This is a genomic window from Massilia sp. TWR1-2-2 (assembly GCF_049897565.1).
In the GTDB taxonomy this organism is placed as follows: domain Bacteria; phylum Pseudomonadota; class Gammaproteobacteria; order Burkholderiales; family Burkholderiaceae_D; genus JAFCUW01.
Genome location: NZ_JAFCWM010000014.1, coordinates 115344 through 168380 on the forward strand (window position 1 = coordinate 115344; position 53037 = coordinate 168380).

54 protein-coding genes and 1 pseudogene (1 of these 55 cut by a window edge) are annotated in these 53037 nt (G+C 64.2%); 22 read left to right on the plus strand and 33 right to left on the minus strand.

Going from position 1 to position 53037, the window contains the following annotated elements:
* The 6 genes from ACP7DD_RS15150 to ACP7DD_RS15175 all read left to right on the plus strand — a co-directional run.
* On the plus strand, positions 1 to 711 hold the 3' portion of the coding sequence (locus tag ACP7DD_RS15150) for a putative selenate ABC transporter substrate-binding protein (protein WP_426175652.1). The gene continues 192 nt to the left of window position 1, outside the view; 711 of the gene's 903 nt are visible here — the last part of the coding sequence; its start codon lies beyond the left edge, outside the window; the stop codon is at positions 709 to 711.
* Positions 712 to 719: 8 nt separating this feature from the next.
* The gene (locus tag ACP7DD_RS15155; protein WP_426175653.1) at positions 720 to 1535 is read left to right on the plus strand and encodes a phosphonate ABC transporter ATP-binding protein; all 816 of its coding nucleotides are present in this window, start codon (positions 720 to 722) and stop codon (positions 1533 to 1535) included.
* 4 nt (positions 1536 to 1539) lie between these two features.
* The gene (locus ACP7DD_RS15160) at positions 1540 to 2370 is read left to right on the plus strand and encodes a PhnE/PtxC family ABC transporter permease (protein ID WP_426175654.1); all 831 of its coding nucleotides are present in this window, start codon (positions 1540 to 1542) and stop codon (positions 2368 to 2370) included.
* A complete protein-coding gene (gene phnE / locus ACP7DD_RS15165) occupies positions 2367 to 3149 on the plus strand; it encodes a phosphonate ABC transporter, permease protein PhnE (RefSeq protein ID WP_426175655.1) in 783 nt (260 codons plus the stop codon). Before ACP7DD_RS15160 ends, phnE begins: the two co-directional genes overlap by 4 nt.
* A 6-nt stretch (positions 3150 to 3155) precedes the next feature.
* On the plus strand, positions 3156 to 3812 hold the full coding sequence (locus ACP7DD_RS15170) for an ABC transporter ATP-binding protein (RefSeq protein ID WP_426175656.1): 657 nt from the start codon (positions 3156 to 3158) through the stop codon (positions 3810 to 3812).
* Positions 3813 to 3972: 160 nt separating this feature from the next.
* Positions 3973 to 4260 (plus strand): hypothetical protein, encoded by a 288-nt coding sequence (locus ACP7DD_RS15175; protein ID WP_426175657.1) that lies wholly within the window; start codon positions 3973 to 3975, stop codon positions 4258 to 4260.
* A 606-nt stretch (positions 4261 to 4866) separates the two neighbouring features.
* Here ACP7DD_RS15175 and ACP7DD_RS15180 read toward each other — a convergent pair.
* The 4 genes from ACP7DD_RS15180 to ACP7DD_RS15195 all read right to left on the minus strand — a co-directional run bounded on the left by ACP7DD_RS15180 (position 4867) and on the right by ACP7DD_RS15195 (position 8453).
* Positions 4867 to 5295: a hypothetical protein gene (locus ACP7DD_RS15180; RefSeq protein WP_426175658.1), complete on the minus strand. Its 429-nt coding sequence runs from the start codon at positions 5293 to 5295 to the stop codon at positions 4867 to 4869.
* A 145-nt stretch (positions 5296 to 5440) separates the two neighbouring features.
* Positions 5441 to 6895 carry a Ppx/GppA phosphatase family protein gene (locus tag ACP7DD_RS15185; RefSeq protein ID WP_426175659.1) on the minus strand — a complete coding sequence of 485 codons (1455 nt, stop codon included), beginning with the start codon at positions 6893 to 6895 and terminating at the stop codon, positions 5441 to 5443.
* A gap of 105 nt (positions 6896 to 7000) precedes the next feature.
* Positions 7001 to 8164 carry a GGDEF domain-containing protein gene (locus ACP7DD_RS15190; RefSeq protein WP_426175660.1) on the minus strand — a complete coding sequence of 388 codons (1164 nt, stop codon included), beginning with the start codon at positions 8162 to 8164 and terminating at the stop codon, positions 7001 to 7003.
* 13 nt (positions 8165 to 8177) lie between these two features.
* On the minus strand, positions 8178 to 8453 hold the full coding sequence (locus ACP7DD_RS15195; protein ID WP_426175661.1) for a hypothetical protein: 276 nt from the start codon (positions 8451 to 8453) through the stop codon (positions 8178 to 8180).
* Between the two features lie 93 nt (positions 8454 to 8546).
* On the opposite strand from ACP7DD_RS15195, the gene ACP7DD_RS15200 reads away from it, so the two are divergent.
* The 3 genes from ACP7DD_RS15200 to ACP7DD_RS15210 all read left to right on the plus strand — a co-directional run bounded on the left by ACP7DD_RS15200 (position 8547) and on the right by ACP7DD_RS15210 (position 12831).
* Positions 8547 to 9368, plus strand: coding sequence for a fused MFS/spermidine synthase (locus ACP7DD_RS15200; RefSeq protein WP_426175662.1), 822 nt, complete (start codon positions 8547 to 8549; stop codon positions 9366 to 9368).
* A gap of 126 nt (positions 9369 to 9494) precedes the next feature.
* A complete protein-coding gene (locus ACP7DD_RS15205) occupies positions 9495 to 12401 on the plus strand; it encodes a bifunctional diguanylate cyclase/phosphodiesterase (RefSeq protein ID WP_426175663.1) in 2907 nt (968 codons plus the stop codon).
* Between the two features lie 226 nt (positions 12402 to 12627).
* Complete coding sequence (locus ACP7DD_RS15210) at positions 12628 to 12831, plus strand: hypothetical protein (protein WP_426175664.1); 204 nt, start codon at positions 12628 to 12630, stop codon at positions 12829 to 12831.
* Between the two features lie 159 nt (positions 12832 to 12990).
* On the opposite strand, the gene ACP7DD_RS15215 is transcribed toward ACP7DD_RS15210, so the two are convergent.
* Both ACP7DD_RS15215 and ACP7DD_RS15220 read right to left on the minus strand, forming a co-directional pair.
* The gene (locus tag ACP7DD_RS15215) at positions 12991 to 13362 is read right to left on the minus strand and encodes a hypothetical protein (RefSeq protein WP_426175665.1); all 372 of its coding nucleotides are present in this window, start codon (positions 13360 to 13362) and stop codon (positions 12991 to 12993) included.
* 85 nt (positions 13363 to 13447) lie between these two features.
* Positions 13448 to 13585, minus strand: coding sequence for a hypothetical protein (locus ACP7DD_RS15220; RefSeq protein ID WP_426175666.1), 138 nt, complete (start codon positions 13583 to 13585; stop codon positions 13448 to 13450).
* A gap of 239 nt (positions 13586 to 13824) precedes the next feature.
* On the opposite strand from ACP7DD_RS15220, the gene ACP7DD_RS15225 reads away from it, so the two are divergent.
* Positions 13825 to 13971, plus strand: a complete 147-nt coding sequence (locus ACP7DD_RS15225) for a hypothetical protein (RefSeq protein WP_426175667.1) — start codon at positions 13825 to 13827, stop codon at positions 13969 to 13971.
* Between the two features lie 6 nt (positions 13972 to 13977).
* Here ACP7DD_RS15225 and ACP7DD_RS15230 read toward each other — a convergent pair whose 3' ends face one another.
* The gene (locus ACP7DD_RS15230) at positions 13978 to 14205 is read right to left on the minus strand and encodes a hypothetical protein (RefSeq protein WP_426175668.1); all 228 of its coding nucleotides are present in this window, start codon (positions 14203 to 14205) and stop codon (positions 13978 to 13980) included.
* 140 nt (positions 14206 to 14345) lie between these two features.
* Positions 14346 to 14567, minus strand: coding sequence for a hypothetical protein (locus ACP7DD_RS15235; protein ID WP_426175669.1), 222 nt, complete (start codon positions 14565 to 14567; stop codon positions 14346 to 14348).
* A gap of 148 nt (positions 14568 to 14715) precedes the next feature.
* Between ACP7DD_RS15235 and ACP7DD_RS15240 the strand changes: the two genes are divergently transcribed.
* Positions 14716 to 15615, plus strand: a complete 900-nt coding sequence (locus ACP7DD_RS15240; protein WP_426175670.1) for an alpha/beta hydrolase — start codon at positions 14716 to 14718, stop codon at positions 15613 to 15615.
* On the opposite strand, the gene ACP7DD_RS15245 is transcribed toward ACP7DD_RS15240, so the two are convergent.
* A complete protein-coding gene (locus ACP7DD_RS15245; RefSeq protein ID WP_426175671.1) occupies positions 15616 to 16014 on the minus strand; it encodes a TerB family tellurite resistance protein in 399 nt (132 codons plus the stop codon).
* A gap of 90 nt (positions 16015 to 16104) precedes the next feature.
* Positions 16105 to 17073: a TerC family protein gene (locus ACP7DD_RS15250; protein ID WP_426175672.1), complete on the minus strand. Its 969-nt coding sequence runs from the start codon at positions 17071 to 17073 to the stop codon at positions 16105 to 16107.
* A 119-nt stretch (positions 17074 to 17192) separates the two neighbouring features.
* Here ACP7DD_RS15250 and nhaR point away from each other — a divergent pair, with 119 nt between their 5' ends.
* The 5 genes from nhaR (at position 17193) to ACP7DD_RS15275 (ending at position 21068) form a co-directional block, all read left to right on the plus strand.
* Positions 17193 to 18092, plus strand: a complete 900-nt coding sequence (nhaR, locus tag ACP7DD_RS15255) for a transcriptional activator NhaR (RefSeq protein ID WP_426175673.1) — start codon at positions 17193 to 17195, stop codon at positions 18090 to 18092.
* Between the two features lie 233 nt (positions 18093 to 18325).
* Positions 18326 to 18841 (plus strand): chemotaxis protein CheW, encoded by a 516-nt coding sequence (locus ACP7DD_RS15260; RefSeq protein WP_426175674.1) that lies wholly within the window; start codon positions 18326 to 18328, stop codon positions 18839 to 18841.
* A 168-nt stretch (positions 18842 to 19009) separates the two neighbouring features.
* Positions 19010 to 20011, plus strand: a complete 1002-nt coding sequence (locus ACP7DD_RS15265; protein ID WP_426175675.1) for a L,D-transpeptidase family protein — start codon at positions 19010 to 19012, stop codon at positions 20009 to 20011.
* Positions 20012 to 20071: 60 nt separating this feature from the next.
* Complete coding sequence (locus ACP7DD_RS15270; protein ID WP_426175676.1) at positions 20072 to 20794, plus strand: M23 family metallopeptidase; 723 nt, start codon at positions 20072 to 20074, stop codon at positions 20792 to 20794.
* A gap of 52 nt (positions 20795 to 20846) precedes the next feature.
* Positions 20847 to 21068 (plus strand): hypothetical protein, encoded by a 222-nt coding sequence (locus ACP7DD_RS15275; protein ID WP_426175677.1) that lies wholly within the window; start codon positions 20847 to 20849, stop codon positions 21066 to 21068.
* Between the two features lie 162 nt (positions 21069 to 21230).
* Here the strand turns inward: ACP7DD_RS15275 and ACP7DD_RS15280 are convergent, their stop codons facing one another.
* The 16 genes and pseudogenes from ACP7DD_RS15280 to ACP7DD_RS15355 all read right to left on the minus strand — a co-directional run bounded on the left by ACP7DD_RS15280 (position 21231) and on the right by ACP7DD_RS15355 (position 35572).
* On the minus strand, positions 21231 to 22982 hold the full coding sequence (locus tag ACP7DD_RS15280) for a M4 family metallopeptidase (RefSeq protein WP_426175678.1): 1752 nt from the start codon (positions 22980 to 22982) through the stop codon (positions 21231 to 21233).
* A gap of 312 nt (positions 22983 to 23294) precedes the next feature.
* A complete protein-coding gene (locus ACP7DD_RS15285; protein ID WP_426175679.1) occupies positions 23295 to 23471 on the minus strand; it encodes a hypothetical protein in 177 nt (58 codons plus the stop codon).
* Between the two features lie 2 nt (positions 23472 to 23473).
* A complete protein-coding gene (locus tag ACP7DD_RS15290) occupies positions 23474 to 23788 on the minus strand; it encodes a hypothetical protein (RefSeq protein ID WP_426175680.1) in 315 nt (104 codons plus the stop codon).
* A 129-nt stretch (positions 23789 to 23917) separates the two neighbouring features.
* Positions 23918 to 24577, minus strand: a pseudogene (gene tnpC, locus ACP7DD_RS15295) (IS66 family transposase); the annotation flags it as partial.
* Positions 24541 to 24870 (minus strand): transposase domain-containing protein, encoded by a 330-nt coding sequence (locus tag ACP7DD_RS15300; RefSeq protein WP_426175681.1) that lies wholly within the window; start codon positions 24868 to 24870, stop codon positions 24541 to 24543. The gene ACP7DD_RS15300 and the pseudogene tnpC, both read right to left, overlap by 37 nt.
* A 67-nt stretch (positions 24871 to 24937) precedes the next feature.
* Positions 24938 to 25294 (minus strand): IS66 family insertion sequence element accessory protein TnpB, encoded by a 357-nt coding sequence (tnpB, locus tag ACP7DD_RS15305; RefSeq protein WP_426175682.1) that lies wholly within the window; start codon positions 25292 to 25294, stop codon positions 24938 to 24940.
* Complete coding sequence (gene tnpA / locus ACP7DD_RS15310; RefSeq protein WP_426175683.1) at positions 25294 to 25587, minus strand: IS66 family insertion sequence element accessory protein TnpA; 294 nt, start codon at positions 25585 to 25587, stop codon at positions 25294 to 25296. The genes tnpB and tnpA overlap by 1 nt, the downstream gene beginning before the upstream one ends.
* Positions 25588 to 25758: 171 nt before the next feature.
* On the minus strand, positions 25759 to 26172 hold the full coding sequence (locus tag ACP7DD_RS15315; RefSeq protein ID WP_426175684.1) for a hypothetical protein: 414 nt from the start codon (positions 26170 to 26172) through the stop codon (positions 25759 to 25761).
* Positions 26173 to 26574: 402 nt separating this feature from the next.
* On the minus strand, positions 26575 to 26853 hold the full coding sequence (locus ACP7DD_RS15320; protein ID WP_426175685.1) for a hypothetical protein: 279 nt from the start codon (positions 26851 to 26853) through the stop codon (positions 26575 to 26577).
* Positions 26854 to 27022: 169 nt separating this feature from the next.
* Positions 27023 to 27454: a hypothetical protein gene (locus ACP7DD_RS15325; protein WP_426175686.1), complete on the minus strand. Its 432-nt coding sequence runs from the start codon at positions 27452 to 27454 to the stop codon at positions 27023 to 27025.
* 195 nt (positions 27455 to 27649) lie between these two features.
* A complete protein-coding gene (locus tag ACP7DD_RS15330; protein ID WP_426175687.1) occupies positions 27650 to 28810 on the minus strand; it encodes a hypothetical protein in 1161 nt (386 codons plus the stop codon).
* 366 nt (positions 28811 to 29176) lie between these two features.
* Complete coding sequence (locus tag ACP7DD_RS15335; RefSeq protein ID WP_426175708.1) at positions 29177 to 30157, minus strand: M4 family metallopeptidase; 981 nt, start codon at positions 30155 to 30157, stop codon at positions 29177 to 29179.
* 467 nt (positions 30158 to 30624) lie between these two features.
* Complete coding sequence (locus ACP7DD_RS15340) at positions 30625 to 30933, minus strand: hypothetical protein (RefSeq protein ID WP_426175688.1); 309 nt, start codon at positions 30931 to 30933, stop codon at positions 30625 to 30627.
* 497 nt (positions 30934 to 31430) lie between these two features.
* Positions 31431 to 31862 (minus strand): hypothetical protein, encoded by a 432-nt coding sequence (locus tag ACP7DD_RS15345; RefSeq protein ID WP_426175689.1) that lies wholly within the window; start codon positions 31860 to 31862, stop codon positions 31431 to 31433.
* A gap of 65 nt (positions 31863 to 31927) precedes the next feature.
* Positions 31928 to 33178 carry a hypothetical protein gene (locus ACP7DD_RS15350; protein ID WP_426175690.1) on the minus strand — a complete coding sequence of 417 codons (1251 nt, stop codon included), beginning with the start codon at positions 33176 to 33178 and terminating at the stop codon, positions 31928 to 31930.
* A 660-nt stretch (positions 33179 to 33838) separates the two neighbouring features.
* Entirely contained in the window at positions 33839 to 35572 is a 1734-nt protein-coding gene (locus tag ACP7DD_RS15355; RefSeq protein ID WP_426175691.1) for a M4 family metallopeptidase, read from the minus strand.
* Between the two features lie 475 nt (positions 35573 to 36047).
* Here ACP7DD_RS15355 and ACP7DD_RS15360 point away from each other — a divergent pair, with 475 nt between their 5' ends.
* The gene (locus ACP7DD_RS15360; RefSeq protein ID WP_426175709.1) at positions 36048 to 39437 is read left to right on the plus strand and encodes a PAS domain S-box protein; all 3390 of its coding nucleotides are present in this window, start codon (positions 36048 to 36050) and stop codon (positions 39435 to 39437) included.
* A gap of 202 nt (positions 39438 to 39639) precedes the next feature.
* Here ACP7DD_RS15360 and ACP7DD_RS15365 read toward each other — a convergent pair whose 3' ends face one another.
* Together ACP7DD_RS15365 and ACP7DD_RS15370 are read right to left on the minus strand one after the other, a co-directional pair.
* A complete protein-coding gene (locus ACP7DD_RS15365; RefSeq protein ID WP_426175692.1) occupies positions 39640 to 41298 on the minus strand; it encodes a methyl-accepting chemotaxis protein in 1659 nt (552 codons plus the stop codon).
* 156 nt (positions 41299 to 41454) lie between these two features.
* Entirely contained in the window at positions 41455 to 41841 is a 387-nt protein-coding gene (locus tag ACP7DD_RS15370; protein ID WP_426175693.1) for a hypothetical protein, read from the minus strand.
* A gap of 271 nt (positions 41842 to 42112) precedes the next feature.
* Between ACP7DD_RS15370 and ACP7DD_RS15375 the strand changes: the two genes are divergently transcribed.
* On the plus strand, positions 42113 to 42307 hold the full coding sequence (locus ACP7DD_RS15375; RefSeq protein ID WP_426175694.1) for a hypothetical protein: 195 nt from the start codon (positions 42113 to 42115) through the stop codon (positions 42305 to 42307).
* An 88-nt stretch (positions 42308 to 42395) separates the two neighbouring features.
* Here the strand turns inward: ACP7DD_RS15375 and ACP7DD_RS15380 are convergent, their stop codons facing one another.
* The 4 genes from ACP7DD_RS15380 to ACP7DD_RS15395 form a co-directional block, all read right to left on the minus strand.
* Positions 42396 to 43895 carry a tripartite tricarboxylate transporter permease gene (locus tag ACP7DD_RS15380; RefSeq protein WP_426175695.1) on the minus strand — a complete coding sequence of 500 codons (1500 nt, stop codon included), beginning with the start codon at positions 43893 to 43895 and terminating at the stop codon, positions 42396 to 42398.
* Between the two features lie 13 nt (positions 43896 to 43908).
* Positions 43909 to 44427 carry a tripartite tricarboxylate transporter TctB family protein gene (locus ACP7DD_RS15385; protein WP_426175696.1) on the minus strand — a complete coding sequence of 173 codons (519 nt, stop codon included), beginning with the start codon at positions 44425 to 44427 and terminating at the stop codon, positions 43909 to 43911.
* A 34-nt stretch (positions 44428 to 44461) separates the two neighbouring features.
* Positions 44462 to 45460: a Bug family tripartite tricarboxylate transporter substrate binding protein gene (locus ACP7DD_RS15390; RefSeq protein WP_426175697.1), complete on the minus strand. Its 999-nt coding sequence runs from the start codon at positions 45458 to 45460 to the stop codon at positions 44462 to 44464.
* Positions 45461 to 45521: 61 nt separating this feature from the next.
* Positions 45522 to 46742, minus strand: coding sequence for a pyridoxal-phosphate-dependent aminotransferase family protein (locus tag ACP7DD_RS15395; RefSeq protein ID WP_426175698.1), 1221 nt, complete (start codon positions 46740 to 46742; stop codon positions 45522 to 45524).
* 204 nt (positions 46743 to 46946) lie between these two features.
* On the opposite strand from ACP7DD_RS15395, the gene ACP7DD_RS15400 reads away from it, so the two are divergent.
* Genes ACP7DD_RS15400 through ACP7DD_RS15415 form a run of 4 tightly spaced genes read left to right on the plus strand, consistent with a single transcriptional unit; the run spans position 46947 to position 52761 of the window.
* The gene (locus ACP7DD_RS15400) at positions 46947 to 47666 is read left to right on the plus strand and encodes a GntR family transcriptional regulator (protein ID WP_426175699.1); all 720 of its coding nucleotides are present in this window, start codon (positions 46947 to 46949) and stop codon (positions 47664 to 47666) included.
* A 4-nt stretch (positions 47667 to 47670) separates the two neighbouring features.
* Positions 47671 to 50721, plus strand: a complete 3051-nt coding sequence (locus ACP7DD_RS15405; RefSeq protein WP_426175700.1) for an FAD-binding and (Fe-S)-binding domain-containing protein — start codon at positions 47671 to 47673, stop codon at positions 50719 to 50721.
* Positions 50722 to 50752: 31 nt separating this feature from the next.
* A complete protein-coding gene (locus ACP7DD_RS15410; RefSeq protein ID WP_426175701.1) occupies positions 50753 to 51535 on the plus strand; it encodes an enoyl-CoA hydratase/isomerase family protein in 783 nt (260 codons plus the stop codon).
* On the plus strand, positions 51535 to 52761 hold the full coding sequence (locus tag ACP7DD_RS15415; protein WP_426175702.1) for a CaiB/BaiF CoA transferase family protein: 1227 nt from the start codon (positions 51535 to 51537) through the stop codon (positions 52759 to 52761). The genes ACP7DD_RS15410 and ACP7DD_RS15415 overlap by 1 nt, the downstream gene beginning before the upstream one ends.
* 153 nt (positions 52762 to 52914) lie before the next feature.
* Here the strand turns inward: ACP7DD_RS15415 and ACP7DD_RS15420 are convergent.
* The coding region (locus ACP7DD_RS15420; RefSeq protein WP_426175710.1) for a transposase domain-containing protein at positions 52915 to 53037 on the minus strand (123 nt) is incomplete at its 5' end.

The following is a 53037-nucleotide window of genomic DNA, read 5'->3' on the forward strand; positions in this document are numbered from 1 at the left end:
GGCAAGGCGACCGGCCTGAAAGTCGAATTCACGCCCGTCACCGACTACGCCGCGTCGGTCGAAGGCCTGATCACCAGGAAGATCGACATGGTCTGGTTTGGCGGCTTTACCTTCGTGCAGGCCAACGTGCGCAGCAAAGGCCAGGTCACTCCGCTGGTGCAGCGCGCCGAAGACGAAAAGTTCCGCTCGGTGTTCATCACCACCAACAAGGACATCAACAAGCTGGAAGACCTGAAGGGCAAGACGCTGTCGTTCGGCTCCGAGTCGTCGACGTCGGGCCACCTGATGCCGCGCTCGTTCCTGCTAGGCGCCAAGATCGATCCGGACACCGACCTGAAACGCATCGCCTTCTCCGGCGCGCACGACGCCACGGTGGCAGCGGTCGCCGGCGGCAAGGTCGACGCCGGCGCGCTGAATATCTCGGTGTGGGAAAAGCTGATCGCCGAAAAGAAGGTCGACCCCGCCGTCGTGCGCGTGTTTTACACGACGCCTGGCTACTTCGACTACAACTGGAGCGTGCGCTCGGACATGAACCCGGCGCTCAAGAAGAAGATCGCCGATGCCTTCCTGGCACTCGACAAGTCCACGCCTGAAGGCAAGGAAATCCTCGAACTGCAGCGCGCCAGCAAGTTCATCCCGACCAAGGTTGGCAACTACGCCGACATCGAAAAGGCCGCTCAAAGCGCAGGTCTGCTGAAAGAAGGCAAATAAGCACGGCCATGACGTATCAGCTCGACAAACTGACGGTGCGCCACCAGGCTTCCGGTGGCGGCGCGCCCGCACTGCACGACATCGACCTGGTCGTCGCGCAAGGCGAGCAGCTTGCCATCATCGGCCCGTCGGGCGCCGGCAAGACCACTTTGCTGGCCACGCTGGCACTGGCGCAGCGCCCGTCCGGCGGCGTGTTCCGCGCCTTCGGCCAGGATCCGTGGGCGCTGCCGGACGCGCAGCGCCACCTGCTGCGCGCGCGCCAGTGCCTGGCGCCGCAAACGCCGCCGCTGCCGCCGCGCCAGCGCGTGGTGACGGCGGTGCTGGCGGCGCGTCTGCCGCAATGGACGCTGTGGCAGGCGCTGGTGTCGCTGGTAAAACCGGCCAATCCGCAGGCGGCCTACGGCGCGCTGCTGCGCTTTGGCCTGGGCGACAAGCTGTATGCGCGGGTCGACCGCCTGTCCGGCGGCGAGCGCCAGCGCTGCGGCCTGGCGCGCCTGCTGCTGTCGTCGGCGCAGGCGTTCCTGGTCGACGAGCCGCTGTCGGCGCTCGATCCGGCGCTGTCGCAGCTGACCTTGTCGACGTTGCAGCAGGAAGCTGCGACCCGCAACGCGACCCTCATTTGCAGTCTCCACCAGGTCGACATCGCGCGGGCGAACTTTGCCCGCATCGTCGGCCTGCGCGACGGGCGCATCGTGTTCGATCTGCCGCGCGAGCAGGTCACCGATGCCATCATCGATGCGCTGTACCAGAACGAATCGGTAACGCCGGTCGTGCCGGTGCTGCACGAAACGCCGGAACGGCTTGCCGTCGGCGCCTGCTTCTAGCAGCATGACGAGCACGCCCCGCATTCCGGCTGATCCGGCCTGGCGCACACGTGTCAGCGCCACCATCGTCGGCCTGGCGATCCTGTGGCCGGCGCTGGTGTTCAGCGAATTCAAGCCGTGGATCCTGTTCGACATGCAAAGCCTGACCGCGGCCGGCCGCTTCCTGTCCGACTTCCTCACGCCCGCCCATTCGCCCGAATTCTTGCTGATGGTGCTGCGCGAGACCTGGCAGACGGTGGCCATTGCCACCGCCGGCCTGACGCTCGCGCTGCTCGGCGCCATTCCAGCCACGTTGATCGTCACCGAACGGCTATCGATCTCGCGCCTGGGCAGCGGGCGCATGCGCCTTGGCGCGCGCCTGCTGCGGCAAAGCGTGCGCTGGATCCTGGTGCTGCTGCGCAGCGTGCCCGAGCTGGTATGGGCGCTGCTGTTCGTGCGCGTGGTCGGCCTTGGCCCCACCGCCGGCGTGCTGGCCATCGCCCTCACCTACTGCGGCATGCTCGGCAAGGTGTACGCCGAGATTCTCGAATCGTCCGACGCGCACGCCACCGACAGCCTGCTGGTCAACGGCAGCGGGCGCCTTCCCGCGCTGCTGTACGGCGCGCTGCCGGAATCGGCGTCGGAGCTGGTGTCGTACACGGTGTACCGCTGGGAGTGCGCGATCCGCGGCTCGGCGGTGATGGGCTTTGTCGGCGCCGGCGGGCTTGGCCAGCGCATGGACGAGTCGACCCGCATGATGGCCGGCGGAGAGGTGTCGACCATGCTGATCATGTTCGTCGTCCTGGTGGCGCTGGCCGACGTGGTATCGAAACTGCTGCGCCGGAGGTTAGGATGATGCCCGCCGCGCCGCCGCGCTCGATGTCCGGCTGGCTGCTGGTACTGGCCCTGGCGGCGCTGGTGGTTGCCAGCTTCGCCTCGCTGCCGCTGCAGCTGGCGGCGTTTTTCAGCGCCGACGCGCTTGCCACCACCACTGAATTCTTGCACGGCTTCGCGCCGCCCGAACTGGGCACGAAGTTTCTGCTCAAGTGCCTCGACGCGACCGCCGAGACGCTGTCGATGTCGGCGCTGGGCACCTTGCTGGCGGTGGTCGGCGGCCTGGCGCTGGCACTGCCGGCGGCCGGCCGCTTCGGCCGCGCGCCGCGCGCACTGACGCGCGCGGTGCTCAACGTGCTGCGCTCGATTCCCGAACTGGTGTGGGCGTCGCTGCTGCTGGTGGCCGCGGGCCTGGGCCCGTTCGCCGGCACGCTGGCGTTGGCCGCGCACACCAGCGGCGTGCTCGGACGGCTGTTTGCCGATGCGCTGGAAAACGCCGAACCGCTGCCGGAACAGACCTTGCGTACCAACGGCGCGTCGCCGATGGCGGCGTTCTTTTACGCGACCTTGCCGCAATCGCTGCCGCAGATGATGTCGTACACGCTGTACCGCTGGGAGAACAATATCCGCGCGGCGGCCGTGCTGGGCGTAGTCGGCGCCGGCGGGTTGGGCCAGATGCTCAAGTACCACCTGTCGCTGTTCCATATGCAGAATGCCGCCACCGTCGTGTTGTGCATGCTGCTGCTGGTGGCGATGGTCGACGCCATCAGCTTCGCCATGCGGCGCGCACTGACCCGATAGGACACCATGCTCGAACTGCGCAACCTGACCAAATCGTACAACGGCCGCACGGTGCTGCACGCGCTGTCGCACCAGTTCGCGGCCGGCGAATTCGTCGCCATCATGGGCGAATCCGGAGTCGGCAAATCGACGCTGCTCAACCTCGTCGCCGGCCTCGATGCACCCGACAGCGGCGCGGTGCTGGTCGACGGCCAGCCGATGTCGGCGCTCGACGACGACGCCGCCACCGGCTTGCGGCGCACCCGCATGGGCTTCATCTTCCAGGCGTTCCACGTGCTGCCGCACCTGACGTTGCTGCAAAACGTGGCGCTGCCGCTGCTGCTCAATCACGCGGGGGTGGCGCGCGCCGGCGAGATGCTGGCGGCGGTTGGCCTGGCCGGGCGCGGCGACGACTTCCCGCGCCAGCTGTCGGGCGGCGAAATGCAGCGCGTCGCCATCGCGCGCGCCCTGGTGCACCGCCCCGCGCTGGTACTGGCCGATGAACCGACCGGCAACCTCGACCCGGAAACCGCCGACGGCGTGCTCGCACTGCTGCGCGCCGAAATCAAGGCCAGTGGTGCTTCTGCCATCATGGTCACACATTCTCACGCCGCGGCCGCCCAGGCCGACAAAATCTTCGTGTTGACGCGCTCAGGGCTGAAACTGTCGCAAAAAGGCATCTAGCCGGTTATATTGTGAGAATATTTACCGTCGATGCGGCAATTACGGTGTCAACGTAGTATTATTTCAACTAATCTAATTTGCATACAATGTCACTAAAAGTAACAGATCGGGCCGAGATGGCGACACAATCGATCAGCCCCCAACCTCCGTGGAGGACCAGATGAACGTACGGCAAAAGAAACTCGAGATGATCGAGGCCATGAATCGCGCGCGGGCGCTCGAACCGTCGAGCTTCGTTCCGAACAAGCTGCTCGACACGCTGATCGAGAAGATGAACCTCAAGAATGACGCGGAGCTGTGCCGGGTGCTGGAAGTGCAGCCACCGATCGTCAGCAAGATCCGCCACCGCAAGCTCGCCGTTGGCGCCACCATCTTGCTGCGCATGCATGAAAAATCAGAGCTCAGCATCCGCGATCTGAAGGAACTGGCAAGCGCATCCATGCATTGACGGCGGCGCGCTGAATTTTTGGCGCCGCCGGCGAGAGCCGCGCGGCGTTGTCATTTGCGCCACGCATTATTGCAACATGCTCACACAAACCCACCCACGGCCCAGGACCTCTGCCTGCCACCACAGTTTCGATGACAGATAACCTATAAACCGTCGTGCCCACCACTGGCGAAGCCGACTTCCCGCGCAGGCGGGAACCCCTGCTGAGGGTGATCACAAATGATCGGCATAGGGGACGGCCGATGACCGTGCCCCTGCCACACCACCCGGCATGCGGGTCCGCACCGGGCGGTTCGAGAAGTTGAGGTTATGTGAGTCGAGGCATGCCGAGACTGTCAAAGTAAGACATTGTCAGCACAGAGTTAAGGGCAACACGGCTTCCGTGCCACCAGCGACGGCTCTGAGATGTTCCCATTCGGGCGACGCTCGCAGTGGCCCCAAGTTTTAACAGCGCGCGGTAGATCGCCGACGCCCTTCGCCATTGCTTGAGATGGATCGCTCTCATCCGATGTCGCATCCATTCGTCGAGCCTGCTCGCGATCCACGCACCTGGAAACGCCAAGCGCGCGCGTTAATCATGTTTTGCGCGGGCGGCCCGCGCGTTAGTCAGGTTTTGCGCGGGCGGCCGGTTTTCAGTTGCGGCAGGCTGGCCAGCACGTTCTGCAGCGTCGCCAGGTCGAGCTGGCTGATCAGCGCGACGCCAATCCGCAGCAACTCGCTCTTCTTGATATCGAAACCGGCCTTCAGGCACGACTTCTTCACCTGGCCGAGCACCTCGTATTCGTGTTCCGGCATGGTGAAGCTGTCGCGCACCAGGCGGGACTTGCGCGCTTTCTCCCTGACCTGCTCTTCCGGCACCGCCGCCTTGGCGGCCGCCTTGCGCGGCGCTTTCGGCTTGTCGGCGCTGGCCGGCGTGCTGCGCGCCGCAACCGGCGCGGCAGCTTGCTTCACCGCCGGTTTCGCTGCCGGTTTGGCTGCCGCTTTCGTCACTGGCGTCGCAACCGCCTTGACCGCAGTCTTGGCGGCCGGCTTCACTGCTGATTTCGCAGCCGCTGGCGCGGCCCGTTTGGCCGATGCGGCCTTGCTTGTGCTTGTTGTTTTTACAGCTGCGGGTTTGCGCATCGAATACTCCAAAATTAACAGGTTAAACAATATATACCATTAAAACCATTTGTGCGGTTCAGGCGCTCGCCCTGACGCTGAAGTCTACGCCCACCTCGTCCCACCACTCCTGCTCCTTTTCGATCCAGTAGGAGACGGTCGGATGGTGCGCCACCCAGTCGCGCTTGATATCGAGTTCGATCCGGTTTTTCATGCGCAGTTTGAGTTCGCCGAAATCGGCTTCGATGCGGGCATGCATCAGCAGGATCGCCAGCCGCAGCGCCAGCACCGCCTTGGCGAAGTCGGGTTCGGCCAGTGAATCGGCGATCTTGCGCAGGTTGCCCTTCTGGCCGACGATCAGCCTGGCCATCGCCTTCTGCTCGCGCGCGGTAAACCCCGGCAGGTCGGCGTTTTCGATCATGTAGGCGGCATGCTTGTGGTAACCGGTGTGCGACACCACCATCCCTATCTCGTGCAGCTGGGCGCTCCAGTACAGCAGCCTGGCGTAGGCGTCGCCGGCGGGTTTGAGCATGGCGTACAGCGCCGCCGATTCGTTGGCGACGCGGCTGGCGCGCGCCTGGTCGACGTGGAATTTCTCGCCCAGCAGCCGCACCGATTCCTCGCGCCGGTCGCGCTGCATCGAGCGCGCGTACAGATCCCACATGACGCCCATGCGCAGCCCCGCCTCGACCGGCACCAGCCGCTCGATGCCAAGTTCGGCCAGCAGCGCAATGAGGATCGCCAGGCCGCCGATGACGGTGGCGGCGCGGTCGGCCTTCAGGCCCGGCATGTCGATGCGGCTGACGTGGCCCAGTTCGATGAAGCGGCGCTTGACGGCGTCGAGCGCGGCCGGCGTGATGCCGTCGCCAAAGCCGTTGCGCTCGACGACTTCGCCGATCGCGCGGATCGTGCCGGACGAGCCGTAGGCGGTGCGCCAGTGCTGCGGATGATACGGCGGCGCGGCGTCCTCGAAGTGGCTGCGCGCCGACAGGATGGCCGCTTCGAACGAGCCGGCGTCGATGCGCCCGCCGATGAAGAACGACAGGCTTTGCTTGACGGTGCCGACGCTGAACGATTCGACCCGCTCGATTTCCAGTCCGCGACCGAGTATCAGTTCGGTCGAGCCGCCGCCGATGTCGAGCACCAGGCGCCGCTCGCCCGGGGTGGCCAGCGCGTTGGCCACGCCCATGTAGATCAGGCGGCCCTCTTCTTCGCCGGAGATGATTTCGATCGGGTAGCCGAGCGCCTGCTCGCAAGCAGGCAGGAAAGCGTCGGCGTTGCGGGCGACCCGCATGGCGGAGGTGGCGACCACGCGCACAGCGTCGAGCCGGTACAGCGCCAGCGCGGCGCGAAAGCTGCGCAGGCAGGCCAGCGCCGACTGCATCGCCGCCTCGGTCAGGTTACCACTGGCGTCGAGCCCGGCGGCAAGCCGGATCGGCTCGCGCATGCTTTTAACGACCCGGATCGCTTCGCCGTCGTGTTTGCCCACGTGCAGCCGAAAGCTGTTCGATCCCAGGTCTACCGCAGCATACATAGCTTCTTTCTCGTTGATTGTCATGTCGCTCCAGCGCCGAAAAAATCGTACCACAATAGCGCCGCGTTATTACACGCGAATGACATGCGGCGTCCGGCCGAGCAGCTAAGGCGCCGCGCTCACCGCTTGCGCTTTGACGACCCGGTTGCGCCCGCCCGCCTTGGCCGCCTGCAGCGCGTCGTCGGCGCGCCTGAACAGGCTGACGGTGGTGTCGTCGGCGCGGATGGTGGTCACGCCGAAGCTGGCGGTCATGCCGATCATCGCGCGCTCGCCCTTGACCGGGCTGGCCTCGATGGCGATGCGCATGCGCTCGGCCACCAGCGCCGCTTCCGGCAAGGCGGTGCGCGGCAGCAGGATGGCAAATTGAACGCCAACCATGCGGCCGAGCTGGTCGCTGTCGCGCATGTGGCGCTTGCATACCTCGACCACGGCGCGCAGCACGTTGTCGCCGGCCGGATGGCCGTAGCTGTCGTTGACGCGCTTGAACTGGTCGAGGTCGAACAGCACCAGCGCGGTCGGCAGGCCTGGCCGGCGCGCCAGCGACAGCCAGGGCGCCAGCGCGATGAAGAAGCCGCGCCGGTTCGGGCAATCGGTGAGCTTGTCGACCACCGCCAGGCGCTCGATGTCGGCCTGCACCTGCTCGCGCGTGAGCAGCAGGTAGCCGAAGCCGTTCCCCAGCATCAGCAGATAGAAGGCGGCCGAGGACCACAGCTGCAACATGGTGTTGCTGATCCAGCCCCAGCCGCCCGGCATGGTCAGCACCATCACGCCGCGCGCGGCCACCAGCAGCGCCAGCAGCGCGGTGGCGATGGCGACGAAGCGGCGCAGCATCGTCGCGTCGCGCCAGCGAAGCGCCAGCGCGGCGGCGCCGGACAGGTAGAAGGCGCCGAGGATGAGCGAACTGGCCACCGTGCGCAGACCCGTCTCGTCGATGATGTAGCAGGCGATGAACACGCCGATCGCCAGGATCAGCAGCCACAAGGTGGGACGGCGCCAGCGCGTGCGCTCGGCCGCTTCCCACATCGCGCCCGCTTCCAGCGCCACGCCGACGAACAGGATCGAATAGCCAAGCGGGATCGAGATCGGGTCGGGCACCACGCCGCTGCCGCGGAAGTACAGCAGCAGCCAGGCCGCCGCCTGGCATTGCTTGGCGACCGACCAGGTCGACAAGGTCAGCGATTTTTTGCGCTCGTACTCGAAGAAGAACAACGCGGCGCACAGCGACAGGTTACCCAGCGCCAGCGCAAACACCATCGTGGTGGTATCCATCCGGGCGCTCGCCTCAGACTTCGTGTTCGACGTTGCTGCTGCCGTCGCCGATCTTGCTGGCCCAGGCGTGGACGAAGTACTGCTTTTCGGCGTCGCTCGGGGCGTCGCTCCAGAACACGATCAGCGTGCCCTTGTGGTCGTGGATCTGGGTGACCTTCTCGATCAAGCGATCGCAGGCGCTGCCGCCGGCCAGCGCCATCACGTATCCATACACGCGGCTGAGCCGCTCGAGGCGGTCCGGTTCGGTCAGGCTGTTGGTCGCGGTAATGGTGGGGTGATCTAAAAACATGGGGTCTCCGTCAGCGATGGATCAGCTTATCAGAAACCTGTGCTGGGAAACAAGGTATGTCCCCGCGCGACGACGCTCGCATATACTGGGGCCATGTCCGCGCTTCCTGCCCAGTCATCCGCCCAGTCGCCTTCTTCGCCGCCATCGCCGCCACTGGTGCGCACCCTCGGCGACGTGCGCACGCTCGAATTCATGCCGGGCAACGTGCAAAGCGAGATGCGCCTGTCGCGCCCCGGCCGGCTGATGCTGGCCTATTCGCGCGCGATGATGTGCTTCGCGCTGTTCGTGCCGCGCCCGCGCCACATCGTGATGGTGGGCCTGGGCGGCGGCTCGCTCGCCAAGTTCTGCTACCGTCACTTCCCAAGCGCGCGCATCAGCGTCATCGAACTGCGCGCCGACGTCATCGCGCTGCGAGCGCAGTTTTGCGTGCCGGCCGACGACGATCGCTTCCGGGTGGTGCATGCCGACGCCGCCGCCTGGATTGCGCAAGCCGGCGCGGGCAGCATCGACGTGCTCGTGGTCGACGGCTTCGACGCAGCGGGCCTGCCGCCGGCGCTGTGCAGCTCGCGCTTTTATGCCAACTGTCGGCGCGCGCTGCGCCACGGCGGCGTGCTGGTGGCGAACGTCTTCAGCTACGATCCGCAATACCAGGCAATGCTGGGCCGGCTGCGCCTGATGTTCGGCAGCCAGGTGTGCTGGTTCGACAAGGTGGCCGGCAACAACTGCATCCTGTTTGCCGTCAAGGCGCCGCTCGACCTTGGCGCCGGCGCCACTGCGGACACGGCGGCGGCGCGCGCGCTGCGGCTGCGCCGGCTGGTCGGACGCCGCCACGGCAGCGGCGTCGGCCTGCTGAACCGGCTGCTGGTGCGCGCGCTGGTCACCTACCTTGCGATGCGGCACAATGTTTTAAAATGACAACGTATTCCGCAATACCTGTTGCTACCGAACAATTCATTTGCGCATTGCAACGAGGATGTGACACACTACCGTCTCCATGAGGAGCCGGCCCGGCTTCTTGCCACCACAGGAATGCCCGGGACAATGCCGCGCCGCCCGCAGTTTTCGCTCGCTGTCGCCACTGCCCTCACGCTGGGCAGCGGGCTGGCTGCGACCGCCGCGATGTTCGTCGCCGTCAGCCATCTCGAGTACGACAAGATCAACCTGGCCTTCGAGCAGCGCGCCAACGTGCGCATCGGCGCCATCCGCGCCGGCCTCGACGCTGCTGTCGAAGTGGTGCAGGTGACGAACCAGCTGTTTGTTACCGTCGAAACCGTTACGCGCCATCAGTTCCACGACTACACCGCCCCGCTGCTGCAGCGCTACCCGTTCATCCGCGCCTTCAATTACCGCCGCGTCATCGGCGACGCCGAGCGCGCCGGCTTCGAGGCGGGCCTGCAGATGGCGCGTCCGGGCAGCGGCATCGTCGACATCGTCGACGGCAAGCCGGTGCCGGCGCCGCGCCGCGCGCGCTACGCGCCGGTCGAGTTTGTCGAGCCGCTGGCCGGCAACGAGTTCGCCTTCGGCATGGACACCGCCACCAGCGCCGAAGTGGTCGACACGCTGGCGCGCGCCATCGACGGCGGGCGCGCCACCGCCACCGGCCTGGTCAGCCTAGTGCACAACAAGCGGCCGCAGGCCGGCTTCATGGTCATCATGCCGGTGTACCGCCATGCGGCGCCGACGGCGACGCCGGCCGAGCGACGCGCCGCGTTGGTCGGCGACACCGCCGCCATCATCCGCGCCGAAGAGCTGGTGCACAGCATCCTGATCAGCAACAATTTGCTCGACGACGCCAACCTGCGCGTGGTGGCGTACGCGGGCGGGCCCGGCGGCGCGATGATCCCGGTGTTCGACAGTGACGGCAGCGGCTCGGCGGCCGCGCCCGTTGCGCCGGCGCCGGCCGCGCGCTCGCTGCTGGCCAGCGTCGCTCAGCGGGTCGCGCTCGACCAGCAACCGAGCCTTGCGCGCAACCTCGACGTCGCCGGCCAGCCGTGGCGCGTCGAAGTGGTCGAGCAGCCGCGGCCGTTCCTGGGTGAGCATTTCGGCTCGCTGCTGGTGCTCGTCGGCGGCCTGCTGATGACGTTCCTGATGAGCGCGCTGGTGCAGGCCATGGTGCGGCGCTCGCGGCGGGTACAGCAGCTGGTGCAGGAGCGCACCGCCGACCTCAATTTGTCGAACCAGCGCCTGATCCATGACGTGCTCGAACGCCGCCGCACCGAAAAGGCGCTGCAGGAGAGCGAGCAGCGCTTCCGCCAGCTGGTGTCGATGTCGTCGGACTGGTACTGGGAGCAGGACGAGCAGTTCCATTACACGGCCATTACCGGCGGCTTTGGCGAAAAGGCCGGCGTCGCCGCCGAGCGGCTGCTCGGCAAGTCGCGCTGGGACGGCGTGCCAGGCATGGAAGAGTCCGAGTGGGGCCAGGCCCACATCGCGCAGCTGCGCGCGCACGAGAATTTCACCGACCTCGAGTACCCGATGGTCGACGACCAGGGCGGCGTGCGCTGGTTCTGCGTCAACGGCGAGCCGGTGTTCGACGAGCTCGGCGTGTTCCGCGGCTACCGCGGCACCGGCACCGACATCACCGCGCGCAAGCTGTCCGAACAGCGCATCCACCATGTCGCCCAGCACGATGTGCTGACCGGCTTGCCCAACCGCAGCCTGCTGCAGGACCGCCTCGGCCAGGCGATCGCCTATTCGATGCGCTCGCTGCACCCGGTGTGGGTGATGCTGATCGACCTCGACCGCTTCAAGTTCGTCAACGACAGCATGGGCCACAAGGCCGGCGACGTCCTGCTGATGACGGTAGCGGCGCGGCTGCGCTCGGCGTTGCGCGATACCGACACCGTGGCGCGCCTGTCGGGCGACGAATTCGTCGTCATCCTCAGCGAACACGTCGACCAGAGGCTGTCGGTCGACATCGTGCAGCGCCTGATGGATTCGGTGGCGCAGCCGGTCATGCTGGGCAGCAAAGAATTCTTCGTCACCTGCAGCATCGGCGTGGCGGTGTACCCGACCGACGGCGCCCCGCCCGACAGCCTGATCGAGCACGCCGACATCGCCATGTACCGCGCCAAGAAGCTCGGCCGCAACAACTTCCAGTTCTACACGCCGGCGATGAACGAGGACGCGATGGAGCGGGTGCGCATCGAGGGCGCGCTGCGCAACGCGCTCGAGCGCGACGAATTCGTGCTGCACTACCAGCCGCAGGTGGACCTGGCGAGCGGCGAGATTGTCGGCATGGAAGCGCTGCTGCGCTGGCAGCATCCGGAGATGGGCATGGTGGCGCCGAGCCGCTTCATCGGCGTGGCCGAGGAAACCGGCCTGATCGTGCCGATCGGCGCCTGGGTGATGCGCGCGGCGTGCCAGCAGAACCAGACCTGGCAGGATGAAGGCCTGGGCAAGCTGCGGGTGGCCGTCAACCTGTCGGCGCGCCAGTTCGGCGCCGCCAACCTGATCGCCGACATCCGCCGCGTGCTGGCCGAGACGGGCCTGGCGCCCGCCTGCCTCGAGATCGAGCTGACCGAGAGCCTGTTCATGAGCGACGTCACCCTGGCCGTCGAACTGCTGCACGGCATGAAGGCACTTGGCGTGAATTTGTCGATCGACGACTTCGGCACTGGTTACTCGAGCCTGTCGTACCTGTCGCGCTTCCCGATCGATGTGCTCAAGATCGACCGCTCTTTTGTTGCCGAGATCACGCGCGACTCGAATGACGCCGCCATCGTCGCGTCGATCATCGCTCTGGCCCACAACCTGAAGCTGGCGGTCATTGCCGAAGGCGTCGAGACCGAAGAGCAGCTCGACTACCTGCGCCGCCACGGCTGCGACGAAATGCAGGGCTACTACTTCAGCCGGCCGCTGCCGGCCCACGAATTCGAGCAACTGGTGCGCCAGCAACGGCGCCTGCCGCTGCTTGAGGCAATAGCGCCCGACATCCTGGTCGCCTGACCGCCCCCAAAAATCGGGGTCAGCCCCGATTTTTGTTCGGCCAAGGCAAGAACTACCTGCTAAAAAAACCGGGCCTGACCCCGATTTTTAAAGTGTGTCCAAATAGCAAACTTTCTCATGGTGAAATCGACATCATCCGATGTTTTTGGTTTATCATCCTTGCATCACGCAAAATGGTCCATCAGAGACATTCCAGCGCAGTCCACCATTGAAAACTAGAGAAACTATGAATTATCCTCGCGCACAGCTGAACCGCCACGACATCAAGCACCCGCGTACCGATTTCCGGACCCGCGATGTCGTCAACCAGGCCATCGCATCGATCCCGTCAGTCGGCCTGCAGCGCGCCGCTGAATTCCTGTCGGCGATGAACGTGCCGGCGGAAGTGGCGATCCGCACCCTGGTCTACCCGAACCGCCGCCGCCAGTAAGCCCCTGCGCCCGGCCGACAGCGGCCGATGCCGCCCGCGTTTTCCTGCACATGCGACGCGGCGCGACTGTCACGTGGGTAAGTGGTTCGCGAACGACGGTAGACAGGGACGCGCTGCCAGAACAAGAAACCGGGCCTCAGCCCGGTTTTTTTTCATCGATTACTTCAACTTATCCTGGGCCTCGATATCGGCCAGCGATTCGCGCCCCTTGTCGGTGACGCCGTAACCGCCCTCTTCGCGCGCAACAATGTGCGACTTCTTGCCGAGGAATACAGCGACATCGGCATCGAGCTTGGCTGCCGGATCGGCCGACACGGCGCGCAGGCCGCCGATGCAGCGGCGCAGAAACAAGGTTTGCTGCCCTTTGTCGGTCAATGCCAGCCGGCCGTCTTTGCCGTACTGGATCATCTTCAGGCCCGACAGCCGCTTGGCGTTGCGCCCGACGCAGGCGTTTACCTTGTCGTGGGCGGCGCCGCGCTCGACGTGGCCGAGCGCGTCATATTCATCCGTAGTCAATTTCTCGTTCTTCATTACCGCTTTCATGGTTAGCCGTTGCGGCGCCCATGGTACCTGCCCATTCCAACCACGGCAACCGGCAATCGCCGTCGCAGCGTGCTTATTTGAAGCTGCGTACCGCCAGCCAGATAAGGCCGATGCTGGCCGCCAGCGTCAGCGCAAGAAGCACGCGCATGCGCCGCGAGGCGTAGAACGGGGTGCGGCCGAGGTAGATCTTGTTGTGTAATGAATTGCCCATGACGCTCTCCCGAACAAAAATGACTCTGATGAAGCAGTATAGAAAGCTTACGACATTGAACTATGTGACGCCAGACACATTAGCAATATTTGTAGAGTCGAAGCAACACAATGGCAAGGTCTTATTGCGCGACAGCGGCCCAGGGAGGCTGGTACGATCCACCGTTCGCATCACAGCACCCCAGGAGACGCCGCATCAACCAGGCACCCGCCCCGACCGACCCAAAAACCGCCCGTCCCATGCTCGACGAAGCCGATATCGGCAGCGGCGAGAAAACCCCGGGACAGAAAGAAACCGAGGAAATGATCCGCCAGATGCCGCCGCTGCCGTCCGCTAAATCCGGCGCCGACGACAAGTCCAAGCCGGCCGAGCCAAACCGGCCGTAACGCTTGTTACAACATCAGGCCCGGGCCTGGCGCCGCTGCCGCCTTGATCGGCGGCTCCGGCAGGGTCGGTTCCTTGACCGGCGCGTGCGCCGGCGGCGGCACGTCGTCCGGATTCGGGTTCGGCCCCGGCGGTTGCGAGTCCGGATCCGTATCCGGGTCGGGGGTCGAATGCGCGCCGATGCTGCTGATGCCGCGGTCCCAGGCATGCTCGTTGCTCGGATCGATGTTGCTCATGCTGTGCCTTTTCTGCCCAAAGCTTTGGGCCAAATAAATATCGTAGCGACTTGCGCCGCTACAATTTTGTCTAAAATCAAGCGCCCTCGGCGTCACCCCACCGGCAGTCGCGCCGACGCCACGATCTGTCCTGGGACCCGTCAGGACGCCAGCAGGTTGTCGATCTCGGTGCGCGCCACTTCGATGCCGGCAAAACGCGCCACGTCGGAGGTGGCATAGCCGCCCACCGTTTTCGAGCGCGCCCGCGGCTCGCCGCCGGCCAGGCTGGTGATGGTGTACTCGAAATCCCACAGGTCGCTGCAGTCCCTGATGGGCTCGACGTCGATGCGGTAGCCACGGTATTCTTCTACTGCTTGCTGCATATCATTTCTCCATCAGTTTTTGGCAGACTAGCATGAAGGCCATTTTCGCCCGGCGCCCCCGCTTCAATCGTGCGGGGCGCAAGCGGCGCTTGCCGCAGAGCGCCTACCTTGTATATAGTTCAGCGCTGATCCTTGACGAGATGCCCACATGAAATCCCCCCTGCGCACCCTGCTCGCCGCCCTGCTGTGCTCTTTCGGTGGCGCCGCCGGCGCAGCCGCGCCGATGACGCTGGCCGACTACCTGGCCTTGAGCGGGCCGGCGCCGACGGCGAAGATTGCCTACGGCAGCGCGCCGTCGCAGTTTGTCGAGCTGTTCCGTCCGGTCGGCGACGGGCCGTTTCCGGTCGTCGTGCTGGTGCATGGCGGCTGCTGGACCATCAAGTTCGGCGGCATCGAGCAGATGCGCAACCTGGCCGGCGCGCTGGCCGCGCAAGGCATCGCCGTGTGGAACGTCGAATACCGCCGGGTCGATGAAGACGGCGGCGGCTACCCGGGCACCTACCAGGACATGCATGGCGCGCTCGAGCTGCTGGGCGAACACGCCGGCCGCCACAAGCTCGACCTCGAACGCATCGTCGCGGTCGGCCATTCGGCCGGCGGCCAGCTGGTGCAGTGGATCGCCGGGCGCGCCAGGATTGCCCCGTCGAGCCCGCTGTTTCGGGCCAAGCCGCTGCCGGTGCACCAGATCATCAGCCTGGGCGGGCTGGCCGACCTGCGCCACGAGCGCGACCTGATCAAATCGAGCTGCGGGCGCGACACGGTCCAGCTGGCCGGCGAGGCCAGCAGCGCCAGGCCGGACATCTTCTCCGACACCAACGCCGCCGACCTGATGCCAAACGGCAGCAACACGGTGCTCATCACGGGCGAACTCGACACCGTCTCGCCGCCGCGCGTGGCCACCGACTATGCCGCCCGCGCCCGCGCCGCCGGCGACAGCGCCAGCGTCATCGTGCTGCCCGGCGCCAGCCACTACGACGAGGTGGCCGCCAGTTCGCCGTCGTTCCAGCTGGTGCTGCCGGCAATCCGCAAGGCGCTCGGCCTGCCCTAGTCAGCTGGCCGCGGCAAAGCCCGTCGGCGCGGCCCACAGCACAGTGGCGCGCGCCAGCAATACCGCTTCGGCGTCGGCCAGCCAGTCGTCGGCGTCGGCGATCGACCACATCGCCTTGAGCAGGCGCCGGCGCAGCTGCGGATCGGCAATCTCGCCGAGCACGCCATCGATCAGCCGCGCGTCGATCCGGACGTCGCCGTGCACCGCGGTGGTCAGCAGGTCCTCGCACAGTTCCTGCAACAGCTGGTGAAAGTCGTCACGCTCGAGCTCGACGTAACGCAAGATCCGCGTGCGGTCCATGGCCATCAGTTCGCTTTGCGCCAGATTGCCGTCCACTACCATCGTCAGCGCCAGCACGCGAGCCGCTGCCTGTCTACTATTCAATTCATATGAGCGCATTTCAGTTCCCCTTTTCGTTGCGGTGAGTGATACAAACTGCGATGTTGGCGATGGCGCGCGTGCCCCATACACCGGACCACGCGCCCTGCCTTACTTCGTCGTGCCATCCTTGCGGGCAATCACCAGGCTGGCGATACAGCTGGCCGCGATCAGCACCGCCACCACCGTCAGCGACGCCTGCACCGGCACGTGGTACAACGGCATGATCAGCATCTTGACGCCGATGAAGGTGAGCACCATCGCCAGGCCATACTTGAGCAGGTGGAAGCGATCGGCGACATCGACCAGCAGGAAGTACAGCGCCCGCAGGCCCAGGATGGCAAACAGGTTCGACGTGAACACGATGAACGGATCGGTCGTGATGGCGAAGATGGCGGGGATCGAGTCGACCGCGAACACCAGGTCGGTGACCTCGATCAGGATCAGCACCAGGAACAGCGGCGTCACATAACGCACGCCATCCTTGAGCACGAAAAAGCGCTCTTTATGGTCGCCCTCGGCGACCCGCAAGTGGCGCCGCGCAAAGCGCAGCACCGGATTGTTGGCCACGTCCGGCTGCTGGTCGGCGGCAACCAGCATGCGCATGCCGGTGAACAGCAGGAACGCGCCGAACACGTACAGCACCCAGCTAAATTCGCTGACGACCCAGGCGCCTGCCATGATCATCACGGCGCGCATCACGATGGCGCCCAGCACGCCGTAGATCAGCACGCGGCGCTGGTACTCTTGCGGCACCTGGAAGGCGGTGAAGATGAGCAGGAACACGAAGACGTTATCGACCGACAGCGTTTTCTCGATCAGGTAGCCGGACAGGAATTCGAGCGCCTTCTGGTCGGCGACCTCGGCGCCCATGGTGCCTTTCAGGTACCACCACAAGGCGCCGTTAAACAGCAGCGCCAGGCTGACCCACACCAGCGACCAGATGCCGGCTTCCTTGACGCTGACCTTGTGCGCCTTGTTGCCGCCAAAGACGAACAGGTCCAGCACCAGCATCAGCACGACAAAGGCGATGAAGCCGGCCCACATCGGTCCGGTGGCAATACTTTCCAAACTGTTCATGTGATTCTCCTTGTCGCGACGCTGCGTGGTGAAACCATCATAAGGCGCATGAAAGCATCGAACAACTCGAATATAATTAACTCTCGAATCGAAAAACTCGATGCTTTCCGGGAGTCGTCATGGCAGCACTCAATTTCAAGCACCTGCGCTATTTCTGGATGGTGGCGAAGACGGGCAGCATCGCCCGGGCCGCCGCGCAGTTGCACCTGACACCCCAGTCGATCTCCGGACAGCTCACGGAGTTCGCCGAAACGCTAGGCGTCGAGCTGTTTCGCAAGGCCGGGCGCAACCTGGAATTGACCGACACCGGGCGGCACATCCTGCGCCATGCGGAGGAAATTTTCAGCGCCGGCGATGCGCTGCTGGAGGTGGTGCGCGACACCACACGCAGCACGACGACCGCGTTTCGCGTCGGTTGCGCCGACTCGGTGTCGAAACTGATCGCCTGCCGGCTGGTCGAGCCGGCGCTGGCGCTGCCCGAGCCGGTGCGCCTGGTCTGCCGCGAAGGCCGGCTCAACAGCCTGATCGCCGAGCTGGCCGTACACCGGCTCGACATGGTCATCGCCGACCGGCCGATGCCGAGCCACCTGAGCGTGCGCGGCTATAACCATTTGCTGGGCGAGAGCGGCATGACGGTGTGCGCCACGGCGGCGCTGGCGGCGTCGTTGGCGCCGGCTTTTCCGCACTGCCTGGACGGTGCTCCGCTGCTGCTGCCGGGCGAGGATTTCGCCATTTATCACCGCCTGCTGCAGTGGCTCGCGTCGGTGCAGGTGCATCCGCGCATCGTCGGCGAATTCGACGACAGCGCCATGATGAAAGCGTTCGGCCAGTCCGGCGCCGGCGTGTTCTTCACGCCGACCGTGATCGCCGCCCAGGTGTGCGAGCAATACCGCGTCGTGCAGCTCGGCCGCGTCGACACGCTCGTCGAGCAGGTCTACGCCATCACCACCGAGCGGCGCCTGAGCCATCCGGTGACGCTGGCGATCAGCCAGGCGGCGCGCACAAGCCTGTTCGCCTGAGCCGGTTGCAGGCGGATTGTTACCGCTAAACAACAGTAAATATCAGCACTGCATCTATCCGGCGATCCGGATCGAAGTGCTTTGACATTTCCTTACGGCAAGTGTAACGTCAAGTCTGGCCGCCCGAGACTCGTGCGGCAACCGGACAACCTTCAAGTTCAGCGCTATTGCCCCACCCCAGCGGTAGACCCTTGAGTGAGTATCCTCGCCTCCAACTCGAACAGGTCAATCACATGTTACAGACTCACGCAGCGGACGCCGCGGTCCGCAATCGCCAGCCGCACGGCCACGATGAAACCGGTCACGAATTTCTCGCCTTCACGATGGGCGAGGAAGAATACGGCCTCGACATCCTGAAGGTGCAGGAGATCCGCGGCTATGAAGCGGTGACCCGCATCGCCAACGCGCCGGAGTTTTTCAAGGGCGTCATGAACCTGCGCGGCGTGATCGTGCCGATCGTCGACATGCGCATCAAGTTCAACCTCGGCACGCCGACCTATGATGAATTCACCATCGTCATCGTGCTCAGCCTGGGCGGCAAGACGGTCGGCATGGTCGTCGACAGCGTCTCCGACGTCACCACCCTGACCGCCCAGCAGATCCGCCCGGCGCCCGACATGGGCGGCGTGTTCGACAGCGACTACCTGATCGGCCTGGGCACGCTCGACGAGCGCATGCTGATCCTGGTCGACATCGACAAGCTGATGTCGAGCGCCGAAATCGGCATCCTCGGCACCTTGCCGACCTGAGCAGCATTCACGCCGTTCACTGCAAAGCCCGCCGCGCGCGGGCTTTGTTGCGTTTTGTGGCATGCATGCGCGCAAGAGGCCTGCATACCTTAGTACGCTGCCGCACAGACCGTATATCTGGGAGGAATTAATCTTCGCTGTATCAACCATCGCGACACAGGATACCCATTGAAAACATCTCACACCGTCTTGGCCGCCTGCCTCACCGCCGCGTTCAGCCTGCCTGCCTTTGCCGCAGCCCCTGCCGCCGCGTCCGCCGCTGCGTTGAGTGCCGACAGCGTCAACGCCGCCGGCAAAAGCGAAGCGTCCGGCAAGGCCGCCAAGCCTGGCAAGGCCAACATCCTGCGCGCGCAGATCATGCTCGACCGCGCCCACTTTTCTTCCGGTGAAATCGACGGCGCCGCCGGCTCGAACCTGCGCGCGGCCATCGCCGGCTACCAGAGCGCCAAGGGCATCGAGTCCACCGGCGCGATGAATCCGGCGACCTGGGCGGCGCTGAACGCTGACAGCGCCGACGCACTGACCACCTATACGATCGCCGACGCCGACGTCGCCGGCCCGTTCGAGGCGATTCCGGAAAACATGGCCGACAAAGCCAAGATGACCGCGCTCGGCTATGCCAGCGCCGAGGAAGCGCTGGGCGAAAAATTTCACGCCAGCCCTGCCCTGCTCAAGCGCCTGAACCCGGGCAAGGACCTGAGCCGCGCCGGCGAGCAGATCATCGTGCCGAACGTGCTCGACACCGAGCCGCTGCCAAAAGGTGGCAAGATCATGGTCGACAAGTCGGCGCGCACGCTGACCTTGTTCGACACGGCCGGCAAGGCGATCGCCCAGTTTCCCGCCTCTACCGGCAGCGAGCACGATCCGCTGCCGGTCGGTAACTGGAAGGTCAAGGGCATCGCCAAAAATCCGGTCTTCCACTACAACCCGAAACTGTTCTGGGATGCCGACGCCGGCGAGAAAAAGGCGAAGATTCCTGCCGGCCCGAACAACCCGGTCGGCGTTGCGTGGATCGACCTGTCGAAGCCGCACTACGGCATCCACGGCACCCCGGTGCCGGCATCGATCGGCAAGACCCAGTCGCACGGCTGCATCCGCCTAACCAACTGGGACGTCGCCTCGCTGATGGCCTCGGTCGGCGCCGGCACCGACGTCGTGCTGCAAGACTAAGAACACCAAGTTTTCGCGCCCGGCGTGCCAGGCGCGTGTCATACCTACAAGGAGAATTTCATGAAATGGCTGTTGACCTTCCTGGCCGGCGTGCTGCTCGGCGCAGCCGGACTGTTTGTGTTCCTGCGCCAGGTTCCGCATGACGCACCGGTCGCTCCCGTGGTTGCCGTCGTCAGCGCGCCTGCCGCCAACGCTGCCGGCGCAGCGGCCACCCCGACCGACCCGATGGCCGCGGCGCTGCCGCCGGCGCCGGTGGTGTCGACCGACCTGACCGAAGCGGACCTGCCGCTGCGCCCGACGCAGCAGGAAATCCCGATGCCGTCCGACGTCGCCAATGAAGGCGCGGCGAAATCGTCGGCCAAGCTGATGATCCCGGTCGAAGGCATCAAGCTGGGACAGCTGTCGGACAACTTCGACCAGCCGCGCGGCAAGGAGCGTCATCATGAAGCGCTCGACATCATGGCGCCGAAAGGCACCAGGGTCATCGCGGTGGCCGACGGCAAGGTCGTCAAGCTGTTCAACAGCAAGCCGGGCGGCCTGACCGTCTACCAGTTCGACCCGACCGAAAAGTACGCGTATTATTACGCCCACCTCGACCGTTACGCGGACGGGGTCAAGGAAGGCAGCGTGCTCAAGCGCGGCGACCTGGTCGGCTATGTCGGCGTGACCGGCAACTCCGATCAGAAAGCACCACACCTGCACTTTGCTGTCGTCGAACTGACGCCGAAGAAAGAGTGGTGGAAAGGCACCTCGGTCAACCCATACCCGATGATGGGCAATTAAAGTTACTTCAGCCTGCGTCGCTATTGCAATCAAAACAACAAGAAAGAACACCATGAACAGCACCAGAATCATCGGCATCATCCTCATCGTCGCAGGCGTGGCGGGCCTGGCCTTCGGCGGGTTCAGCTTCACCAAGGAAACCCACAAGGCGAGCCTCGGCCCGATCAACCTGTCGGTGGCTGAAGAGAAGCAGGTCAACATCCCGTTGTGGGCGAGCATCGCCGCGATCGTCGCCGGCGCCGCCGTGCTGGTCGCGGGCGGCTCGAAACGCTGACCTGTCAATCGCGCGTCAATGCAAAAAAGCCCCGCTTCCGGCGGGGCTTTTTTGTGTTCGTCGCTCCGTCAGCCGCGCCGGTGCTGTTTGCGGCGTCGGATCATGCTTAACGCAGCGCGTGAAAAAGCCGGCCCAGGACGGCCTTCAGCGGGAACTGCAGCGCTACTCGTCGATATCGGCGCCGACGTTGATCGCCGCGTAGGCGCGCTGCACCGCCTTGTCTTCCTTGCTGCCGACGCCATGCAGTTCCTGCGCCGACTGCACCATCTTGCTGCGCGCGTCGGCGTAGTTGGTGCTCGCAGTAAACTTGGTGGTGTTGGCCTTGAACCAGATGCGAAACGCCTTGTCGGTGCCGATCCCGGTCATCGCCAGCGGCGTCTTGACCAGGTAGGCGCTGCCGAACTCGCTGCCCTTGCCGGCGTTCGATCCTTGCGCCAGGAAATAGAACATCCGGTTGTTCGGCCCGCTGCTGTAATGCACATCGAGGTTCTTCAGCGAAATGCTCCACGCGTCCGGGCTGCTGCCGTCCTTGCTCGGCTTGTACAACCAGCGCAGCGGGGTGCCGGTGCGGCTGATTTCCTTGCCGGTCTGCCAATCGTTGCCGGTGTTCGGAATCGACGCGCCGGTGCCGCCGGCGCGCGCATACGACTCGACGACGTCGCCGGTGATGTCCGACGACGATTCGTTCAGGCCGCCCGATTCGCCCGAATAGATCAGGTTCGACGTCGCCGCCGTGACGCCATGGCCCATCTCGTGGCCGACCACGTCGATGGCGCCCAGGCTGGTAAAAAACGAGCCGTCGCCGATGAACATGCACTTGCAGGTATCGCTGTAGTAGGCGTTGTCGTAGGCGGTGTTGACGTGCACGGCGATGTAGGTGGACGTGTTGTGTCCGTCCAGCGACAGCCAGCCGAGCGCGTTCTTCAGCGTGTCGTAGGTGTTCATCAGGCCCCACAGCGCATTGACCGCGGCGGTCTGGCCATTGGCGCTGGTGCTGGTGCTGCCTTCGACGTACTGCTTGCCGTCGCCCCATTCGTTGGTCGGGTTGCTGTAGACGGCGCCGGGAGAGGCGCTGTGGTTGGCGTTGGTGATCGCCATCGCGCCGAACAGGCCGCCGGTGCCGCGCTCCGGGTCGACCATCACGTACTTGGCGCCGGACTTCGAGGTGCTGATCGGCACGTTGCCGTTGTACTGGCTGTGGCCGATGCCGGTCGCCGTTTGCAGCATGCTCCACTGGTGGATGATGCGTCCGTCGAGCGCGCTGACGACGGTGTCGTGGTAGACCGGCTTGGCGTCGACGAACATGCGCGTGTGCACCAGGTAGGACAATTCGTAGCTGGCGACGACGTCCTCGACGTCGAGCGCGTTGAGTTCGTCGTCGGCCTTGTTGACGGCGGCCGGCACGCGCTCGGTCTTCATGATCGGATAGATGATCAGCTCGGCGCTGGGCGGCGTGACATGGGTGGCGCCGGCCGGCAGCGAGCGCAGCGCGGCGTCGATCGCCGCCTTGGTGCTGAGCGCCGGCGTCACGCCGAACTCGGCCGTCGCAGCGCCGAGCCGGTTGGCGCTTCCCTTGCCGAGAAACAGGCGCCGGTCCGACCCCGCTTCGCTGACCAGCTTGCCGCTGGCGTCGGTGACGAGCACCGATTCGGAGCCGAAGATGCGCACGCCCTTGTAGGTGTGGTCGATGCGGGCGACCTGGGCGCCGCCCTCGCCCGGATGCTGCCGGCTGACGGCAAAGCCGTGGTCGGCGTCGAGGCCGTGGGCGGCGCGCTGCGCCGTCAGGGTCGCCACCAGCGCGGCGGTCGCCTGCGGCGTCGGCGCCTTGGACGGACTCATCAAAGGGGCGGCGGCGGCGCCGGCGAGCACGGCGGCGCTGACCGCGGCGGCCAGCAGGGTTTTGCGGATGTTCATCTCTTCTCCTATAAAGTGGACCGCCCCGGGCCAAGCGAACTGGGCACTAAGAATATTGGTGGAGGATTTGGCGCAGGCTGTTGAACAATCGCAAAGGCCATGTCAATGCAAACAGCCCCGCAACCACCATGCCGGCGGCATAGCGCTTTCGGGGCCGTCCTGCCGCCCCGCCTTGAAGCTCGACCAATGGGTAGTCGCAATTGGAAGCACATCGCCCTGGATCCGGCAACGTGATCGTAGTTGGGACAGGGTCATTGCCGCCCTGCCACCGCCTTCCATTCCCACTGCCACCGTAGCTTCCCGCGGCGCCCACTATTCCGTGGCAGGAGGAAATGTCGGGCGCAGCATCGCCCAAGAGTCGGCCAGCCCGGCCAGGTCTTCCGGATGGCGCTGAAACAGGGTGTCGAGCGCGCGTGTGTAGTCGCCGGTTTCTTCTCGGCGCGAAGCGGAACGGGCGTTGATGTGATCGCGGCCCGGTAGCTGGCACAAGATCAACCGGAAAAGGCTTTAATCAAGTTTTCCCGATTGGCTGGCCATGTTTCAGGCAAGCTGCTTTCGTTTAGTTCGTCGGCCCGCTGTTCGATTAGCCTATCGATGGCAGGGATATAGGCGGTGGTCTTTTCCTTGTATGAGCGTTGAATCAGTGCGTCGACTATGCCGTAGTGGGTTTCAGTGGGCAATTTTGGCGGCAGCAGCTGGGGGAATTTAGCGATCTCGTCATGTTGAACGACGGCGAGCATACGCATGGCCCTATCGCCGACTATTTGACATAGTGCTTGGCAGCCTGCCGGTTCAAGCTGGCTCATCGGCCATTGAATCAAGTTTAGCCGCTCGCTATCGTTGCGCGTAATGACTAGCGTCGGCTCGCTGTTTTGTAAGCGGGAGATTTACCCCACCGCTCCCCCTTCCCGGTCAGTGGTTAGCGGGCAGTCAGCCTAGTTTTTGTTGAAGTTGAAGGGCAGCAGGTCCGTCACATCGTCGCCTGGTTGCCTGCGCGGCAGCTCGGTCAAGACGTGGCGCAAGTAAGCATACGGTTCGACGTCGCACGCGCGGCAGGTCAGCATCAGGCTGTAGATGACGGCGCTGGCATCGGCGCCGGCGACGGAATTGGAGAACAGCCACGCCTTGCGCCCGGTCGTAAACGGCCGGATATCGCGCTCGATCAAATTATTATCGATGGCGAAACGGCCGTCGTCGATAAAGCGGTACAAGTAGCGCCACTGCCCGAGCGCATAGCTGATGGCTTTGCCGATCAGCGATTGCGGCATGACGGCGCTCTTGTTCTTCACAAGCCATGCGTGCAGGTTGTCCAGGATGGGACGACTGAGCACCTGCCGCAATCGGTAGGCGTGTTCGATCACCGTCATGCCATCGGGCGGTTTGCCGCGCGCCAGCTTTTCGATGTGATATAGCTTGGCGATGAAGCGCAGCGCCTCCCTGGCCCTGCCTGATGGATTTTTCTGCGCCTTCAGCGCCTCATCGAAGTAGCGTCGTGCATGCGCCATGCAGCCGAGGTGCGTTATGCCCTCGAGCATGCGCCAGGCGGCGTAGCCATCGGTCATGACCGCGCCCTCGAAGCCGGCAAGGGCTTGCGGCCGCGTTTTTTGCCAGCGCTCTTTGGTCCCTTGTCGGCTTCTTCTTCGGCATCCGGGGCCAGCGTGGCCACGTCCTGCTCGGCCTCGTTGAACAGGCAGCCCTGGGCGCCGAACTTCTCGCTCGACGGCGCGAAGCGTTTCAACTGCGCCAGCCGGAACTGCTCTTCCAGGAATTGGTTACGCACCTGTAAGGCAGACGCCTGCATCTCCAGCGCCGTCGCCCGCGTCTCCAGTTCGCGAACGTAGTCGCGAAGCTCGGGCGGCAGGGTGGCAAGAAGGTCGGTTGGATGCATGCAGTAACTTTACCAAAACGATTCGCGTTTTGGGTTTACGTCATTTGCATGTTGTTGACATTATTTTTCAGACCATCGCGCGCGGCGCCATCGGCTGGTGGGCAATGGCGTTCTGCCAGTTCAAGCCATCGATCAGCCAGCGCAGTTGACGCGCCGTGACCGCCAGCGCCTGCGCGTCCTCGCCGTCCCTGGGCCAATGGAATTTACCCTGTTCGAGACGCCGGCAATGCAGCCAGAAGCCGTTCGTGTCCCAGTGCAGAATCTTGAGCCTGTCGCGGCCACGATTGCAAAAGACGAACCAGTGGACGCCGACCGGGTCGTGGCCCAACGTGTCGGCCACCACCAGTGCCAGTCCATTGATCGATTTGCGCATGTCATGGTGGCCGGTGGCCAGGTACACCATGCCCTGCGGCGTGCCCCACATCAGCGTAGCGCCTCGAGCACGCCGCCGAGCCAGCGCACCTGCTCGTGGTGTGAAAGGCGGATGACGTAGCCGTGCGGGGTGCGTAGTTCCAGCATCGGTTCGTGGTGCCCCGCCACCATCGGCAGCGCAATGAGCCTGGTGGCGGTTGACGGCGGCGCCAGCCGCTTGCGCCAGTAGTGAAAGCTGGCCTCCGTTACCCCTTCGCGAACGCACCAGGGCCGGATGCCAAGTCCGGAACTTGCCTGCTCTTGCAGCCGGATCGTCCAGGCTTGTCTCGTCGATTCATTGCGCATTGCGTTGGCTCCAGTGATTGATGAAGCCGCAATTTTGGAAGGCTTACCTCACGATTGAAAGGTGGGGTGAAATTCCCGCTTACGTTTTTGTTCACTAGCCTGATGGTTATGTTGGGTAGCATGAGGATTATCCATTTGAAAGTTGTAACCTTGGCGCCGGCGCGACTACTCCTAGGCAGGAGGCAATGTCTCGCGCAGCATCGCCCAAGAGTCGGCCAGCCCGGCCAGTTCTTCGGGAAAGCGCTGAAAAAGGTTGTCGAGCGCCTTTGTGTAGGCACCGGTTTCGTCTCTGCCTGCGTGGTATAGAAGCAAAATCGCTAATTGGTGCGGGTCGTGGTGCGGCAGTGGCGGCGGCAGAAGCAGCGGGTATTTGTTGAACACGTCGGTGTGGGCGCGCGCCAGCGCATAGACCGTGCTGTAGCCGACAGATTGGCACAGCTTGTGGAAACCTTCACGCTCGACGTGGCCGAGGTCGTAGTGCATGCTGTTCTGGACTTTGGAATTTTCAAGTCGAACCAGCACAGAATGCCGCTTGCCGTATTCGCTGGCGGTCACAGATATGATTAGGTTCGGTGAGAGAATCATGTGTGCTCCATGTGGTGAGCTGACAATACCCGGCGGGAAGTGTTCCCACCGGCCTCCATCATCGGATATAAGGTGCTACGTGCTCCAGGCGCCCCCATAACCCAGTCCCCCATCCCTCAGGACTACTGTCGACCTGTCTTGCAGCGACCACAAAAAAAAAAATTCATCCTGGGTGCGATCGACCTGGCGGCTTTCGCCGACGCGCCCTGAAGCACGACAGGCTCATCGTCGATCAGGTGGTGCTGTGTCGCAGAAAGACATCCCGGAACGTCGGCCATTGTCCCGGCAAATCGGTCTGCGCCAGTTCGTCCGCGTGGCGTGTGAAGATGGCGTCAAGTGCGGGCACGTAGGCGCTGGTGCCCTCGGCGGCTGAACGGCTGATTAGGTTGTTGATCAGGTCGGTCAGCCGGTCGAGTTTGACAGCTCGTCCGGTGGTGCCAGCAGTGGATGCTGGGCGAACAGGGCGGCGTGGGGTTGGTGCAGTAGCCGCAGGACCGCGTTGCCGATGCGTTCGCAAGCTGCCATATATCCCGCGCGCTCGATAGCGCCAAGCTGCCAGCTAACCCATCGCATTGGTTCGCCTGGGGCGCTGTCGTCTGCGTCGCTGCGCCGGATCAGGATGCTGGCGCATCCGCTGTTGGTGGTCAACGCCACATTGATTCTCGGTTCTTCGATAGCCATGAGTGCTCCTTAGGGGTGCGACCTGGGTGCCGTTGCCGGTAACGCGGGGCAGTGTCGGGCGCAACATCGCCCAGCTTTCGGCCAGTCCCGCCAATTCAATGTGCGATCGAGGTGGTGAAGTGGCAGCATCTGGCGAGAAGTCTCCCGTCAGGTGCTCCTTTGTTGCCGCCTATTCAATCGCGGGCCTGGACATAACCCTGATCCTGATCGACTGCCATGTTTCGGGCAGGTCGGTTTGCCCGAGCTCGGCACAGTGACGTGCGAAGATGGCGTCGATGGCGGCCACATAGGCGGTCGTCTTTTCCGTGGTCGAGCGGTGCATCAGTTCGACTACGAGGCTGCACAGCTCGTCGAAGGCTGTTAGCTTGGGTGGCGCGAGCAGCGGGAACTTTGCGAACTCGTCCGGGTGGGCGCGTGATAACATCCGCAATGCCGTATCGCCGACCCGCTGGCACAGCGCGAGGTAGCCTTCGCGTTCGAGTTCGCGCAAGTCCCAGCGCACCCAGCTTGGCTCCCCGTCGTCATCGGTGCGCCGCACCATCAGTATTGTGCGGTCTTCGTTGACGACCAGCGCAACGCTGATCTTCGGTTCTTTCAGCATGGTGTTCTCCATTCGGTAAAACTAAGCGGCTACTTAGTGTGGTTCGATAACATGACTGTTACGGTGCGAGGTGAGCGCCGTTGTCGGTGAGTTGCCGTGCCGTGGTATAGCATGCTGACCTTCGTTCTTCTACCTTTTTTGTGCATGCGTGGTAGCTGCGGTTGTCCATTGGGTAGGCACTGCATTGAGCCCTTTCTACCTCGGCAATTGCATCGCAGATGTCATACAGCGCATCCATCGATTTTCCTGATGTTGAGGAATTGCCGCCCCGGTCATTATCCGGCACCTGCCCCGCCGAACAGAAGATCGTGCCAACATTGCACATCGCTTGTGGGAACCACGGCGTGCGCCCTGGCAGCTGCTCCGGTTCTCCACCGACGACTGGCAACCCGCGGCTGCCACCACATTCAAGCGTAAACGCGTTGATAGGCCGGCAGCCGACTGTCTCAGTTTCTTCCGGCTCTGGACGCTGGCCATGATGACGACTACCTGGCAGATGTTCCGGCCGGCGGAGTTGAGGCAAGGATCGCCATCGCCATTGTCGTTGCCGAATGGGTATTCGCAGTTGAACTGGCAATCGTTGGTCGCAGGGGTGGCCGGGATCGGATCGTAGTTCTCCTCACCACCGCCGCCACCGCCTTCGCTACCGCTCTCGTAGGCGCCGCCGACGCAATCGTAGCCGCCTTCGTCATCGTAGCTACAGGTCATGCTACCGCCGCCGCGGTCATCGATCGCGTTGGCCGTGGCGCCTACCCGCACAGACATTTGGCCTGCACGCGGCGCATACGACACCTCCATCCGGTTGAAGTGCTTCACCTGCTTTCTCGTGCGTGCAAGGAAGTGGGCAACCGTGTAGCGCAGGCGCGCCGGTGCCACCTTCGTGCCAGGCGCGATCTTGAACGTCAGAAACTGCTCGCCTTTTGGCCCGATCCTTGAGCCGACCTCGATATCCTTCATCAACGCCGTAGGTGCTATCGGCGCGCACGCGACCATGTGGCGGCTGGGGGAGCATAGGCTGTAGTGCTTATGCCCCTTGACGATCCAGCTGGGGGATTTGGCGACCAGTTTGGTTGGAATGACCTGGCTGACCTTGCCCGCCTGACTTGGCAGACGCAGCACCCTTGGCATCGCCGGCGCAGGCGCGGGCGTAGCTTTCTCGACAGGAACCGCCATTACGGGTGCGGGCGTAACCTTCTTGACAGGAACCGCCACTACGGGCGCGGGCTTGCTCTTGATGACGGTCGGCGCCGGCGGCGCTGTCAACGGGACGCTTTTGTTGGTTAGAGCTGCTAATGCCGGTGTGCCGAGGCTGGCACACAGGGCGGCCATTATTATTGCGGAGAGGGAGGTTTTCACGGTTGGACCTTTTAAGTGTCAAAAGACCAACGCAGATTATCGTTTGGTCAATCTTTGTCCTTGCGAGGTGTCATGGATCGGTACGTCAAGCCGGTATTGGTTGGCATTTCCTATGATGTCGGGTTGTCCAACTCGAGGCCATCTTCTGCGGAGTCTGACGCTGGGCAATCGCCTGGATCGGACCGGTTCGCCCGAGAGTTGCTGCTGAGAGCGGCGCTCGGCGCGCCCCGCGAGTTGGCGCTGGCATAGCCAACGCAAACAGCCCCGAATACGCCCTGCCGGCGGCATAGCGTATTCGGGGCTGTCCTGCCGCCGCGCCGGCAAAGGCGCGGCGGCATGCTGACTGCATTGTTACAGCATCAGCTGTTATTCGGCGATGTCGAGGCCGACGTTGATCGCCGCATAGGCGCGCGTGACCGCTTTCTCCTCCACGCTGCCGACGCCATACAGTTCCTGCGCCGCCGCCAGCACCTTCAGGCGCGCATCGGCGTAGTTGGTCGACGACGTGAACTTGGTCGTCAGCGCCTTGAACCAGATACGGAACGCCTTGTCGGTGCCGATGCCGGTCATCGCCAGCGGCGCCTTGGTCAGGAAGGCGCTGTAGGTGTCGCTGCCCACGGTGGCGCTGGAGCCCTTGGCCAGGAAGTAGAACATGCGGTTGTTCGGCCCGCTGCTGTAGTGCACGTCGAGGCGCTTGATCGAGCTGCTCCAGGCGTTCGGGCTACCGCCGTCCTTGCTCGGCTTGTACATCCAGCGCAGCGGCGTGCCGGTGCGGCTGATTTCCTTGCCGGTCTGCCAATCGTTGCCGGTGTTCGGAACCGACGCGCCGGTGCCGCCGGCGCGCGCATACGACTCGACGACGTCGCCGGTGATGTCCGACGACGATTCGTTCAGGCCGCCCGATTCGCCCGAATAGATCAGGTTCGACGTTGCCGCCGTGACGCCATGGGCCATCTCGTGGCCGATCACGTCGATGGCGCCCAGGCTGGTAAAAAACGAGCCATCGCCGATGAACATGCACTTGCAGGTATCGCTGTAGTAGGCGTTGTCGTAGGCGGTGTTGCGTTGAGTTCGTCGTCGGCCTTGTTGACGGCGGCCGGCACGCGCTCGGTCTTCATGATCGGATAGATGATCAGCTCGGCGCCGGCCGGCGTAACATGGGTGGCGCCGGCCGGCAGCGAGCGCAGCGCGGCGTCGATCGCCGCCTTGGTGCTGAGCGCCGGCGTCACGCCGAACTCGGCCGTCGCAGCGCCGAGCCGGTTGGCGCTTCCCTTGCCGAGAAACAGGCGCCGGTCCGACCCCGCTTCGCTGACCAGCTTGCCGCTGGCATCGGTGACGAGCACCGATTCGGAGCCGAAGATGCGCACGCCCTTGTAGATGTGGACTATGCGCGTGACCTGGGCGCCGCCCTCGCCCGGATGCTGGCGGCTGACGGCGAAGCCGTGGTCGGCGTCGAGGCCGTGGGCGGCGCGCTGCGCAGTCAAGGTCGCCACCAGCGCCGCGCTCGCCTGCGGCGTCGGCGCCTTCGACGGACTCATCAGCGTCATCGCCGCGTAGGCGCGCGTAACCGCTTTCGCTTCCACGCTGCTGACGCCATACAGCATGAGGTCAAGGTCGCTCAGCTCGTCCGATGCCGACAATTTCGGTGGGACCAACAGGGTCCGGGCCGCCATTGTCGTTAATATTGGAGTACTCGCATTTGGAAGTACATTACCCTGGATCGCGCAACGTGATCGTACTAGGACAGGGTCGTTGCCGCCCCCGCCACCACCTTCTACTACTGCCGCTGCCAATGTAGCCTCTGCCGGCCCGGACTACTCCGGGGCAGGAGGCAATGTCGGGCGCAGCAGCGCCCAAGAGTCGGCCAGTCCGGCCAGTTCTTCCGGATGGCGCTGAAACACGGTGTCGAGCGCGCGCGTGTAGTCGCCGGTCTCTTCTCTGCCTGCGCGGTATAGCAGCAAAATCACCAATTGATGCGGGTCCTTGTGCGGCAGTGGCGGTGGCAGCAGCAGCGGGTATTTGTTGAACACATCGGGGCGGGCGCGCGCCAGCGCATAGGAAACCTTCACGCTCGACGTGACCGAGATCGTGGTGCAGGCTGTTTTGGACTTTGGTTTCGTCAAGTCGAACCAGCACAGAATGGCGCTCGCCGTCTTCGCTGGCGGTCAAAGATATGATGATGTTGGGTGAGAGGATCATGTGTGCTCCATGTCATGTTGAACGACAGCGAGCATACGCATCGCCCTATCGCCGATAATTTGACATAGTGGCTGGTAGCCTGCCGGTTCAAGCTGGCTCATCGGCCATTGAATCAAGTTTAGCCGGTCGCTATCGTTGCGCGTAATGACTAGCGTCGGCTCGCTGTTTTTATTCACAAGCCTGATGGTTATGTTAGGTAGCATAAGGATTCTCCATTGGCGAGTTGGAACCTTGGCGAGATGGTTCCCGCCATGTCACCGACGCGCCCAGTGCAAGCGGCTTGGTAATCCACCGCCGTCGCTGCGCGACACCATCAGCGTGACGCGCTCGCCGTTGTCGCCGTTGACCGCGAGTGCGCCGTCTTTGGTTCTTCGATCATGATTACATTCTCCATCCCTTGTTTTTAGACATGTTGCTCTCGCTACTTGGGCGGGAAGATTTCTATCAATTGAAGCCGCGCGGCTTGCCAAATTTCAGGCAACTCGGTATCGCTGAGTTCATCGGCGTTTTTCTCCATAAGCAGATCAATGGTCTGGACATAGTCGGTTGTTTGTTCCTTGTAAGACCGGTGCATTAGCGCATGGACCAGGCCATACGGCTCGCTTACATCCTGCCGGGGCGGAACCAGCGCGGGGGTCTTGGCAAATTCGGCGGAGTGGGCAAGGGCAAGCATGCGCAATACCGTGTCGCCTAGATTCTGGCAAAGAGCGACGTAGCCCGCAGACTCATGCCGGTGCATTAGCCATTGCACGAAATTGAAGTTCTGATTGTCGTCACGGGTCATGACGAGCGCGGGTTGGCCGTTCTTGTCGGCAAAGCCCACGGTGACTTTTACTTCCTTGATGGATGGCATAGCGATTTCCTTGTTTCTATGAAGACCTAGCAGGGGCAATCCCCGCTAGGCGGAAAGACTAAAAATCAGGGTGCCAGATGCGTGCCGTTGCCGGTCAATTCGCGCGCCGTGCTGTAACAGGCAACCATGCGGTTAAAGGCTTTGGTTTCACAAGCTTTCCGGCTGCGATAGTCCATTTCGCTGCTATAAGCATTGCAAACAGCCCGTTCAACCTCCTCAATGGCTTCGCACACTTCATACAATTCCGTCATCGATTTCCCTGATGTTGAGGATTTGCCGCTCCGGTCATTATCCGGCACCTGCCTCTCCGAACAGAAGATCGTGCCAACATTGCACATCGCTTGTGGGAACCACGGCGTGCGCCCCGGCAGCTGCTCCGGCTCACCACCGATGACCGGCAGGCCGCCTCTGCCGCCACATTCAAATGTAAATGCATTGATCGGCCGGCAGCCGACTGTCTCAGTTTCATCCGGCTCTGGACGCTGGCCTGTGATGACGACCACCTGGCAGATGTTCTGGCCGGCGGAGTTTAGGCATGGGTCGCCATCGCCATTGTCGTTGCCCGATGGGTATTCGCAGTTGAACTGGCAATCGTTGGTCGCAGGGGTGACCGGGATCGGATCATAGTTCTCCTCACCGCCACCGCCACCGCCCTCGTAGCCGCCGCCCACGCAATCGTAGCTGCCTTCGTCGTCGTAGTTGCAAGTGCTTCCGCCGTTGCCGCCGCTGCCGTTGCCGGCGTCAACCAGGCTGGCGGTGGCGCCGACCCGCAGCGAGTTTTCAACGGGTCGCGGCGCATACGACACCTCCATCCGGTTGAAGTGCTTGACCTGCTTTCTCGTGCGCGCGAGGAAGTGGGCGACCACGTAGCGCATGCGCTTGGGTTCGACCTTCATACCGGGCGTGATCTTGAACGTCAGGATAGGCTCGCCCTTTGGCCCACGACGCGCGCCGACCTCGATGTCCTTCATCAAGGCGGTGGGTGCGATCGGAGCGCAGGCGACCAGGTGGCGGCTGGGGGAGCACAGGCTGTAGTATTTATGCCCCTTGGCGATCCAACTTGGAGATTTTGCAACCAGGGTGGTTGGAATCACCTGGCTGACCTTGCCCGCCTGGCTTGGCAGACGCAGCACCCTTGCCGGCGCGGGCAGAGTTTGCTTGACGGGAGTTGCCACTCCGGGCGCCGGCTTACTCTTGACGACCGGCGCCGGGGGCGCTGTCAACGTGACGCTTTTGGTGGGTGAAGCCGCGCGGGCCGATGAGCACAGGGCGGCGCACAGCGCGCCCATGATTATTGCGGAGAGGGAGGTTTTCACGACAGACCTTTCAAGTGTCAGAAGACCAACGTAGGTTATATTTCGTTCAATCTTTCACATTGCGAGGTGTCATGGATCTGTACGTCAAGCCTGTATTGATTGGTATTGCGTAGGTTGTCGGGTTGTCCAACTCGAGGCCATGCCGGGAAGCTATTTCGCGCCACTTCGCCCAGCGCGGAAGCGACCAAGGCTTCGACTGGAGCGCAATGAACGCGGCCTGGTCCGGTGATTACCATTGAAATGTCTTGGCCCGAATGTGGCCGCTGCCGATAGTTCGCCGGCTACTGATGCCTCTCGCCTATCCGGCGCTGTAGATCAGTCAGCCGGGTGGCCGGCCGGTCGACAGTGCGCTGCCCGTGCAGAACGTGAACGCGTGTTGAAGCCGCTTCAAGCAGTGGCTGCGCCGTTTCAGTGGCGTTGCGAGCCGTTATCTGTCGAACGACTAGTCTGACGCTGGGCAATCGACGCCGATCGGATCGGTTCGCCTAAGAGCTGCTGCTGCGAGCAGCGCTCGGTGCTCCCCCCGAGTTGGCGGTGGCATAGCCAACGCAAACAGCCCCGAATACGCCCTGCCGGCGGCATCGCGTGTTCGGGGCTGTCCTGCCGCCGCGCCGGCAAAGGCGCGGCGGCATGCTCACTGCATTGTTACAGCATCAGCTGTTATTCGGCGATGTCGAGGCCGACGTTGATCGCCGCATAGGCGCGCGTGACCGCTTTCTCCTCCACGCTGCCGACGCCATACAGTTCCTGCGCCGCCGCCAGCACCTTCAGGCGCGCATCGGCGTAGTTGGTCGACGACGTGAACTTGGTCGTCAGCGCCTTGAACCAGATACGGAACGCCTTGTCGGTGCCGATGCCGGTCATCGCCAGCGGCGCCTTGGTCAGGTAGGCACTGTAAGTGTCGCTGCCGACCGTGGCGCTGGAACCCTGGGCCAGGAAGTAGAACATGCGGTTGTTCGGGCCGCTGCTGTAGTGCACGTCGAGGCGCTTGATCGAGCTGCTCCAGGCATTCGGGCTACCGCCGTCCTTGCTCGGCTTGGTCATGTAGCGCAGCGGCAGGCCGTTCTTGGCGATTTCCTTGCCGACCATCCAATCATTGCCCGTGTTCGGGATCACCGTGCCGGTGCCGCCGGCGCGCGCGTACGCTTCCACCACTTCGCCCTGGATGTCGGAGGCCGACTCGTTCAGGCCGCCCGACTCGGCGCGGTAGACCAGGTTGGACGTGGCGTTGGTGACGCCGTGACCCATCTCGTGGCCAATCACGTCGATCGAGCCGAGGTTGTTGAACGAGGCGCCGCCGTCGCCGATGTACATGCACTTGCAGGTGTCGCTGTAGTAGGCGTTGTCGTAGGCGGTGTTGACGTGCGCGGCGATGTAGGTGGAGGTGTTGTTGCCGTCGAGCGACTGCCAGCCGAGCGTGTTCTTCAGCATGTCGTAGGTATTCATCAGGCCCCACATGGCGTTGACCGCCGCGGTCTGGCCGTTGGCATTGGTGGTGCTGCCGCCGCTGACGTACTGCAGGCCGTCGCCCCAGGTGTTGCTGGTGTTGGTATAGACGGCGCCGGCGCTGGTGGTGTGGTTGGCGTTGGTGATGGCCATGGCGCCGAAAGTGCCGCCGACGCCGCGGGTGGCGTCCTTCATCGAATACGTGGTGGCCGACAAGGAGGTGCTGATCGGCACGCTGCCGTTGTACTGGCTGTTGCCCACGCCAATCACGGTCTGCACCATGCTCCACTGGTCGAGCACGCTGCCGTCGCGGGCGCTGACGACGGTGTCGTGGAACACCGGCTTGTTACCGACCGTCATGCGGGTCGATACCAGCCAGGCCAGCTGGTAGCTGTCGACCACTTCCTCGAGATCGACCGCGTTCAAGTCCGCTTCGGCCTTGTTGGCGGCGCTGGCCACGCGCACTTCCTTGATGACCGGGTAGATGATCAGTTCAGCTTTCGGCGGCGCGGCGTGGGCGCCGTTTGGCGCCACCGACTTGATCACCTTGTCGATGGCGCTCTGCGCCGCTACCGACGGCGCGACATCCATGTCCTGCTGCTTCAGGCCGCCGCGGCGGTCGGACACCGATTCGCTGATGATGGCCCCGCGCGGGCCGCTGACGACGACCGACTCGGACTGGAACACGCGCACGCCCTTGAAGGTGTGGTCGGCGCGGCTGATGGTGGTGCCCTCGACACCCGGGTGCTGCCTGGCGACGACGAAGCCGTGGCGGTTGTCGAGACCGAGCTTGCCGCGCTGCGAGTTGAGTTGGGCGACCAGGCTGGCTTTATCTTGTTGCGATTGCACGGCAGGCGCTCCCATCAGTTGTCCGGCACTGGCCTGGCCGCACACCATCAGGGGGAGGGCCGCGATCGATGCCGCCAGCAGCGTTTTACGAAGATTCATCATATCTCCAATCGGTAGTTCGTCTATTTTCGGTTTGCCCCCAATTGCCGGGGATAAAGCAAACATAGTCCCATCGAACCGGCGAAGTCAAGAATGTAGAAGAATCGGACACGGCTGCGTCAAGTGTCCCATTTTGGACATGATTAAATGCAACTTTTCCATATGCCATTTTCAGCCCCGGATGTGGTACTCTGCAACGGTGCCTTGTTGTTCCACCGGCGCGCGTCACGTTCCACACGGCTTCGCCGTTACCTTCTTTGAGCCGAGGCTGGCGCTCAGTCTTATCCAAGCCCAGGCTTTTCCCATGCAAACGATTTCCAAGCGGTCGGTCGACCGGCTATCCCTGGCCGGCTTTGGCGCTTCCGCCGCCGGCCTGTTCGTCATCGGCCTGCTCGCCATGCGCGCCAATGTCGAGCCGCTCGACGCCGTGCCGGTGCTGGTCGTCAGCGGCCTGCTGTTTGTCGCCTTCCTGGTGATGGTGGTGCTGAGCCTGAAGCTGCGCGTCGTGGCGGCCGGACCGGCCGGCAGTCCGCTGCCCCTGATCAAGGCCGGCGCGCTGCAAAACGCCATCTTCAACAGCGCCAACTTCTCCAGCATCGCCACCGACGCCCAGGGCGTGATCCAGATTTTCAACGTCGGCGCCGAACGCATGCTCGGCTACCTGGCCGCCGACGTCGTCGACAAGATCACCCCGGCCGACATCTCCGACCCGCAGGAAGTGATCGCCCGCGCCAAGACCTTGACAACCGAACTCGATACGCCGATCTCGCCCGGCTTCGAAGCGCTCGTGTTCAAGGCTTCGCGCGGCATCGAAGACATTTACGAACTGACCTACATCCGCAAAGACGGCAGCCGCTTCCCGGCGGTGGTGTCGGTCACCGCGTTGCGCGACGCCGAAGAAACCATCATCGGCTACCTGCTGATCGGCACCGACAACACCGCCCGCAAGGAAGCCGAGGAAGCGCTGGTGCGCGCCGGCGCGCTGCAGACCGCCATTTTCAACAGCGCCAACTTCTCCAGCATCGCCACCGACGCCCAGGGCGTGATCCAGATTTTCAACGTCGGCGCCGAACGCATGCTCGGCTACACCGCCGCCGACGTCGTCGACAAGATCACCCCGGCCAACATCTCCGACCCGCAGGAAGTGATCGAACGGGCAGAGTCGCTCAGCACGGAATTGGGCGAAGCGATTTCGCCCGGCTTCGAGGCGCTCGTGTTCAAGGCCTCGCGCGGCATCGAGGATATCTACGAGCTGACCTACATCCGCAAGGACGGCAGCCGCTTCCCGGCGATCGTGTCGGTCACGGCGCTGCGCGACGCTCAGGGCACCATCATCGGCTACCTGCTGATCGGCACCGACAACACCGCCCGCAAGGAAGCCGAGGAAGCGCTGGTGCGCGCCGGCGCGCTGCAGACGGCCATTTTCAACAGCGCCAACTTCTCCAGCATCGCCACCGACGCCCAGGGCGTGATCCAGATTTTCAACGTCGGCGCCGAACGCATGCTCGGCTACACCGCCGCCGACGTCGTCGACAAGATCACCCCGGCCAACATCTCCGACCCGCAGGAAGTGATCGAACGGGCAGAGTCGCTCAGCACGGAGCTGGGCGAAGCGATTTCGCCCGGCTTCGAGGCGCTCGTGTTCAAGGCTTCGCGCGGCATCGAGGATATCTACGAGCTGACCTACATCCGCAAGGACGGCAGCCGCTTCCCGGCGATCGTGTCGGTCACGGCGCTGCGCGACGCCCAGGGCACCATCATCGGCTACCTGCTGATCGGCACCGACAACACCGCCCGCAAGGAAGCCGAGGAAGCGCTGGTGCGCGCCGGCGCGCTGCAGACGGCCATTTTCAACAGCGCCAACTTCTCCAGCATCGCCACCGACGCCCAGGGCGTGATCCAGATTTTCAACGTCGGCGCCGAACGCATGCTCGGCTACACCGCCGCCGACGTCGTCGACAAGATCACCCCGGCCAACATCTCCGACCCGCAGGAAGTCATCGAACGGGCCGAGTCGCTCAGCACGGAGCTGGGCGAAGCGATTTCGCCGGGATTCGAGGCGCTCGTGTTCAAGGCCTCGCGCGGCATCGAGGATATCTACGAGCTGACCTACATCCGCAAGGACGGCAGCCGCTTCCCGGCGATCGTGTCGGTCACCGCGCTGCGCGACGACCAGGGCACCATCATCGGCTACCTGCTGATCGGCACCGACAACACCGCCCGCAAGCAGGTCGAGGAAGAACAGGCGCTGCTCGACCAGAGCCTGCGCGACCAGCAGTTCTACACCCGCTCGCTGATCGAATCGAACATCGACGCCCTGATGACGACTGACCCGCGCGGCATCATCAGCGACGTCAACCATCAGATGGAAAAGCTGACCGGCTGCACCCGCGACGAGCTGATCGGCGCGCCGTTCAAGAACTATTTCACCGACCAGACGCGCGCCGAGGCCGGCATCAAGCGCGTGCTGCGCGAAGGCAAGGTCACCAATTACGAGCTGACCGCGCTGGCGCGCGACGGCAAGGAGACGGTCGTGTCGTACAACGCCACCACCTTCTACGATCGCGACCGCAACCTGAAAGGCGTGTTCGCCGCCGCGCGCGACGTCACCGACCGCAAGCAGTTCGAGCGCACGCTGCAGATCAACAACGTCGAACTGGAAAGCGCCAAGGCGGCAGCCGAAAAAGCCAACCTGGCCAAATCGGAATTCTTGTCGAGCATGAGCCACGAACTGCGCACGCCGCTCAACGGCGTGCTCGGCTTCGCCCAGCTGATGGAGTCCGAGACGCCGCCGCCGACGCCGTCGCAGCAGCGCTCGATCCAGCACATCCTCAAGGGCGGCTGGTATTTGCTGCGCCTGATCAACGAAATTCTCGACCTGGCGATGATCGAATCGGGCAAGGTCACCATTTCGTCCGAGCCGATGTGCCTGGCCGAAGTGCTGCAGGATTGCCGCGGCCTGATCGGCGCGCAGGCCGACAAGCGCGACATCGCGCTGGTGTTCCCGGCCGTCGGCACGCCGGTCTACATCCACGCCGACCTGACGCGCGTCAAGCAGGTGATGATCAACCTGCTGTCGAACGCCATCAAGTACAACCGCCCTGGCGGCATGGTCACGGTGCGCTGCCTGGCCGTTGGCGAGAACCGCGTCCGCGTCTACGTCAAGGACACCGGCGCCGGCCTGGCCCCCGCGCAGATCGCCCAGTTATTCCAGCCGTTCAATCGCCTCGGACAGGAAGACAGCGCCGAGGAAGGCACCGGTATCGGCCTGGTCGTCACCAAGCAGCTGGTCGAGTTAATGGGCGGCCAGATCGGGGTGGAAAGTTCGCCTGGCATCGGCACCGAATTCTGGGTCGAGTTCGCCGCCGCGCATGAGCCGGCACTCAGTACGCTGGCAGTCGCGGCGCCGGCAGAAGACGTCGACGTGCCGTTGCCGGCGACCACGCCGTCGACGCAGCGCACCTTGCTGTACGTGGAAGACAACCCGGCCAACCTTGCGCTGGTCGAGCTGCTGATCGAGCGGCGCACCGACCTCAAGCTGCTGACCGCCATCAACGCGCACCTCGGCATTGTGCTGGCGCGCGCCTGCCAGCCCGATTTGATCCTGATGGACATCAACCTGCCGGGCATGAGCGGCTATGGCGCGCTGAAGGTGCTGCAGAGCGATCCGGCCACGGCGCACATCCCGGTGATGGCGCTGTCTGCCAACGCGGTGCCGCGCGACATCGAAAAAGGCATCGACGCCGGCTTCTTCCGCTACCTGACCAAGCCGATCAACGTGGTCGAGTTCATGGACGCGCTCGATGTCGCGCTGCATCGCGCGGCCCAGCACGGCCTCGGCGAAGAGCTCGACGCCGCGCTGTAATCGGCGGCACAGCGTTACAGCAAGCAGTAAATTGCTAACCCCACAACCGTCGTCCTCGCCATTGGCGAACCCGACTTCCCGCGCAGGCGGGAACCCTACCATCTGTACTCAGTCAGTTCGTCGCTGTGTCATGCGGCGCCATTGCACTTGGCGTCGGCAGTTTGCATAGTTGCCTTGAACGAGCGTGCCGTACTCCAGGTAATCAGGTCGTCACATAGCCTGCGTACGATGTCCTTGTTCGCGGCCCTGACACGGCGCTGCGGCAGCTTTGTCCGGTCAGCTCAAGCATCGGCACCAACAACCGTGCAACCGGCAACTCTTCCAGCCGGAAATACCCCACCAGCGCCGCCAGTTCCGCCGCCTGGTCATGCAGCGCCTCGGTGGACGCGGCCGCCTGCTCGACCAGCGCCGCATTCTGCTGCGTGACCGCGTCCATGTCGACGATCGCGCTGTTGATCTGCTCGATGCCGGCTTCCTGCTCGGCACTCGACGCGCTGATGGCGCCGATGATTGCCGCCACCTTCCGCACGCTGAGCACGATGTCTTCCATCGTGCTGCCGGCCGCCTCGGTCAGGCGCCGGCCGCTGTCGATCTGCGCCACCGAATCGCCGATCAGCATCTTGATTTCGCGCGCCGCCACCGACGAGCGCTGCGCCAGGTTGCGCACTTCGCTCGCCACGACGGCAAAGCCACGCCCCTGCTCGCCCGCCCGCGCCGCCTCCACTGCGGCATTCAAAGCCAGCAGGTTGGTCTGGAATGCGATGGCGTCGATGACGCCGGTGATGTCGACGATCTTGGCCGCAAAACTGCTGATCGCCGTCATCGTATCGACCACATCGGCAACTGCCTTGCCGCCCTTGTCGGCGACCGCCGAGGCGTGCAGCGCCAGCTGGTTCGCTTCGCCGGCGTGCGCGCTGTTTTGCCTGACGGCCGCCGTCAGTTCTTCCATCGAAGACGCCGTTTCTTCCAGCGTGCCGGCCTGCTTCTCGGTGCGCGACGACAAGTCGGCATTGCCGGCGGCGATTTCCGCCGACGCCACATCCATCGCCACCGCGCCGCCACGCACCTGCGCCACGGTGCCGGCCAGGCGCGCGGTCATTTCGCCAAGTGCGGCGAGCAGCTGGCCGATCTCATCGGTCCTGGCGCTGGCGCCGGCCGTGGTCAGGTCGCCGCCGGCGACACGAACGATCTGCGCCACGGCGGCGCGCAACGGCCTGACGATGCTGCGCGTGAGCGCCGACGCCAGCACGACACCGGCCACCAGCGCGAACACGCCCAGCCCCAGCATCAGCATCTTGCTGGCGGCGAACTGGCGGCCCGATTCAGTGGCGACCATCGATGCCTGCTGCGACTGGTAGGCCAGCAGGCCTTCGAGCGCGCCGGCATGGCGCTTGAACGACGTTTCGAGCGCGCCGTCGGCCAGCGTGGCGACGTCCTGCGTGCGGCCCCTGTCTTTCAGGTTGAATAGTTGCGCGCGCGCCGCCAGGTAGGCGCTCCGGGCGGCGGCTGCGTCGGCCAGCAAGCCCTGCTCGGCCGCATCGGGCACCAGCGCGGCCAGCTGCGCCTCCAGGGCGACCTGCGCCTTTTCGCCGCCGGCCAGCTGCGCCTGGAAATAGTCGGTCACTTCAAGGCTGTCGCTGCGCGCGATGGCCGCTACCCGGGTGCCGTTCAGGCGCGACAACGCCAGCACTTCGGACGTCAGCTGGCGCCGCGCCAGCTTTTCGCGCACCAGGCTCGATGTCGTATCGTCCGCCGCCTGCAGACGCCACAAAGCGACCGCCGTCATGGTCGCCATGATCAGCAGCACCACGGCGAACGACAGCATGACGCGCGCGCCGGTGTTGAATTTTGTTATGTTCATTGATGGCATTCGGAGTTGGAGGATGCACCACGGGCGATTCTGGGGAGCAACTGATTTTGACTCCGAAATACTTCAGCGTGATGACAAGCGCCGCCAACGCACAAAGCTCCCTGGCGAGAGCTTTGTGCGTGAGTATGGCGACAATTACGGGTTCGGTTAGCGCCGGCCATCCCAGCGGTAATCGCCGCGCCGGTGGTCGTCGCCCCAGTGGTCGTCGCCCCAGTGGTCGTTGCGCCATTGTTCCCGCCGCCATTGTTCGCGGCGCCATTCTTCGCGCCGCAGCCATTCCTGGCGCCGCATCTCCGCGGCGCGGCGCGCGCGCCACTCGTGACGGCCGCGCCAGGCCGGCTCCTCGTAGCCGTAGCCGCGCGGCGCCACATAGTAATCGGGAGCATGACCGTACAGCGGCTGCACGCGATATGGCTGATCGTACACCGGCGGGCCGGCGTGAATGCCGATCATCACCTGCGTCGACGCCGACGCCGTTTGCGATACGACCAGCGCAAGCGCGCCCGCCAACAATGTCTTCAAATAGATATGCATGATGTTTTCCTGTCGTGCTGCCCGCCGATCGCAGATGACCTCACTGTAGGACGGGATCGGCCTGGCCGGTGCTAGCAGCCGGCAACATTTGTAACAGCCCGTAAATCGGCGCGGCAAATTTAATTCCGGAAACTAGGCGCATTTTCCTACGCCCGCGACAGTAGAGTTCCTATTCGCAAATTGTTACAAGAGGTTCATCATTTGTCCACCGGCTGTGCGCTTCGGCGTCAATCCCGGCGACCGCAGCCTTCAACAACACAGGAGAACAGGCATGAGCAACCAACATCAGAGCGGCAAGGATTCCGACCACAGCGAAAGCGTGCGTAACTGGCAAGGTTCGAGCGGTTCGCACAAGTCTGGCAATCAAGGTTCGTCGTCCGGCGGCAAAGACGGCAATCAGCAGTCGCAGACGCCGAAAGACGGCAACACCGCAGGCGCAAAGCCATCGGGGCCAGGCAAGACCTGATCACTTCGCGCGGCCAATGGCCGCGCACTGAAACGAAACAACGCCCGTGCGCCGAATGGCCCACGGGCGTTTCCTTGCGTGCGCTCGTTCAGGCAGCGCGCTGGCGCATCTTGTTGCGCGCCCCACTCAGCAGCGACCACGCCAGGCCAACCAGCGCCAAGGTCATGATGGTGCCGACCAGGCCGTTGGCCCAGAAGATGTCCAGTCCGCCGCGCGAGGCGAGCATGCTCTGGCGGAACGCATCCTCGGCGCGGTCGCCCAGCACCAGCGCCAGCACGAGCGGCGCCAGCGGATAGTCGAGCTTCTTGAACACATAGCCGACGATGCCGAAGGCCAGCATCAGCCAGATGTCGAAGGCGGCATTGTGAACCGTGAAGGCGCCGATCGCACACACCACCAGGATCACCGGCGCAATGATCGAAAACGGAATGCGCAGGATGGCGGCAAACAGCGGCACCGACGCCAGCACGATGATCAGGCCGGCGATGTTACCGAGGTACATGCTGGCGATCAGGCCCCAGACAAAATCCTTCTGTTCGACAAACAGCAAGGGACCAGGCTGCAGGCCCCAGATCATCAGGCCGCCGAGCAGCACCGCCGCCGTGGCCGAGCCTGGAATGCCGAGTGCGAGCATCGGCAGCAGCGCGCTGGTGCCGGCGGCGTGCGCCGCGGTTTCCGGCGCCAGCACGCCCTCGACGTTGCCCTTGCCGAAGCTGTCCGGATCCTTGGAGAACTTCTTGGCCACGCCATAGCCCATGAACGATGCCGCCGTCGCGCCGCCCGGCGTGATGCCCAGCCAGCAGCCGATCGCAGACGAACGCATTAGCGTCATGAAGTGGCGCGGCATCTTGGCCCAGGTCTTGATGACGATCTTCAGGTCGATCTTGCCGTTTTTGCCGCGAAACGCCAGGCCCTCCTCGATCGTCATCAAAATTTCGCTGATGCCGAACAGGCCGATCACCGCCACCAAAAAGTCGAAGCCGCGCAGCAGCACCGGCGCGCCGAACGTCATGCGCAGCTGGCCGGAGATGGTGTCGAGGCCGACGGCGGCGAGCACGAAGCCGACGCACATCGCGATGACGATCTTGCCCTTCGGTTCCTTGCCCATGCCGATGAAGCTGCAGAAGGTGAGGAAGTAGACCGCAAAAAATTCGGGCGGCCCGAACCTGAGCGCGAATTTCGCCACCAGCGGCGCCAGGAAGGTGATCATCAGCACGCCCACCAGCGCGCCGATGAACGAACCGGTGAACGCGCTGGTCAGCGCCTCGCCGGCCTGGCCGTTCTGCGCCATCGGATAGCCGTCGAAGGTGGTGGCGACCGACCACGCCTCGCCCGGAATATTGAACAGGATCGACGTGATGGCGCCGCCGAACAGCGCGCCCCAGTAGATGCACGACAGCAGGATGATCGCCGAGGTCGGATTCATCGCGAACGTCAGCGGCAGCAGGATCGCCACGCCGTTCGGCCCGCCCAGGCCAGGCAGCACGCCCACCACGATCCCCAGCAAGATCCCGATGATCATCAGTCCGATGTTTTGCCAGGACAAGACGATCGAAAAACCATGCATCAGTGAATTAAAGTCATCCATGCGTCAAATCCGATCAGTAACCGAACATCTGTTCGAGCGGGCCCTTCGGGAGCGGCACCTTGAACATGATTTCAAACACCCAGAACAGGGCGGCGTTGATGATGAGCGCAGTCAGCACCGAGCGCGCCCAGCCGAACTTGCCCACCACCCGCATGAAGATGCCGATGAACAGCGTCGACGCCACATAGATGCCGACATACTTGATCGCCGCGATATACACCACCAGCGGCAGCAGCACGGTTGCCACAAGTTTCAGCTGGGTTTGCTCGACGAACGCCGAGCGGTCGTTCTTGCGCACCGCCTGGTAGATGACGACGATGCTGGCGATAAAAATCGCCACGCCCATCCGCAGCGGAAAATAGCCCGCCTGCGGACCGTCGTCGCTCCACCCCGCCCCCAGCTGGTAGTTGCTGATGATGGCCAGCAGCGCGAACGCCATCACGATGAAGCCGACGGCGATCTCGGCGGTCCGCCTGGTGATGACCGCCGGCGACGTTGCCACGCTGCCGTGAATTTCTTCCTGGGTGCTCATGTTCGATCTCCTCGTGTATGCCCTCCTGTACCGATCACGGCGCCAGGAAGCCGGCCGCCTTCATGATCTCGCGGTGCGCCTGCTCGTCCTTGCCCATGTAGGCGCGCAGTTCTTCGCCCACCATGACGGTCGGCTTCAGTGCGTTGTTCTTGACGTAGGCCTTCCACTCCGGCGTGGCGATCACTTTCTGCAGCAGCTCGACATAGAACCTGGTCACGTCCGGCGCGACCTTGCCGGGCAACATGAACACGCGCAGCATCTGGTACTGCACGTCGAGGCCCTTTTCCTTGCAGGTCGGCACGTCCGCCCAGCTTTGCGTCTCGGTCACCTTGTCGGTGTACGAGCTGCGCTTGTCGGCAAACAGGCACAGCGCGCGGTGCTGGCCGGCGCGCCACTGCGAGATCGACTCGGACGGATTGTTGGTGTTCGAATCGATGTGCTTGCCCGACAGCTGGGTTGCCGCCTCGCCGCCGCCCTTGTACGGGATGTAGATGAACTTGACGCCGGCCTTCTTCTCGACCAGCGCGGTGATGATGTGGTCTTCGCGCTTCGAGCTGGTGCCGCCCATCTTGAGTTTGGATGGCGTCTTCTTCACTTCGTTCAAATAGTCCATCGGCGCCTTGTACGGGGTTTCAGCGTTGACCCACAGCACGAACTCGTCCTGCGCCACCATCGCCACCGGCGTCAGGTCGCGCCAGTTGAACGCCAGCCCGGTCGCCAGCGGCACCGTGTACAGGCCGGACGACGACACCACCAGGCGGTGGTTGTCGCCCGGCGTGTTCTGAATGTCGAGCAAGCCCTCGGCGCCGCTGGCGCCGGCCTTGTTCTGCACCACGATCGGCTGGCTCATCAGCTTGTTCTTGGTGATGATGCCCTGGATCTGGCGCGCCATCTGGTCGGTCGCGCCGCCGGCCGAGAATGGCACGATGAATTCGACCGACTTGGTCGGCTCCCACGCGTTGGCCACAGCGGCGTGCGACATGCCAAGGGCCAAACCGGTGATCGCGAGTGTCTGCTTGATGGTGATGTTCATGTTGTCGTCTCCTGTTGCGGCTGTGGCCGCTTATGTGGAAGTGCTCAATGAAAGGTGAAACTCAGGCTGGCTGCGCCGCCACCGCAACGGCCGACCGCTGCAGCGACTGCATCGCCGCCGCCACGCCACCGGCCTTGTGCGGCACGCCGGCCAGCACCAGGCCCATCTCGACGCCGGCCAGGGTGCCCATCAGGGTGAGGTCGTTGAAGTCGCCCAGGTGGCCGATCCGAAACACCCAGCCGGAGAGCTTGTTCAAGCCCTGCCCGAGCGACATGTTGAAGTTGGCCAGGATTACACGGCGCAATGCGTCGGCGTTGCAGCGCTCGCCGTCGGCGCCGACCGGCATCACCACCGCCGTCAGCGCGCCGCTGTATTCGGCCTCGTTCTGGCACAGGATTTCCAGGCCCCAGGCGCGCACGCACTGGCGCGTCGCTTCGGCATGGCGCTGGTGGCGGGCGAACACGTTTTGCATGCCCTCCTCTAACAGCATGTCGCACGCCTCGGACAAGCCGTACAGCAAATTGGTGGCCGGCGTGTACGGCCAGAAGCCGTTGTTGTTCGCCTCGATGATTTCGTCCCACGCCCAGAACGCGCGCGGCAGCTTCGCCGTCTTCGACGCCGCGATGGCTTTCTGCGACACCGCGTTGAACGACAGGCCGGGCGGCAGCATCAGCCCTTTCTGCGAGCCGGCGACGGTGACGTCGACGCCCCATTCGTCATGCCGGTAGTCGAGCGAGCCGAGCGACGAGATGGTGTCGACCAGCAGCAGCGCCGGGTGGCCGGCCGCATCGATCGCGCGGCGCACCGCGGCGATGTCGGACGTCACGCCGGTCGAGGTTTCGTTGTGCACCACCGCCACCGCCTTGATGACATGGCCGCTGTCTTCGCGCAGGCGCGCTTCGATCCTGGCGGCATCGACGCCGCGGCGCCAGTCGTCGCCGACAAACTCGGACTTGAGCGACAGCTTGTCGGCCATCTTCTTCCACAGCGTGGCGAAGTGGCCGGTCTCGTACATCAGCACCGTGTCGCCAGGCGACAGCGTGTTGACCAGCGCCGCTTCCCAGGCGCCGGTGCCGGACGCCGGATAGATCACGACCGGCTGCCCGGTCTGGAATATCTTGCCGATCTGGCCGAGAATCTTTTTGCCCAGCTGCTGGAACTCCGGCCCGCGATGGTCAATGGTTGGATAATCCATCGCCCGCAAGATGCGGTCTGGCACATTGGTGGGACCGGGAATCTGCAGGAAATGCCTGCCGGATGGATGGGAATTCAACTTCAACATTGGCCACTCCTAGGGTTAAGCGCGCGCGCCGGATCAGTTCAATACGCAGAATATTTTGCATACAATATACTTAAAACGGCCTGAGTCAAGCACTTTTTAGACGCAAATACATGCTGCAACCGCAGCATTTACTGGGGAGTTATGGTGGTCCGGCCGCAGCCGAGATAAGTGCGTGCGCACCCACAAATCGTATACAATACTCTCATGACTGAAGCCTTACCTCATTCCGACCTCCCCGCCGCCGCGCCGCGCGCCGCCGGCATCGACCGCCAGGGTTTGGCCTCGGCGGTCACGTTGCGGCTGCGCGACATGATCATCGAAGGGACCCTGCCGGCAGGCACGCGCCTGAACGAACGGGTGCTGTGCGAACAGCTGATGGTGTCGCGCACGCCGCTGCGCGAAGCGTTCAAGGTGCTCGCCGGCGAAGGCCTCATCGAGCTGCTGCCGAACCGCGGCGCCCAGGTCGCCGAGCTGTCGGTGGCCGACATCGAGCAGACGTTCGAAGTGCTCGGCGCCCTTGAAGGCCTGTCCGGCCTGCTGGCGTGCCAGCGCATCACCGACGCCGAGATCAACGAAATTCGCGCCCTGCACTACGAGATGATGGCCGCCCATGCGCGCGGCGACCTGGCCGCCTACTACAAGCGCAACCATGTCATCCATGACCGCATCAACGCCAGCGCCGGCAATGCCGTGCTGACCAGCACCTACCTGCAAATGAATGCGCGCATCCAGAACCTGCGGTTCCGCTCCAACTTCAACCAGGACAAGTGGAACGCCGCCATGAAGGAACACAGCGCCATGCTCGACGCGCTCGAGCGGCGCGACGGCGAGGCCCTGCGCGCCATCCTCGAACACCACCTGCTGACCAAGCGCGACACCGTCGTCGCCGACCTGCGCGGCTCGAAGGCAACACCGGGATCCTGAACCAATGAATGCACCAGCGGCCGCACCGATCAAGTTGAGCGAACAGCTCGCCACCAGCATGAACCGGCAAGCTTTGGCCCGCCGCCTGGCCGCCGAGACCGGCGGCCAGGGGCTGTTCGATGCCGCCTCGCGCGGGCGCTACGCCACCGACGCGTCGATCTACCAGGTCGACCCGGTCGGCGTGTTCGTGCCGCGCACCGAAGCAGACGTCGCCACGGCCATCGCCATCGCGCGCGACATGAACGTGCCGATCCTGTCGCGCGGCGCCGGCACCAGCCAGTGCGGCCAGACGGTCGGCGAAGCACTGGTCATCGACAACAGCAAATACCTGAACCAGGTCACCGACTTTGACCTCGCCGCCATGACGGTGACGGTGCAGCCGGGCATCGTGCTCGACCACCTGAACGCCTGGCTCAAGCCGCACGGCGTCTGGTTCCCGGTCGATGTGAGCACCGCCGCCCAGTGCACCATCGGCGGCATGGCCGGCAACAACTCGTGCGGCTCGCGCTCCATCGCCTACGGCAACATGGTGCACAACGTCGAGGCGATCGATGCCATCCTGGCCGACGGCACCGAAGTGCGCTTCCAGGACGAACAGGCGATGTTGCGGGACGCCACGCCGGCCGTGCGCGCCCTGCTCGACGGCCTGCGCGCCATCGCCGCGCGCGAGCACGACGAGATCGCACGCATGGTGCCCAAGGTGCTGCGCCGCGTCGGCGGCTACAACATCGACGTCTACCATCCGCAAAGCGAGCGCCCGTACACGCCGGACAACAGCGTCAACCTCGCGCACCTGCTGGTGGGCAGCGAAGGCACGCTGGCGGTCACCCGCCGCGTCACGCTCAAGTTGATGCCGCTGCCCACGCACAAGACGCTCGGCGTGATCAACTTCCCCACGTTCGTGCAGGCGATGGAGATGACGCGCCACATCGTCACCCTGGCGCCGGTGGCGGTGGAACTGGTCGACCGCACCATGATCGAGCTGGCGCGCGACAATCCGGCGTTCCGCCCGGTCATCGACAAAGCGCTGATCGGCGCGCCGGAGGCGATCCTGCTGGTCGAATTCGCCGGCGCCTCGCTCGACGAACAAACCGAAGGCCTGGCCAGGCTGGTCGAGCTGATGGCCAGCCTCGGCCTGCCCGGCAGCGTCGTCGAGATGGTCGACGCGAATGCACAAAAGGCGTTGTGGGAAGTGCGCAAGGCCGGCCTGAACATCATGATGAGCATGCGCGGCGACGGCAAACCGGTGTCGTTCATCGAAGACTGCGCGGTGCCGCTTGAACATCTGGCCGAATACACCAGCCGCCTGACCGAAGTGTTCGCCCGCCACGGCACCCGCGGCACCTGGTACGCCCACGCCTCGGTCGGCACCTTGCACGTGCGCCCGATCCTCGACATGCGCCGCGACGGCGCGGCCAGGATGCGCGCCATCGCCGAAGAAGCCGGCGCCCTGGTGCGCCAGTACAAGGGCGCCTTCTCCGGCGAGCACGGCGACGGCCTGGTGCGCAGCGAATGGGTGGCGTGGCAGTTCGGCCCGCGCCTGATCAAGGCATTCGAAGACATCAAGGACCTGTTCGATCCGGCCGGCCTGATGAATCCCGGCAAAATCGTGCGCACCACGCGCATGGACGACACCTCGCTGTTTCGCTTCAAGCCGGGCTACGATCCGGTCGCGCTCAAGCCGGCGCTCGACTGGTCGGCCTGGAACGTGCAGACCGATCCGGTGACGGAGCAGGAAAGCGTGCCAGGCACCGGCGGCGACCCGGCCGGCGGCTTCGCCAAGGCCGTCGACATGTGCAACAACAACGGCCACTGCCGCAAGTTCGACGCCGGCACCATGTGCCCGAGCTACCGCGTCACCAAGGACGAGCAGCACCTCACGCGCGGGCGCGCCAACACGCTGCGCCTGGCATTGTCCGGCCAGCTCGGCCCCGACGGCTTCACGTCCGAGACAATGCGCGAGACGCTCGACCTGTGCGTCAGCTGCAAAGGCTGCAAGCGCGACTGCCCGACCGGCGTCGACATGGCCCGCATGAAAACCGAATTTTTATTCCACTGGCAGAAAAAGCACGGCCTCAGCCTGAAGGACCGGCTGATCGCCAACCTGCCGCGCTGGGCGCCGTGGGCAGCGCGCCTGCCGATGCTGGCCAACCTGCGCAACACGCTGCCCGGCGCCGCCGCGCTGACCGAAAAGCTGCTCGGCCTGTCGGCGAAGCGTTCGCTGCCGACCTGGCGCAGCGACACCTTCATGCGCCATGTGGCGCCGCGCGCCAATCCGCTTGACGCCACGGTGGTGCTGTTCGCCGACACCTTCAACAATTATTTCGAGTCCGAGAACGCGATCGCCGCCCTGCAGGTGCTGGAAGCGGCCGGCTACGAGGTCCACGTGGCGCGCCCGGCCGCCGGCGACGCCGAGCCCGACCGCGCGCTGTGTTGCGGGCGCACCTACCTCGCCAGCGGACTGGTCGACGAGGCCAAGGCCGAAGCGCGCCGCGTCGTCGACGCGATGCGCCCTTTCATCGCGCGCGGCATCCCGGTGGTCGGACTCGAGCCGTCGTGCCTGCTGACCTTGCGCGACGAGTTCCTCGTCATGGGCCTGGGCAAGGACGCCGAAGCGCTCGGCGCGCACGCATTCCTGTTCGAAGAATTCCTCGCCCGCGAACATGCCGCCGGCCGCCTGAAGCTGGCACTGAAGGCCTTGCCTGTCAGCCGCGCACTGCTGCATGGCCACTGCCACCAGAAGGCGTTCGACGCGGTGCGTCCGGTGCAGGCGGTACTTGGCCTGATCCCTGGCTTGAGCGTCGAGCTGATCGAGTCGAGCTGCTGCGGCATGGCCGGCAGCTTCGGTTACGAAGCGGCGCATTACGAGGTGTCGATGAAAATGGCAGAATTGTCCCTGCTGCCGGCCGTGCGCGCCGCCCCCGCCGATGCGCTGGTGGTGGCCGACGGCACCAGTTGCCGGCACCAGATCGCCGACGGCACGCGCGGCGACGACGGCCAGCAGCGCGAAGCGGTGCACGTGGCACGCGTGCTGGCGCGCGCGCTGGCGTCATAGTCCTGGAGTTCAACTTGCGGAGGGTACGATCATGAGTGACCAGACGGGCAAAGTTCACCTGACCATCCGCGATGGCGTTGCCGCCATCCTGATCGACCGGCCGGAAGCACGCAATGCGATGACCTGGCCGATGTACGAGCAGCTGGCGGCGATCTGCACCCAGATCGCCGGCGACACCAGCATCCGCGTGGCCACTTTTCGCGGCGCCGGCGGCGAGGTCTTCGTGGCCGGCACCGACATCGAACAGTTCTCCACCTTCAAGGGCGGTGACGACGGCGTGGCCTACGAAAAAACCATCGACCAGATCGTCGGCCAGATCGAGCGGCTGCCGATGCCGACCATCGCCATCGTCGAAGGCTGGGCGATCGGCGGCGGCCTTGCCATTTGCGCCGCCTGCGACTTTCGCATCGCGACGCCCGAGGCGTCGTTCGGCGTGCCGATCGCGCGCACGCTCGGCAACTGCCTGTCGATGTCGAACATCGCGCGCGTGGTGGCCGCGTTCGGCGTGCCGCGCGCCAAGCGCATGCTGCTGCTGGCCGAAACCATCACCGCCGGCGAAGCCGAAGGCTTCGACTTCGTCACCGAGATCGCCGAGCCGAGCGAGCTCGATGCGACGGTGGCGCAGATGTGCAGGCGCCTCTCTAGCCACGCCGCGGTGACGATGCGCGTCTCGAAAGAAGCGATCCGCCGCCTGGCGCAGGAGAACCTGCCGGGCGGCGAAGACCTGATCCGCGCCGCCTACGACAGTGCCGACTTCGGCATCGGCGTGTCGTCGTTCCTGCAAAAGCAAAAACCTCAGTGGACCGGAACCTGATGACCAACAAAGCTGCCCACACCGGGCCTTTGGCCGGCCTGCGCGTGCTCGAACTGGCGCAGATCATGGCCGGACCGACCTGCGGCATGATGCTCGCCGACATGGGCGCCGACGTCATCAAGGTCGAAAAGCTGCCTGGCGGCGACGATGCGCGCGGCTACCGCGAGCCGCGCGTGAACGGCGTCTCGGCCCCGTTCATGATCCTGAACCGCAACAAGCGCGGCATCGCGCTGAACCTGAAGCACCCGCAAGGCAAGGACATCTTGCTGACGATGGTCAAGGACGCCGACGTGCTGACCGAAAACTACCGCAAGGGCACGCTGGAAAAACTCGGTCTCGGCTACGACGTGCTCAGCAAAATCAATCCCGGCCTGATCTACTGCGCCGTGTCCGGCTACGGCCGCGACGGCCCGTACGGCGACAAGCCAGGCTTCGACCTGATCGCGCAAGGCTTTTCCGGGCTGATGTCGGTCACCGGTGAGCCGGGCCGCGCGCCGGCCAAGACCGGCAACTCGATCGCTGACATCAACGCCGGCATCCTGGCGGTGGCCGGCATCACTGCCGCGTACGTGCACAAGCTCAAGACGGGCGAAGGCCAGGTGGTCGACACGTCGCTGATGGAAGCGGCGATCCAGCAGACCTACTGGCAGGCGGCGATCTACTTTGCAACTGGTGAGTCGTCCGGCCCGACCGGCTCGGCGCACTTGCTGACGGCGCCCTACCAGGCGTTTCGCGCCAGCGATGGCTGGATCAATATCGGCGGCGCCAACCAGGGCAACTGGGAACGCATCGCCAGCGCGCTCGGCCACGATGAATGGCGCGACGATCCGCGCTTCGCGACCAATTCGGCGCGCATGGAAAACCTCGACGCGCTTATCGCCGGCATGAACGAGGTCGTCGTCACGCGCAGCAAGGCCCACTGGATCGAGGTGCTCGATGCCGCCGGCGTGCCGGTCGGCCCGGTACACACGATCGAAGAAGCGCTGACCCATCCGCAGACGCTGTCGCGCCAGATGGTGGTCGACCTGGTGCACCCGCAGGCCGGCGCGACCAAGGCGCTTGGCTGTCCGATCCATTTCTCCCGGACGCCGACCCGCATCGACCGGCCGGCGCCAATGCTGGGCGAACATTCGCGCGAACTGCTGCGCGCATACAACTACAGCGACGCCGAGATCGACGCCTTCCTCGCCGCCGGCGTCATCGAAGAAGCAACTACGGCCAGGTAACCCGGCAGCAGGCGTCGCCCCAACAGCAGGGTTCCGACGCAACAGCAGGGTTCCGACGCGGGGGAATTCGCCCACGCCAACAAATCCGGGGTCTGACCCAAAAAGTAAACCGGATCAGAGTAAGCGTCCGGCCCACCCACCTATGAATGCGGTTTAGGACTGGGTAGACTGTGCAAACGGTAGCAAGGAGTCGATCTTGCTGTTCGGGCAGGTGGGCAGCTTTTCGAGTGTATCGCTGAGCCAGCGTAATGGCTCGAGTCCGTTGAGCTTGGCGGT

What these genes read in the sequence shown, in the direction of transcription:
- ACP7DD_RS15210 (WP_426175664.1), top strand. Translation starts at nt 12,628, where the DNA reads ATGAATTATCCTCGCGCACAGCTGAACCGCCACGACATCAAGCACCCG.
- ACP7DD_RS15405 (WP_426175700.1), top strand. Translation starts at nt 47,671, where the DNA reads ATGAATGCACCAGCGGCCGCACCGATCAAGTTGAGCGAACAGCTCGCC.
- phnE (WP_426175655.1), top strand. Translation starts at nt 2,367, where the DNA reads ATGATGCCCGCCGCGCCGCCGCGCTCGATGTCCGGCTGGCTGCTGGTA.
- ACP7DD_RS15300 (WP_426175681.1), bottom strand. Translation starts at nt 24,870, where the DNA reads ATGCATCCAACCGACCTTCTTGCCACCCTGCCGCCCGAGCTTCGCGAC.
- ACP7DD_RS15410 (WP_426175701.1), top strand. Translation starts at nt 50,753, where the DNA reads ATGAGTGACCAGACGGGCAAAGTTCACCTGACCATCCGCGATGGCGTT.
- ACP7DD_RS15275 (WP_426175677.1), top strand. Translation starts at nt 20,847, where the DNA reads ATGAACAGCACCAGAATCATCGGCATCATCCTCATCGTCGCAGGCGTG.
- ACP7DD_RS15230 (WP_426175668.1), bottom strand. Translation starts at nt 14,205, where the DNA reads ATGAGCAACATCGATCCGAGCAACGAGCATGCCTGGGACCGCGGCATC.
- ACP7DD_RS15290 (WP_426175680.1), bottom strand. Translation starts at nt 23,788, where the DNA reads ATGAGCCAGCTTGAACCGGCAGGCTGCCAAGCACTATGTCAAATAGTC.
- tnpA (WP_426175683.1), bottom strand. Translation starts at nt 25,587, where the DNA reads ATGCGCAATGAATCGACGAGACAAGCCTGGACGATCCGGCTGCAAGAG.
- ACP7DD_RS15245 (WP_426175671.1), bottom strand. Translation starts at nt 16,014, where the DNA reads ATGCGCTCATATGAATTGAATAGTAGACAGGCAGCGGCTCGCGTGCTG.
- ACP7DD_RS15175 (WP_426175657.1), top strand. Translation starts at nt 3,973, where the DNA reads ATGAACGTACGGCAAAAGAAACTCGAGATGATCGAGGCCATGAATCGC.
- ACP7DD_RS15195 (WP_426175661.1), bottom strand. Translation starts at nt 8,453, where the DNA reads ATGTTTTTAGATCACCCCACCATTACCGCGACCAACAGCCTGACCGAA.
- ACP7DD_RS15205 (WP_426175663.1), top strand. Translation starts at nt 9,495, where the DNA reads ATGCCGCGCCGCCCGCAGTTTTCGCTCGCTGTCGCCACTGCCCTCACG.
- tnpB (WP_426175682.1), bottom strand. Translation starts at nt 25,294, where the DNA reads ATGTGGGGCACGCCGCAGGGCATGGTGTACCTGGCCACCGGCCACCAT.
- ACP7DD_RS15380 (WP_426175695.1), bottom strand. Translation starts at nt 43,895, where the DNA reads ATGGATGACTTTAATTCACTGATGCATGGTTTTTCGATCGTCTTGTCC.
- ACP7DD_RS15235 (WP_426175669.1), bottom strand. Translation starts at nt 14,567, where the DNA reads ATGCAGCAAGCAGTAGAAGAATACCGTGGCTACCGCATCGACGTCGAG.
- nhaR (WP_426175673.1), top strand. Translation starts at nt 17,193, where the DNA reads ATGGCAGCACTCAATTTCAAGCACCTGCGCTATTTCTGGATGGTGGCG.
- ACP7DD_RS15375 (WP_426175694.1), top strand. Translation starts at nt 42,113, where the DNA reads ATGAGCAACCAACATCAGAGCGGCAAGGATTCCGACCACAGCGAAAGC.
- ACP7DD_RS15385 (WP_426175696.1), bottom strand. Translation starts at nt 44,427, where the DNA reads ATGAGCACCCAGGAAGAAATTCACGGCAGCGTGGCAACGTCGCCGGCG.
- ACP7DD_RS15270 (WP_426175676.1), top strand. Translation starts at nt 20,072, where the DNA reads ATGAAATGGCTGTTGACCTTCCTGGCCGGCGTGCTGCTCGGCGCAGCC.
- ACP7DD_RS15370 (WP_426175693.1), bottom strand. Translation starts at nt 41,841, where the DNA reads ATGCATATCTATTTGAAGACATTGTTGGCGGGCGCGCTTGCGCTGGTC.
- ACP7DD_RS15280 (WP_426175678.1), bottom strand. Translation starts at nt 22,982, where the DNA reads ATGAACATCCGCAAAACCCTGCTGGCCGCCGCGGTCAGCGCCGCCGTG.
- ACP7DD_RS15225 (WP_426175667.1), top strand. Translation starts at nt 13,825, where the DNA reads ATGCTCGACGAAGCCGATATCGGCAGCGGCGAGAAAACCCCGGGACAG.
- ACP7DD_RS15200 (WP_426175662.1), top strand. Translation starts at nt 8,547, where the DNA reads ATGTCCGCGCTTCCTGCCCAGTCATCCGCCCAGTCGCCTTCTTCGCCG.
- ACP7DD_RS15170 (WP_426175656.1), top strand. Translation starts at nt 3,156, where the DNA reads ATGCTCGAACTGCGCAACCTGACCAAATCGTACAACGGCCGCACGGTG.
- ACP7DD_RS15260 (WP_426175674.1), top strand. Translation starts at nt 18,326, where the DNA reads ATGTTACAGACTCACGCAGCGGACGCCGCGGTCCGCAATCGCCAGCCG.
- ACP7DD_RS15390 (WP_426175697.1), bottom strand. Translation starts at nt 45,460, where the DNA reads ATGAACATCACCATCAAGCAGACACTCGCGATCACCGGTTTGGCCCTT.
- ACP7DD_RS15155 (WP_426175653.1), top strand. Translation starts at nt 720, where the DNA reads ATGACGTATCAGCTCGACAAACTGACGGTGCGCCACCAGGCTTCCGGT.
- ACP7DD_RS15185 (WP_426175659.1), bottom strand. Translation starts at nt 6,895, where the DNA reads ATGTATGCTGCGGTAGACCTGGGATCGAACAGCTTTCGGCTGCACGTG.
- ACP7DD_RS15320 (WP_426175685.1), bottom strand. Translation starts at nt 26,853, where the DNA reads ATGGCTATCGAAGAACCGAGAATCAATGTGGCGTTGACCACCAACAGC.
- ACP7DD_RS15220 (WP_426175666.1), bottom strand. Translation starts at nt 13,585, where the DNA reads ATGGGCAATTCATTACACAACAAGATCTACCTCGGCCGCACCCCGTTC.
- ACP7DD_RS15415 (WP_426175702.1), top strand. Translation starts at nt 51,535, where the DNA reads ATGACCAACAAAGCTGCCCACACCGGGCCTTTGGCCGGCCTGCGCGTG.
- ACP7DD_RS15345 (WP_426175689.1), bottom strand. Translation starts at nt 31,862, where the DNA reads ATGCCATCCATCAAGGAAGTAAAAGTCACCGTGGGCTTTGCCGACAAG.
- ACP7DD_RS15395 (WP_426175698.1), bottom strand. Translation starts at nt 46,742, where the DNA reads ATGTTGAAGTTGAATTCCCATCCATCCGGCAGGCATTTCCTGCAGATT.
- ACP7DD_RS15360 (WP_426175709.1), top strand. Translation starts at nt 36,048, where the DNA reads ATGGTGGTGCTGAGCCTGAAGCTGCGCGTCGTGGCGGCCGGACCGGCC.
- ACP7DD_RS15315 (WP_426175684.1), bottom strand. Translation starts at nt 26,172, where the DNA reads ATGATTCTCTCACCGAACCTAATCATATCTGTGACCGCCAGCGAATAC.
- ACP7DD_RS15250 (WP_426175672.1), bottom strand. Translation starts at nt 17,073, where the DNA reads ATGAACAGTTTGGAAAGTATTGCCACCGGACCGATGTGGGCCGGCTTC.
- ACP7DD_RS15215 (WP_426175665.1), bottom strand. Translation starts at nt 13,362, where the DNA reads ATGAAGAACGAGAAATTGACTACGGATGAATATGACGCGCTCGGCCAC.
- ACP7DD_RS15160 (WP_426175654.1), top strand. Translation starts at nt 1,540, where the DNA reads ATGACGAGCACGCCCCGCATTCCGGCTGATCCGGCCTGGCGCACACGT.
- ACP7DD_RS15325 (WP_426175686.1), bottom strand. Translation starts at nt 27,454, where the DNA reads ATGCTGAAAGAACCGAAGATCAGCGTTGCGCTGGTCGTCAACGAAGAC.
- ACP7DD_RS15400 (WP_426175699.1), top strand. Translation starts at nt 46,947, where the DNA reads ATGACTGAAGCCTTACCTCATTCCGACCTCCCCGCCGCCGCGCCGCGC.
- ACP7DD_RS15365 (WP_426175692.1), bottom strand. Translation starts at nt 41,298, where the DNA reads ATGAACATAACAAAATTCAACACCGGCGCGCGCGTCATGCTGTCGTTC.
- ACP7DD_RS15190 (WP_426175660.1), bottom strand. Translation starts at nt 8,164, where the DNA reads ATGGATACCACCACGATGGTGTTTGCGCTGGCGCTGGGTAACCTGTCG.
- ACP7DD_RS15240 (WP_426175670.1), top strand. Translation starts at nt 14,716, where the DNA reads ATGAAATCCCCCCTGCGCACCCTGCTCGCCGCCCTGCTGTGCTCTTTC.
- ACP7DD_RS15355 (WP_426175691.1), bottom strand. Translation starts at nt 35,572, where the DNA reads ATGAATCTTCGTAAAACGCTGCTGGCGGCATCGATCGCGGCCCTCCCC.